The 55,099-nt window shown below is 53.9% G+C and carries 59 protein-coding genes (1 of these 59 cut by a window edge); 32 read left to right on the top strand and 27 right to left on the bottom strand.

Features of this window, described 5'->3' with window-relative positions; translation table 11 throughout:
- Positions 1-682 carry the 3' portion of a 23S rRNA (cytidine(2498)-2'-O)-methyltransferase RlmM gene (rlmM, locus tag CXF87_RS02100; RefSeq protein ID WP_198555983.1) on the top strand. The gene continues 389 nt to the left of window position 1, outside the view, so only the last 682 of its 1,071 coding nucleotides appear in the window; its start codon lies beyond the left edge, outside the window; its stop codon occupies positions 680-682.
- A gap of 19 nt (positions 683-701) precedes the next feature.
- On the opposite strand, the gene CXF87_RS02095 is transcribed toward rlmM, so the two are convergent.
- On the bottom strand, positions 702-989 hold the full coding sequence (locus tag CXF87_RS02095; RefSeq protein WP_101145289.1) for an antibiotic biosynthesis monooxygenase family protein: 288 nt from the start codon (positions 987-989) through the stop codon (positions 702-704).
- Positions 990-1,018: 29 nt separating this feature from the next.
- On the opposite strand from CXF87_RS02095, the gene tusA reads away from it, so the two are divergent.
- On the top strand, positions 1,019-1,273 hold the full coding sequence (tusA, locus tag CXF87_RS02090) for a sulfurtransferase TusA (protein ID WP_035556892.1): 255 nt from the start codon (positions 1,019-1,021) through the stop codon (positions 1,271-1,273).
- Positions 1,274-1,362: 89 nt separating this feature from the next.
- Here the strand turns inward: tusA and CXF87_RS02085 are convergent, their stop codons facing one another.
- The 3 genes from CXF87_RS02085 to CXF87_RS02075 form a co-directional block, all read right to left on the bottom strand.
- Positions 1,363-2,058: a hypothetical protein gene (locus CXF87_RS02085; RefSeq protein ID WP_101145288.1), complete on the bottom strand. Its 696-nt coding sequence runs from the start codon at positions 2,056-2,058 to the stop codon at positions 1,363-1,365.
- A 144-nt stretch (positions 2,059-2,202) separates the two neighbouring features.
- Positions 2,203-3,183: a DUF3080 family protein gene (locus CXF87_RS02080; RefSeq protein ID WP_101145287.1), complete on the bottom strand. Its 981-nt coding sequence runs from the start codon at positions 3,181-3,183 to the stop codon at positions 2,203-2,205.
- 2 nt (positions 3,184-3,185) lie between these two features.
- Entirely contained in the window at positions 3,186-4,604 is a 1,419-nt protein-coding gene (locus CXF87_RS02075) for an MATE family efflux transporter (protein WP_101145286.1), read from the bottom strand.
- 140 nt (positions 4,605-4,744) lie between these two features.
- Here CXF87_RS02075 and CXF87_RS02070 point away from each other — a divergent pair, with 140 nt between their 5' ends.
- On the top strand, positions 4,745-5,320 hold the full coding sequence (locus tag CXF87_RS02070; RefSeq protein WP_101145285.1) for an elongation factor P hydroxylase: 576 nt from the start codon (positions 4,745-4,747) through the stop codon (positions 5,318-5,320).
- Between the two features lie 45 nt (positions 5,321-5,365).
- Positions 5,366-5,941: a hemerythrin domain-containing protein gene (locus CXF87_RS02065; RefSeq protein WP_101145284.1), complete on the top strand. Its 576-nt coding sequence runs from the start codon at positions 5,366-5,368 to the stop codon at positions 5,939-5,941.
- 109 nt (positions 5,942-6,050) lie between these two features.
- Here the strand turns inward: CXF87_RS02065 and CXF87_RS02060 are convergent, their stop codons facing one another.
- The 4 genes from CXF87_RS02060 to CXF87_RS02045 form a co-directional block, all read right to left on the bottom strand.
- Positions 6,051-6,566, bottom strand: coding sequence for a DUF2795 domain-containing protein (locus CXF87_RS02060; RefSeq protein ID WP_101145283.1), 516 nt, complete (start codon positions 6,564-6,566; stop codon positions 6,051-6,053).
- Positions 6,566-7,561 carry a DUF2795 domain-containing protein gene (locus CXF87_RS21715; RefSeq protein WP_198555981.1) on the bottom strand — a complete coding sequence of 332 codons (996 nt, stop codon included), beginning with the start codon at positions 7,559-7,561 and terminating at the stop codon, positions 6,566-6,568. The genes CXF87_RS02060 and CXF87_RS21715 overlap by 1 nt, the downstream gene beginning before the upstream one ends.
- A 150-nt stretch (positions 7,562-7,711) precedes the next feature.
- The gene (locus tag CXF87_RS02050; RefSeq protein ID WP_008959945.1) at positions 7,712-8,191 is read right to left on the bottom strand and encodes a hypothetical protein; all 480 of its coding nucleotides are present in this window, start codon (positions 8,189-8,191) and stop codon (positions 7,712-7,714) included.
- A gap of 13 nt (positions 8,192-8,204) precedes the next feature.
- Complete coding sequence (locus CXF87_RS02045; protein WP_431313230.1) at positions 8,205-9,089, bottom strand: TatD family hydrolase; 885 nt, start codon at positions 9,087-9,089, stop codon at positions 8,205-8,207.
- Between the two features lie 98 nt (positions 9,090-9,187).
- On the opposite strand from CXF87_RS02045, the gene CXF87_RS02040 reads away from it, so the two are divergent.
- The gene (locus CXF87_RS02040; protein ID WP_101145282.1) at positions 9,188-11,104 is read left to right on the top strand and encodes an ATP-binding cassette domain-containing protein; all 1,917 of its coding nucleotides are present in this window, start codon (positions 9,188-9,190) and stop codon (positions 11,102-11,104) included.
- Between the two features lie 61 nt (positions 11,105-11,165).
- On the opposite strand, the gene CXF87_RS02035 is transcribed toward CXF87_RS02040, so the two are convergent.
- Positions 11,166-11,618, bottom strand: a complete 453-nt coding sequence (locus CXF87_RS02035) for a universal stress protein (protein ID WP_008959936.1) — start codon at positions 11,616-11,618, stop codon at positions 11,166-11,168.
- A 199-nt stretch (positions 11,619-11,817) separates the two neighbouring features.
- Between CXF87_RS02035 and CXF87_RS02030 the strand changes: the two genes are divergently transcribed.
- On the top strand, positions 11,818-12,387 hold the full coding sequence (locus CXF87_RS02030) for a preprotein translocase subunit YajC (RefSeq protein WP_101145281.1): 570 nt from the start codon (positions 11,818-11,820) through the stop codon (positions 12,385-12,387).
- Here CXF87_RS02030 and slyA read toward each other — a convergent pair.
- Entirely contained in the window at positions 12,366-12,818 is a 453-nt protein-coding gene (gene slyA / locus CXF87_RS02025; protein ID WP_035556925.1) for a transcriptional regulator SlyA, read from the bottom strand. The genes CXF87_RS02030 and slyA overlap by 22 nt on opposite strands.
- Positions 12,819-12,894: 76 nt before the next feature.
- Complete coding sequence (locus CXF87_RS02020; RefSeq protein WP_101145280.1) at positions 12,895-14,049, bottom strand: DUF5924 family protein; 1,155 nt, start codon at positions 14,047-14,049, stop codon at positions 12,895-12,897.
- Positions 14,050-14,304: 255 nt separating this feature from the next.
- Between CXF87_RS02020 and fadB the strand changes: the two genes are divergently transcribed.
- Together fadB and fadA are read left to right on the top strand one after the other, a co-directional pair.
- Complete coding sequence (gene fadB, locus CXF87_RS02015) at positions 14,305-16,491, top strand: fatty acid oxidation complex subunit alpha FadB (RefSeq protein WP_101145279.1); 2,187 nt, start codon at positions 14,305-14,307, stop codon at positions 16,489-16,491.
- Between the two features lie 23 nt (positions 16,492-16,514).
- Entirely contained in the window at positions 16,515-17,693 is a 1,179-nt protein-coding gene (fadA, locus tag CXF87_RS02010; protein WP_008959931.1) for an acetyl-CoA C-acyltransferase FadA, read from the top strand.
- Positions 17,694-17,768: 75 nt separating this feature from the next.
- On the opposite strand, the gene CXF87_RS02005 is transcribed toward fadA, so the two are convergent.
- Positions 17,769-18,863 (bottom strand): histone deacetylase family protein, encoded by a 1,095-nt coding sequence (locus CXF87_RS02005; protein WP_101145278.1) that lies wholly within the window; start codon positions 18,861-18,863, stop codon positions 17,769-17,771.
- Between the two features lie 88 nt (positions 18,864-18,951).
- Complete coding sequence (locus CXF87_RS02000) at positions 18,952-19,440, bottom strand: flavodoxin family protein (RefSeq protein WP_101145277.1); 489 nt, start codon at positions 19,438-19,440, stop codon at positions 18,952-18,954.
- A 93-nt stretch (positions 19,441-19,533) separates the two neighbouring features.
- Between CXF87_RS02000 and CXF87_RS01995 the strand changes: the two genes are divergently transcribed.
- The 4 genes from CXF87_RS01995 to CXF87_RS01980 all read left to right on the top strand — a co-directional run bounded on the left by CXF87_RS01995 (position 19,534) and on the right by CXF87_RS01980 (position 21,497).
- A complete protein-coding gene (locus CXF87_RS01995) occupies positions 19,534-19,908 on the top strand; it encodes a thiol-disulfide oxidoreductase DCC family protein (RefSeq protein ID WP_101145276.1) in 375 nt (124 codons plus the stop codon).
- A 23-nt stretch (positions 19,909-19,931) separates the two neighbouring features.
- Complete coding sequence (locus tag CXF87_RS01990; protein WP_101145275.1) at positions 19,932-20,489, top strand: hypothetical protein; 558 nt, start codon at positions 19,932-19,934, stop codon at positions 20,487-20,489.
- A gap of 89 nt (positions 20,490-20,578) precedes the next feature.
- A complete protein-coding gene (locus CXF87_RS01985; protein ID WP_101145274.1) occupies positions 20,579-21,055 on the top strand; it encodes a YbhB/YbcL family Raf kinase inhibitor-like protein in 477 nt (158 codons plus the stop codon).
- 103 nt (positions 21,056-21,158) lie between these two features.
- A complete protein-coding gene (locus CXF87_RS01980; RefSeq protein ID WP_101145273.1) occupies positions 21,159-21,497 on the top strand; it encodes a zinc ribbon domain-containing protein YjdM in 339 nt (112 codons plus the stop codon).
- Between the two features lie 70 nt (positions 21,498-21,567).
- Here CXF87_RS01980 and CXF87_RS01975 read toward each other — a convergent pair whose 3' ends face one another.
- Positions 21,568-21,771 (bottom strand): putative motility protein, encoded by a 204-nt coding sequence (locus tag CXF87_RS01975; RefSeq protein ID WP_101145272.1) that lies wholly within the window; start codon positions 21,769-21,771, stop codon positions 21,568-21,570.
- A gap of 307 nt (positions 21,772-22,078) precedes the next feature.
- Between CXF87_RS01975 and CXF87_RS01970 the strand changes: the two genes are divergently transcribed.
- From CXF87_RS01970 to CXF87_RS01940, 7 genes are all read left to right on the top strand, one after another.
- The gene (locus CXF87_RS01970; protein ID WP_008957030.1) at positions 22,079-22,543 is read left to right on the top strand and encodes an SUF system Fe-S cluster assembly regulator; all 465 of its coding nucleotides are present in this window, start codon (positions 22,079-22,081) and stop codon (positions 22,541-22,543) included.
- Between the two features lie 78 nt (positions 22,544-22,621).
- Positions 22,622-24,064, top strand: coding sequence for a Fe-S cluster assembly protein SufB (gene sufB / locus CXF87_RS01965; RefSeq protein WP_008957029.1), 1,443 nt, complete (start codon positions 22,622-22,624; stop codon positions 24,062-24,064).
- A 71-nt stretch (positions 24,065-24,135) separates the two neighbouring features.
- Entirely contained in the window at positions 24,136-24,885 is a 750-nt protein-coding gene (sufC, locus tag CXF87_RS01960) for a Fe-S cluster assembly ATPase SufC (protein ID WP_008957028.1), read from the top strand.
- Positions 24,882-26,222 carry a Fe-S cluster assembly protein SufD gene (gene sufD, locus CXF87_RS01955; protein WP_008957027.1) on the top strand — a complete coding sequence of 447 codons (1,341 nt, stop codon included), beginning with the start codon at positions 24,882-24,884 and terminating at the stop codon, positions 26,220-26,222. Before sufC ends, sufD begins: the two co-directional genes overlap by 4 nt.
- Before the next feature lie 69 nt (positions 26,223-26,291).
- Entirely contained in the window at positions 26,292-27,557 is a 1,266-nt protein-coding gene (locus CXF87_RS01950) for a cysteine desulfurase (RefSeq protein WP_101145271.1), read from the top strand.
- Positions 27,558-27,606: 49 nt separating this feature from the next.
- Entirely contained in the window at positions 27,607-28,176 is a 570-nt protein-coding gene (gene sufT, locus CXF87_RS01945; protein WP_101145270.1) for a putative Fe-S cluster assembly protein SufT, read from the top strand.
- Positions 28,177-28,194: 18 nt separating this feature from the next.
- On the top strand, positions 28,195-28,917 hold the full coding sequence (locus CXF87_RS01940; RefSeq protein WP_035586392.1) for a SanA/YdcF family protein: 723 nt from the start codon (positions 28,195-28,197) through the stop codon (positions 28,915-28,917).
- Here CXF87_RS01940 and CXF87_RS01935 read toward each other — a convergent pair.
- The 4 genes from CXF87_RS01935 to CXF87_RS01920 all read right to left on the bottom strand — a co-directional run bounded on the left by CXF87_RS01935 (position 28,914) and on the right by CXF87_RS01920 (position 31,914).
- Positions 28,914-29,360, bottom strand: a complete 447-nt coding sequence (locus CXF87_RS01935) for a hypothetical protein (protein WP_008957023.1) — start codon at positions 29,358-29,360, stop codon at positions 28,914-28,916. The two genes, CXF87_RS01940 and CXF87_RS01935, sit on opposite strands and share 4 nt — an antisense overlap.
- 87 nt (positions 29,361-29,447) lie before the next feature.
- A complete protein-coding gene (rimK, locus tag CXF87_RS01930) occupies positions 29,448-30,356 on the bottom strand; it encodes a 30S ribosomal protein S6--L-glutamate ligase (RefSeq protein ID WP_008957022.1) in 909 nt (302 codons plus the stop codon).
- Between the two features lie 43 nt (positions 30,357-30,399).
- Complete coding sequence (locus CXF87_RS01925; protein ID WP_008957021.1) at positions 30,400-30,840, bottom strand: ATP-dependent zinc protease family protein; 441 nt, start codon at positions 30,838-30,840, stop codon at positions 30,400-30,402.
- A gap of 36 nt (positions 30,841-30,876) precedes the next feature.
- A complete protein-coding gene (locus CXF87_RS01920; RefSeq protein WP_101145269.1) occupies positions 30,877-31,914 on the bottom strand; it encodes a DUF3549 family protein in 1,038 nt (345 codons plus the stop codon).
- Between the two features lie 312 nt (positions 31,915-32,226).
- Here CXF87_RS01920 and CXF87_RS01915 point away from each other — a divergent pair, with 312 nt between their 5' ends.
- Positions 32,227-32,559, top strand: coding sequence for a YqcC family protein (locus tag CXF87_RS01915; protein ID WP_008957019.1), 333 nt, complete (start codon positions 32,227-32,229; stop codon positions 32,557-32,559).
- A 93-nt stretch (positions 32,560-32,652) separates the two neighbouring features.
- On the opposite strand, the gene CXF87_RS01910 is transcribed toward CXF87_RS01915, so the two are convergent.
- The 6 genes from CXF87_RS01910 to CXF87_RS01885 form a co-directional block, all read right to left on the bottom strand.
- The gene (locus CXF87_RS01910) at positions 32,653-33,276 is read right to left on the bottom strand and encodes an OmpW/AlkL family protein (RefSeq protein WP_101145268.1); all 624 of its coding nucleotides are present in this window, start codon (positions 33,274-33,276) and stop codon (positions 32,653-32,655) included.
- 269 nt (positions 33,277-33,545) lie between these two features.
- Complete coding sequence (gene putP / locus CXF87_RS01905) at positions 33,546-35,036, bottom strand: sodium/proline symporter PutP (RefSeq protein WP_008957017.1); 1,491 nt, start codon at positions 35,034-35,036, stop codon at positions 33,546-33,548.
- Between the two features lie 195 nt (positions 35,037-35,231).
- Positions 35,232-38,423 (bottom strand): bifunctional proline dehydrogenase/L-glutamate gamma-semialdehyde dehydrogenase PutA, encoded by a 3,192-nt coding sequence (gene putA / locus CXF87_RS01900; protein WP_101145267.1) that lies wholly within the window; start codon positions 38,421-38,423, stop codon positions 35,232-35,234.
- A 150-nt stretch (positions 38,424-38,573) separates the two neighbouring features.
- Complete coding sequence (locus CXF87_RS01895) at positions 38,574-39,407, bottom strand: AraC family transcriptional regulator (RefSeq protein ID WP_101145266.1); 834 nt, start codon at positions 39,405-39,407, stop codon at positions 38,574-38,576.
- Between the two features lie 24 nt (positions 39,408-39,431).
- Positions 39,432-39,791 carry a hypothetical protein gene (locus tag CXF87_RS01890; protein WP_008957014.1) on the bottom strand — a complete coding sequence of 120 codons (360 nt, stop codon included), beginning with the start codon at positions 39,789-39,791 and terminating at the stop codon, positions 39,432-39,434.
- 275 nt (positions 39,792-40,066) lie between these two features.
- Positions 40,067-40,474, bottom strand: coding sequence for a CBS domain-containing protein (locus CXF87_RS01885; protein WP_035557597.1), 408 nt, complete (start codon positions 40,472-40,474; stop codon positions 40,067-40,069).
- Positions 40,475-40,719: 245 nt separating this feature from the next.
- Between CXF87_RS01885 and CXF87_RS01880 the strand changes: the two genes are divergently transcribed.
- From CXF87_RS01880 to CXF87_RS01845, 8 genes are all read left to right on the top strand, one after another.
- On the top strand, positions 40,720-41,265 hold the full coding sequence (locus CXF87_RS01880) for a YqaE/Pmp3 family membrane protein (protein WP_101145265.1): 546 nt from the start codon (positions 40,720-40,722) through the stop codon (positions 41,263-41,265).
- An 87-nt stretch (positions 41,266-41,352) separates the two neighbouring features.
- Positions 41,353-42,222: a carboxylate/amino acid/amine transporter gene (locus CXF87_RS01875; protein WP_101145264.1), complete on the top strand. Its 870-nt coding sequence runs from the start codon at positions 41,353-41,355 to the stop codon at positions 42,220-42,222.
- A gap of 63 nt (positions 42,223-42,285) precedes the next feature.
- Entirely contained in the window at positions 42,286-43,233 is a 948-nt protein-coding gene (locus CXF87_RS01870) for an NAD(+) kinase (RefSeq protein ID WP_101145263.1), read from the top strand.
- 2 nt (positions 43,234-43,235) lie between these two features.
- Positions 43,236-44,252 carry a metallophosphoesterase gene (locus CXF87_RS01865; RefSeq protein WP_232774512.1) on the top strand — a complete coding sequence of 339 codons (1,017 nt, stop codon included), beginning with the start codon at positions 43,236-43,238 and terminating at the stop codon, positions 44,250-44,252.
- Between the two features lie 226 nt (positions 44,253-44,478).
- Positions 44,479-45,330: a rhomboid family intramembrane serine protease gene (locus tag CXF87_RS01860; RefSeq protein ID WP_101145262.1), complete on the top strand. Its 852-nt coding sequence runs from the start codon at positions 44,479-44,481 to the stop codon at positions 45,328-45,330.
- Positions 45,331-45,339: 9 nt separating this feature from the next.
- A complete protein-coding gene (locus tag CXF87_RS01855; RefSeq protein WP_008957007.1) occupies positions 45,340-45,624 on the top strand; it encodes a YeaC family protein in 285 nt (94 codons plus the stop codon).
- Between the two features lie 28 nt (positions 45,625-45,652).
- The gene (locus tag CXF87_RS01850) at positions 45,653-46,453 is read left to right on the top strand and encodes a DUF2797 domain-containing protein (RefSeq protein WP_232774515.1); all 801 of its coding nucleotides are present in this window, start codon (positions 45,653-45,655) and stop codon (positions 46,451-46,453) included.
- Positions 46,454-46,532: 79 nt separating this feature from the next.
- On the top strand, positions 46,533-46,958 hold the full coding sequence (locus CXF87_RS01845; RefSeq protein WP_008957005.1) for a CopD family protein: 426 nt from the start codon (positions 46,533-46,535) through the stop codon (positions 46,956-46,958).
- A gap of 10 nt (positions 46,959-46,968) precedes the next feature.
- On the opposite strand, the gene CXF87_RS01840 is transcribed toward CXF87_RS01845, so the two are convergent.
- Entirely contained in the window at positions 46,969-47,430 is a 462-nt protein-coding gene (locus tag CXF87_RS01840) for a DUF2231 domain-containing protein (RefSeq protein WP_008957004.1), read from the bottom strand.
- Between the two features lie 35 nt (positions 47,431-47,465).
- Between CXF87_RS01840 and coxB the strand changes: the two genes are divergently transcribed.
- The 4 genes from coxB to CXF87_RS01820 are packed head-to-tail and all read left to right on the top strand — an operon-like array spanning position 47,466 to position 53,662.
- On the top strand, positions 47,466-48,545 hold the full coding sequence (coxB, locus tag CXF87_RS01835) for a cytochrome c oxidase subunit II (RefSeq protein ID WP_008957003.1): 1,080 nt from the start codon (positions 47,466-47,468) through the stop codon (positions 48,543-48,545).
- A complete protein-coding gene (ctaD, locus tag CXF87_RS01830) occupies positions 48,542-51,082 on the top strand; it encodes a cytochrome c oxidase subunit I (protein WP_101145260.1) in 2,541 nt (846 codons plus the stop codon). The genes coxB and ctaD overlap by 4 nt, the downstream gene beginning before the upstream one ends.
- 4 nt (positions 51,083-51,086) lie before the next feature.
- Positions 51,087-51,443: a hypothetical protein gene (locus CXF87_RS01825; protein WP_101145259.1), complete on the top strand. Its 357-nt coding sequence runs from the start codon at positions 51,087-51,089 to the stop codon at positions 51,441-51,443.
- Between the two features lie 5 nt (positions 51,444-51,448).
- Positions 51,449-53,662 (top strand): heavy metal translocating P-type ATPase, encoded by a 2,214-nt coding sequence (locus tag CXF87_RS01820; protein ID WP_198555980.1) that lies wholly within the window; start codon positions 51,449-51,451, stop codon positions 53,660-53,662.
- On the opposite strand, the gene CXF87_RS01815 is transcribed toward CXF87_RS01820, so the two are convergent.
- Positions 53,644-53,949, bottom strand: a complete 306-nt coding sequence (locus CXF87_RS01815) for a winged helix-turn-helix domain-containing protein (protein ID WP_008956999.1) — start codon at positions 53,947-53,949, stop codon at positions 53,644-53,646. The two genes, CXF87_RS01820 and CXF87_RS01815, sit on opposite strands and share 19 nt — an antisense overlap.
- Before the next feature lie 41 nt (positions 53,950-53,990).
- On the bottom strand, positions 53,991-55,073 hold the full coding sequence (locus CXF87_RS01810) for a PA0069 family radical SAM protein (protein ID WP_008956998.1): 1,083 nt from the start codon (positions 55,071-55,073) through the stop codon (positions 53,991-53,993).
- Between the last annotated feature and the right edge of the window lie 26 nt (positions 55,074-55,099).

Genomic DNA, 55,099 nt, shown 5'->3' with positions numbered 1-55,099 from the left:
GGAAAGTATGTTGAAAAAGCGGGGTGCGTTAAGGCGCAGCGCGGGCGCACGACGTTTACATATTTTCTGGACTGACGGTGATCAAGTGCAGCTAGCGATGAGCTTTCCAGGCAATCGTAGCGATTTGATTAATGGTATTCGTCGGTTGCGTTTTCCCTCTCGTGCGCCTAGCCGCTCAACGCTAAAGCTGGAAGAGGCATGGCATGAGTTTATTCCTAGAGATGAGTGGGATGAACGGTTAGCACCGCATATGCAAGCAGCTGATTTAGGTGCCGCCCCAGGTGGCTGGACATGGCAACTGGTTCAGCGCGGCATGTACGTTTATGCCATTGATAATGGCCCCATGGAATCGCAGTTGATGAAGACCGGCCAGATTGATCATCTCAAAGAGGATGGTTTTACCTGGGAGCCACCACAGCGCTTAGACTGGCTGGTCTGCGATATTGTCGATAAACCAGTGCGAGTGCTAGCCATGGTGGAACGTTGGCTGATCCGTAAATGGTGCAAGGAGGCAATCTTCAACCTCAAGTTACCCATGAAAAAGCGCTGGGATGAGGTAACACGTTGTCTAACGGCGTTGGAAGAGTCGCTGGAAAAAGCGGGCGTGCATGCGAACGTATCATGCCGTCACCTCTATCATGATCGGGAAGAGGTAACGGTGCATGTAAGGCTTAGGGATTAATACGAGTGAAATCTCAGGCTTAATAGCCAGGTTCGTAAATCCGGATAGTTTCATCTTCGGTTAATAGCGGTAAAATACGCTGCATGGCCATTGCCCGCGCTTCGCTTGAGTGCCACTCCTTCCAAGCGCGGAGGTCACGCCATTTGGTAATCATCAGTCGACGATCGGTATGACCAAGTTCTACCAGTGTTTCACCACCGATGAAGCCCCTTACGCCTAGGGAAACGCGCATTGCCTCCCGCGCTGCTTGCTCAAATTCTTCTTCAAGACCAGGCATAATTCGCCGTTCGATGATAACTTTAATCATACTTTCTGTTTCCTACATCGAGGATATTAATGGCTGATAATACGGGTACGTTACCCAGCTTTGACGTGGTATTGGACACCTCAGGACTCTACTGCCCAGAGCCGATTATGCTAATGCATAACAAAGTGCGCGACATGACATCAGGCCAAGTGCTCAAAGTGATTGCCACCGATCCCGCCACTACACGAGATGTGCCCAAGTTTTGTCAGTTTTTAGGGCACGAACTGCTTGAGCAGGACACCGCCTCTGAGAGTAACTACCTCTACTTTATTCGCTTAGCATAACCCTTAGAGATAGCGCGGGAACCCAAGCGAGGCTCAAATCAACATCATTGATGTTGGCCTCGCTCACAAGGCAGCACTAAGGCACTCGGCTAATCGCTTGCCACGACCATCATGGCTAGCGCCTCAAGCGTTGCCGGATCTTCTTCCAATATACGATTGGCGATATGGCGCTGGAAAAAGTAAACGGTTTGATGGCGAGCGTGAGCGCTGTAAAGGCACTTGTCCCCTAACAAAATCGGTGTCATCGCCGCTTTGTTCTCGTCGGCAAGGAGCGCGTCAAGGCTACCGTCGCTGTAGAGACGCCAGCCGTAAACAGGCTTCATATGCCAGGGTGAGTTGGGATGATTCATGCACAGCGCGTGGGTGCCCAGAGTATCGGGTATTTGCTGAATGAGAGTTACTTCTCCAGAAGCCTCATAATCAAAATATTCAGCAGCGGCGACTAGCTCATGGTACTTATGGTCCGGTGGTGAATCGAAAATTTCTTCCGTTTCAGGATCACGGTAACCCACGAAGTAGCCATTCTCCTGGCTGTTCAGATCATGGCAGGCCGCCAACGTTTCCATCCACGGCACCATGCCAAAGACGCTACCATCTTCTCTTAGCCCCCAGGCCAAAATAGGCATGCCGTAGTAAGTGTCGGGACTCGCAGCGAGTTGGTACACCATCTCTAGTCCATCTAGCTCCGGAGCTAAACGAACTAGGCACTTTTGCGCCTGCTGACGCTGACGCACAGTTTCCAGGTCGATGACCTGGGCAGAGCGGGGTGACAGGGATGCGCCCATTATGTCCCTCCTTATGCTGCGTGGTCATGACATTGGCGAAGCAAGTTTGGCTTGCTTCATTGTTATCCTTGCTTATCCAACTTACCTATCAACCAATAGCACAAGTTGCTCATAAGGTTAAGGGTTCTGCGCTTTTTAATTATCTTAACAAGTTGGAAAGCGAGCTCGTAGCGCTTGATGCTCGGTGAGCGCTTGCTGAAACTGGCCCCAGGGCGCTTGGGCGTTTTCCAGCGAAAGCCAGCGTGCCTGATAGCGCTGAATCGCTATTGGCTTGTCTACCGGCTGCACGTCAATTAAGCGGTTGATCGCTGTTAGCCACTGCTGGGCAGTGTTTGCCAAGCGTTCAAGCGACTGTGGCTCCCAGCGGCTCAAGCAACTTGTGGCATCTTTCTGCTGAGCTAATAATGCGTTCGCTTCGGTTAAGCGTTGAGTGGCGAGTAGCAGGGCGCGCAACACTTCGGCGGTCAATGGCTGCTCTTGTAGGGTTTTTAAATGATTTTCGAGGGCAGAGGAGTCTTGCTGCCAATCGAGGTCAAACTGGTGATCCGTCATTTGTTGAAGATAATTAATGGCTTCAAGCTGCCTTGCAATAGTGTTTTCATCGACGTTAGCTAAAGGCTGGCTTGCGCGCGCAAAGCTTTTCACCCATTCGCTGGAATCAAAAATAGCGTTCCAACTGACGGCGGGTAACTGAGCCGTTTTAGTGATCGTCAGCTGTTGAAGGCGCGTTCGGTCTTCATCGCTTAACTGTTCGGGAACATCGCTGTTCCAGCAGGTGCTAAGCCGTTGCCATAGTGTTCGCTCATATAACCACTGCTGGCTAGGAAGTGCTACTCGGCCGAGTTGATTGTTACGTGCCGCTATAAGAGAAGTAATTCGACATTCGCGTAATGCATAAATATTCAGCATGCTATCCCTTGTTTCGGGGATGTCAATAAGCCGAGCAGAGCGCTCAGGGAAATCGCCAATATTCATGGGGTCAGCTCGCTCAATGCCTGTCTGGTCGAGGTCATTCGCAAGCTGCTGATGGTAGGAGTGCCACTGCTGCTCAGCAGGGTGATCGCCACAGCCAGCCAGTAAGGTACTTAGGGTTAGTGTTATAAAAAGATTGCCCCACCAAGCCATGTTTACCCCTTAACGCTGATACGCCGCAAACGCCAGGCAAGTAGCAGGGCCGCAGTGCTCAAGCCCGCAATCAAACCCATCCAATAGCCATGAACCCCAAGTGGAGCAACCATGCTGCCCACGCCACGGGAACCCAGCCAGTGGCCGCCGCCCAAGCCTACAATCCAGTAGGAGAGTACCGTTATCACCATCACGATGCGGGTATCTTTATAGCCGCGTAAAGCGCCTGCCAGATTGACTTGTAGCGAGTCAGAGAGTTGGAAGATAACGGCCAAGGCAATGATGGAAAGTGCCAGCGACTGTATCTCACTGTTCGAGGTATAAAGCGCAATGACAGGAATTGCGCTAAACCACAGCAAGAGGCTGTTGATAATTGCGACGATCACACTGATAACAATGCCGTTCCAGGCGACCTGCCGGGCTAAGGTCAAACGCTGCTGGCCAAGCGTGTTACCCACCCGTACGGTCAGCGCCATACTCAGCGACATGGGCAGCATAAACAGAATGGAGGTGAAGCTGAGTGCTATTTGGTGAGCCCCCACCGTGACTTCACCAAAGCTGGCAATAAAGAGTGCAATGAGCGTGAACAGGGTCACTTCGACAAAAATAGCCACACCAATGGGAACGCCCACCACCACTAATTCACGTATGCCTAGCCATTGGGGCGGTGTCATTTTTTGCCAAATCGCAACGCTTTTATAAGTGCTTCCCCTGCGCGTGTAGTAGGCCATCGCGAGTGCCATCGTCCACATGGAGAGCGCCGTCGCAATGCCGCAGCCAAAAGCGCCTAAGGCAGGCAGCTGTTGCAAGCTAGTGGGAATCCAGCCGCCAAATAAATCAACCAAGCCATCGCCGCCGTAGATCAAGAGGTAGTTGGCAGGAATATTCACGCTTAAGCCGACCAAGCTTATCCATAGCGCCGGGCGGGTGTGATTCATGCCATCGGAAAACGCTCTAAGCGCCTGAAAAAGGGCGATCCCCGGCATACCAAAGGCGACAGCTGACAGATAGGCGGCAGACTGGCTGGCAACGGCAGGGGGCACATTCATTAATTCAAATATCGGCATGACGGTCGACCAGAGCAGTAAGGCCGCGACAACACCTAGCAGCAGGGCAACCCAGAGCGCCTGGTGCACTGCTGGGCGAATAGCGGTTTGGCGCTGTCCACCCAGCAAATGTGCCACAATTGGTGTGAGCCCCATCAGGGTGCCCGTCATAAACAGCATCAATGGCATCCAGAGACTGGATCCTACCGAGACGGCAGCGAGTGACGTTGCATCATGTCGGCCTGTCATCATGACATCAACAACACTCATCCCTGCTTGAGCCAGCTGAGCTCCGCAAATGGGTAATGCCAAGTAGACCAGAGCGCGAGTTTCTGGCCAATACACCGATTTAACTTGTTGAGTGAAATCGCCCAATGAGAAGGCTCCTGATCGACGAATTAAGCTATAAAAAAGCGGTAGGTTAGCAGGGAAGCCTATGCCTTGCTGCCCTGTATTTAGTTTGCCTCTGTGAGGCAGTTATACTTTCTCAAACGGCAATGATAAACGAGGTCAATTTGAATCACGTGCAGGATCGATGGACGCTGGCTGATATTACCGCGCTCTTTGATGGCATTTTTGCAGAGCATTATCAAACACGCCTAATTCGGGGGGACGATGAACCCCTCTATCGGCCTGCTGATAGCGAAACACCGTACCATCAAGTTATTTTTGCGCGGGGCTATTATGCCAGTGCGTTACACGAAATTAGCCACTGGTGTATTGCGGGAGAAAAGCGTCGTCAATTAGAAGATTACGGCTATTGGTATTCGCCGGATGGGCGTAATGCTGGGCAACAAGCTGCTTTTGAGAGCGCAGAGGTTGCTCCCCAAGCGTTAGAGTACCTATTTGCCCAGGCGTGTGGCCGTCATTTCCATGTCAGCGTGGACAATCTGGGCGGCGATACAGACGTGGATCGGGAAGCTTTCCAACAGCGCGTTATGGTTCGGGCAGCGCGCTACCAAGATGAAGGCTTACCCCTACGTGCCAAAGCCTTTTGCCATGCATTGAACGCTTACTATCAACAAGGGCTGAAGCTTGAAACAGCCATTGTTCAAGGACTTGATAGGTTGCTATGCACACGACTATGTTGAAGTTGTCTACTATGTAGGGGTTACGAATCATAAGGAGGGAATCTCATGACTCAGCACAATACAAACGGATCAGCCAAGGATGTGGTTGATATCCTAACCACAGATCATCAGGAAATGATGGCGCTGGCAGGCCAAATTAAAGGCTCAAATGACCCACAGTGGCGTAGAGATACGGCGGATACCTTGATCGCTGAGGTAATGCGCCATGCCATTGCCGAGGAAATGTACGTTTATCCGGCAATAGAAAAATACATACCGAATGGAACCGAAGAGGTTGAGCATGACAAACAAGAGCACGATGAAATTGTTCAAGTAATGAAACAGCTGGAAGATTGTAATGCTGTCGATCCGGTTTTCATGACGCAGCTCGAAAAGTTAGAAGGATTGTTAAGTCACCATGCAGACGACGAGGAGTCACAGCAATTTCCTAAGATGCGCACCCGTATGTCCGGTGACCAACTCATTGAACTAGGTGAAAAATTAGAACAGGCCAAAACACTGGCGCCGACTCGTCCACATCCCAACGCTCCTCATTCAGAACTCTTCCATAAGAGTGTGGGGGCGGGTGTAGGCATGGTTGACAGGCTTAGAGACAAGCTCACGGGGCGGAAAATGAAGTAAATACAAGCTTAATTTAGGTGCTGGTGACCGCAGACAGTTTTTTAGACGGCTTTTGCTAGATAGTTTTCCTGAAAAGGTAAAGGGTAGCAATGCGCCACTTAGTGGCGCTTTAGTTTACCTGCTTCAACTCGTGGGTAATGTCAGTCATGCTGTGGTAGTGATGGTCGCTAAACTGCTTCAGCAGTTGTATTTCCTGCTTACTCGCATTTCGATAGGCATGATTGATTAGCTGCTCACGCGTGGCTGGAAAGCTTATTCCATCGAACAGGCTAGCAAAGCGAGCTGCGGATGGGGCTTGCATGGCACGCTGGCCGCCAGTCTTGCTTGGCTGGTTGTGGGGCACGTCATCATGAGTACGCAGTTCTCCGAAGGCACGCGCGACCTCGGCAGCATCGCGATACTCCTGGTCGGGTAATTGCCGCACGATGTCATACACCTCTTGCTCATCGTCACTCAGTGCATCGACGAGTTCGCTGCGTGTTTTCGGGAATTCAATCCCTTTCAGCGCTTTTTCAATATCAGCCGCAGAGACCGCCTGTTTTGGGTGAGAAGTGAGCATATGCCGCTCGTAAAGTGATTTTTGCTCGAACTCAGCCCCGCATATTTCGCAAGTAAACTGTGCCATCAGCGTATCTCCCCCAGCGCTTTTTGGATATCTGCCATCGTTGCGTACTTTCGGCTGGGAAATTCCTTTAATACGTCAATAACGTCATCTGTGGCATGGTTGGTTTTGGCCTGTTTAATCAGGTCCGCCTTGCTGCTCGGTAAATCGATGCCCTTGAGTGCCTTGGTAATGCCAGCCGCCGATGCCGAATCAGTGGCTGTCTTGCCACCGCGCTCACCGCCTGTGCTGCGATCGCCTTCGGGTTCCTTGGCTTCTGGCTGCATGTGCGGCTCGGTGAGCTCGCCACCTTCCAGCGCTTCATTGGGCCACTCGCGCTTTTTCAGCCCTAACGTCTTGAATAGGGCTGCCTTGCCGGTGATGGAAATTTGCTCTTCGGCGAGGTTGTCATGCGCTCCGATGAGCAGAAGTTGAGCATCTTCGTAGTCGAGCAGCCTGCTATCGTCAATATCCAGCCAGCGTTTGTCGGCGAATTTCTCTATTAAGCGCTTGGGGTAGTTCGGTTTAGCGTCTGGAAAACCGGGGACATCAAGGGAGGGGTTGCGCACCGAGATGATATAACTTGCCTCGGCAAGAATCCCCAGTTCCGCCTGCGCTTTGCCGGGTTTCGTGGGGTTGGTGAGCCGATAAGCCAAACGCGAACTGTTGTGACGCTCAAAGATAGCGTAGCGCCCCTCTCCAACGGGAATGGCTTCGCCCTGTTCCTGCTCGCCACGGGTTTTGGTAGCGTACTCGAGCGGCGCTAGCGCCTCGCCAATGATTGTTGGCTTGCCTATCATGTCGTTCATCATCCACTCTCGTGCGGTAGACGATGGCTTGCCATGGCTAATCTTAGGCATGCGCTTTTTGCCCACCAGGAATAATCGAGCGGTGTCTTTATCGTCTGGCGTTAGCACTAAGTAAAGGCGCTGAACGTCTTCAATGTTTTCGACCCGCGGTGTATTGACCTTGGGCCGATAGAAAAAATAGATATCTCCCTTTTCAACATAATCCTTCATCTGTCACCTCCTGTGTAGAAATGGCTATGTCGTTAAGATGGAGTCCTCAAAAGCGTGTCCTACAGCTACCTTTCTAAACAAAGCCTCATTATGGGTTAGCAGAGGATTTTCCTTCGTGCAAACGTATCCTAGGCTATTGGTAGCTAATGCCTAGTCCTCTTCAGTAAGGCGCTGGTGCATCGAGAGCATAACCTCAAGCTCATGTTCTGGACGCATCGGCTCTAAGCCCAGCTCGCTGAACGTTTCACGCCGCTGGCGATGCCATTCGCCAGGAGTGATTGAAGGGTAGAGCACCGATGCCGGGGCTAGCTCTACGAAAGGATCCAGCCCATAGGTATCAAACAGCCGTGCCAGTGCCGCTTCGTCGTCGCCGTTGTCGCTGGTATACAGCGTGGCGGAGAAGTGGTCGTTCTCAAGTTCGCGAATCACTTCCAGAGGACTAACCCCCAGGCTCTCCAGCTCTTCCATGCTGTAGGCGCCCAGGGCATTGGTGTCTTCCTTGATCCAGCTATCATCCGGCTGAATTAATGTTTGCTTCACTCGGCCATCGGGCAGCGACCAAGCAATGGCGAGCGGTAAGCCATCGTCTTCGCCCGTTTCAATGGCAATAAACCCAGGATAATCGGCCACGCTAGTACTCCTATTATGATTCTGCGGGAAGACGGAAAAAACGCTTGGCAGTTTGGGTGGTGGCGTTGCCTAGTTCAGTTTCGTTGATGCCGTGCCACTGAGCAATCTCGCGCACTATCCAAGGTAACAAAGCGGGTTCATGGCGGCGCCCTTTGAGTTTTGTAGGCAAGTTACGGGGTAACAAATAAGGGCAGTCGGTTTCAACCATTAAACGTTCAAGAGGAATATCACTCACCAATGATCGCAGGTGATGACCGCGCCGCTCATCGCAAATCCAGCCCGTTAACCCTATATGCAAGTCTAGGTCGAGATAACCAAATAGCGTATCGCGGTCAGCAGTGAAACAGTGAACCACCGCGTGGCTGATGTCGTCTCGCCACGTATGCAGAATTTCGCGCATCCGCTGGCCTGCATCGCGCTCGTGTAAAAACAGCGGCAACCCGCTTTCGACCGCGAGCGCCAGCTGCGCTTCAAACGCACGCTCCTGCTCCTGGGGCGTCGAGAAGTTGCGATTAAAATCCAGCCCACACTCGCCCACAGCCACTACTTCCGGTAAGGCATGCAGGGCCGCCATGGCGCGCTCAAGACCTGCATCCCACTGGCTGGCGTCATGAGGGTGTACACCCGCCGTGGCGTACAGGCCAGGATACTGTTTGGCCAACTCGACGGCTTGCTCGGCGTGGGCAAGATCGGTACCGGTAACGATCATGCTCGTTACCTGCGCTGCCAGGGCACGTTGTATAACCGCCTCAAGATCACGTCCAAAGCTTTCGTGGGTTAAGTTAGCGCCGATATCCACCAAAGGGGTACTAGGCCGAAACTGTAGTGCTTCGGGTAAAAAATCATCGGCATACGCAGTGGTCAAAGGTGTCTCCCATTCAATATGCAAAGGCACCATTGTAACGGTATGCGCGAGCATCGACTAATGCATCAACGTTCCCCTACCAGCGCGCTCATGCGTTACACTGTGCGCCTCACGATTAAGGAGGACACCGCGTGACCCTGTTACGACTCGAACAGCTGCAACTCGCCTACGGCACCCATGTACTACTCAATCGCGCCGACCTGACGGTTGAAAAAGGCGAGCGGCTGGCGCTGGTCGGGCGCAATGGCACCGGCAAGTCCACTCTGCTGAAGCTGGTAGCGGGGGATATCCTGCCCGACGATGGCTCCATCTGGCGCGCACCTGGTCTCAAGATTGGCGTGTTGGCTCAGGAGTTACCCGAGTCATCTGGCTTGACCATTTTCGATATGGTCGCCCAAGGGCTTCCAGAAGCCGGAGAGCTGCTCTCCGAGTACGACCATCTGATCAATGATCCCGACCCTGATATGGATCGCATGGCGACCCTGCAAACGCGCCTGGAAGCCATTGATGGCTGGTCGTATCACCAGCGTATCGATACGGTGCTCACGCGCTTAGGCTTGCCCCCTGAGGCTGAAATGAGCTCGCTCTCCGGTGGCTGGCGCCGCCGAGTAGCGCTGGCGCGCGCTCTGGTTGCTGAGCCCGACCTGCTGCTGCTTGATGAGCCTACCAACCATTTGGACTTAGACACCATTGCCTGGTTGGAAGAGCAACTGCTGGCCTTTAATGGCGCAGTACTGCTGATTACGCACGATAGGGCGTTTCTTTCCAAGCTAGCGACCAATATTCTGGAGCTGGACCGTGGCCAGCTAGGGCGCTACCCCGGCAAGTACGAAGAGTATCAGGCCCGTAAGCAGCATGAGCTTGAAGTGGAAGCACGGGAGAACGCTGAATTCGATAAAAAACTCGCTCAAGAGGAAGCCTGGATTCGTCAGGGCGTTAAAGCACGGCGTACCCGCAACGAAGGCCGGGTTCGTGCGCTGGAAGCGATGCGTAACGAACGCAGCCAGCGCCGTGAACGCCAGGGTAATGCCAACTTAACGGTGGATCGCGGCGAGCGCACCGGTAAGCGCGTTGTGGAGCTGCAAGGCGTCACCCAGCGCTTTGGCGATGACGTAATACTGCGTGATATTAACCTTGAAGTACTGCGCGGCGACCGTATCGGTTTCCTGGGGCGCAACGGCGCGGGCAAGACAACCCTATTGAAAATCCTGCTGGGCGAGCTGGAACCCACTGAAGGCAAGGTGCAGATGGGCACCAATCTAAAAGTGGCCTATTTCGATCAGCTGCGTGCCGGGCTGGAGCTTGATAAAACCGTGTATGACAACGTTGCTCAGGGCAGTGATCGCGTCAGCGTGGGCGGTAAAGATCGCCATGTGATGAGTTACCTGCAGGACTTTCTGTTCACACCTGAGCGGGTACGCCAACCGGTGAAAGCGCTCTCTGGTGGTGAGTCCAACCGCCTGCTGCTTGCCAAGTTGTTTACTCAGCCAGCTAACGTGCTGGTACTCGATGAGCCGACCAACGACCTCGACATGGAAACTTTGGAGTTGCTTGAAGAGCTGCTTCTCGATTTCGATGGCACGCTACTGCTGGTTTCCCACGACCGTACCTTTATGGATAACGTGGTAACCAGCATGCTCGCCTTTGAAGGCGATGGCGTGGTGCGTGAATACGTGGGCGGCTATACCGATTGGATTCGCCAGGGCGGCAAGTTACCTCCAGCGCCTTGGGAAGGGGCGGCGCGTCAGCGTACTGAACCCACCTCAGAAACGCCTAAAAAGGTGGCCGAAGCTCCTGCTGCCCCGGCTAAGAAAAGCGTTAAGCTCTCCTACAACTTGCAGCGTGAGTTAGATGCGCTGCCCGCTGAAATAGAACGCCTTGAGAGTGAAGTAGAGGCGCTAGAGAGCGAGATTGGTGACCCAGCGTTTTATCAGCAAGAAGCAGAAGCCGTTACGGCTAAACTTCAGTCCCTTGAGAAAGTGCAGAAAACGCTAGAAGTAGCCATGGAGCGTTGGATGGAGCTGGAAGCGATGGCCGCTGGGGAATAGATGTAGCAACGATAAAAGGCGCCGAATGGGCGCCTTTTTCGTAGCGATATAAAGAAAGGGTCTACTCGTCGCTTTTTTCGCCTTTTTTGCCCACGCGTACCGCAAGAACATCGCACTGAGCGCCGTGCAGCACGCCGGTAGAGGTTGAACCTAGCAGTAACGCAAAACCATGGCGACCGTGGGAGCCCACTACGATCAAGTCCACATCATGCTCTTCGGCAAACCGGTGGATTTCGGTATCGGGCATACCCACGACAACATGCTGGTCAGCCTCAGCAATATGCGGCGCGGCAATTTCGGCTAAGCGTTTTTTGGCATGTTCATCCAACTGGTCTTGGATGCTGGTCAAATCCATCGGTATATCACCACCATAGGCAAACCCAAGCGGTTCCAGGGTATGCATAATGGAGATTTTGGCTTGATCGTTGCGGGCTGCGATTGCCACGGCACGTTCCAGGATCTTGTGGGAGTCTTTGGTTAAGTCAACGGCAACTAAAATGTGGTGATAGCTCATGGCATATCTCCTTAGCGTGGGTAACACTAGTTCACAAAGAATAATGGAGGCTCTTTGTTCAATGACCGTTACTTTAGATGGCGTGCCTTATTTTAACAATGATCCGTGTTTTAACCATGACGTGTATCAAAACAACGACCTGAGTCATGATGGTTAGAATAGCTTATACAGTGTGGCTCACGTTAAAGGAAATGTAGAGATGGAATGGCTAATTATTATAGCAATTTTGATGTTTGTCATCGCACCGGTGATGTGGCTAAAGCCCAGTCCACGCCAGAGGCGCCAGCAGACGTTGCGCACGCAAATTGCCAAGCAAGGCGTAACTATCAAACTGGAAAAACCACCGCTTCACCACTTTAAAGGGACGATGCCTGCCTACCGGTGGCACTATCCTCAGTCAGCACCTGGGCCGGATTTCCTTTTGGTCAGAGACAGCAATGCGAGTGAAGCTTTAGCACCGTATCATGCGGGCTGGCGGTGGCGCATAGCCCCTTTGCGGCCGCTTCCCGATAATGCCGAGATACCGTTAAAAGCACTGCTTGAGCGTTTGCCACAAGACGCGCTGGTGATACAGTCGACTCCCTACGCGCTGACCCTATGGTGGTGGGAGTCGCAAACCGCTGAACGATTCACGACATATTTGCCTGAGTTTAAGCAACTGATTGATACTCTTCAGGGCCATGTCGATCGGCCCAACGGTCAACCGCTCAAAGGGACAGAGCAGACTGCGCCAACCTCAAAGAATGATCATGAGGCTGGGCCGTCTTGATCCCGGGCCTGAATGGCTAACCCGTTGGCTTCAATCACCGCCAGCCATTCATTGAGCTGTTCAAGGTTCTCCTCGCTCAAGCCTGCAAACATCTCCTTACGCGCCTGCTGGGCAACACTGTCGATTTTTTCCAACAATGGCATAGCGGCTGGCGTCAGATAGATACGTTTGCTACGGCGGTCATTGTCACAGGCACGGCGTTCCACCAAACCTTGCTCTTCAAGCTGGCCGAGAGTGCGCACCAAGGACGGTGCCTCAACACCAATGGCGCGGGCAAGATCGCACTGTGGGTGCCCCTCGCCCATACGCCACAAGTGATAGAGCGTGACCCAACGCGTTTGCGTTAAGCCTAAGGGGGCAAGTCGTCGATCTAGAATTGAACGCCATAGATGCGGCAAGCGTGCGATACGAAAACCAATCGTTGAAGCCATAAGTAACTAGCTACCAATAAATGTGAGTAAGCGAATTGTCATAAGCTGCGCCACTGAATGCAAGGCGATTAACAATTCAGTCATCCGGTTGCGCCTCTGCATCATTAGTGCGGCCCGGTACAAAGCGCCGTAAGTTCAATCCGCTTAAGCCACTGGCATGTATTTCTCCATCGGCTAGTGAAGCCTGCTGGCTATCCTCTGCCACCTCAAAGCGTATTAATCCTAAGCGCTGCCCAGTGCTTGTCATAATGTCGATGCGCCACTGCCCGGTTGGATCTTCTGGGAAGTTTTGTTTGTGACTCCATGCGCGGTATCCCTGCTCGCGTCCGCCGTTGATGTTAAGTTCCACTACGTCCATCGGCTCACCATTATGATGCCAAGCATGGGTAATGGTTTCACTCAGTCCACGCGGTGCCCGTATAGCGGTGTATACATAAAGGCCATTTTCGCTGATGGCTTGGGGCGTTAGCGTCATAGAACCCTGAGGAAGGCGCTGCTCAACGTCGAACCCAGGAGAAAGAGCACTGCTGGTCATCCATAGGCTGGCAGGTGGCACCCAAATACGCCCAAGCCAAGCGCCGTAGGCTAAGAACAGCGTTAATCCAAAAAAAGCAAACCAGCGTTTGAGAGAGCTTTGCTTTAATAGGTGCCAAAAGCTGGGTAAGGCCACCAGAACCGTGATTCCTAGAGCCAGCAGCAGACTCTGACCGGTGGCAAGATGCACCATAATGGGCAGCGTCACCAGCAATACTAGGAACACGCACATCGCGTGGAATAAAAAGTAAAGACTGCGCCACCGCTCGGCAATTTTAAAATAGATGGGATCGATGATAGACAGAAGCGCCATGATGCCCACCAGAAGCGCAAACAGCGTTTGGCCGCTATTCCATACCGTGGTGACTAAAATAAACGGCAATGTGAAAAAAAGCGTTTCCTGATGAATCATCTGGGCAATAAATGTCGTTACGCCTCTTGGCGGAGTAGGGTGGCCACGACGTTTTAACCAGCGACTGATTAACCCTTCGGAAAGCAGTAGCGTCCAGGCGAACAATAGCCCTAATGCCAGCGCAGCTCCCAACCACTGCTGACGATCGACCAGAAAGAAACTGCCTAACCCGGCAGTAAATGCCATGGGCGGCCATAGCCAGCTCCATGGCTTTAGTCGCTCGACAATGCTTTCTATATGCCGCTGAACGGTGGCAATGCGGGATGGCGTGAGCAGTGCGCCCATAGACAGTTAACCTGCAAAATAATTGGAAGCGTGATCCTAGCAGCATGAACGCCCGCAGGGGAGTGCTGGTCTCAGTAGATGGATAAATTAGCCAAAAGTCAGGGCTTGACGAACACAGGCAACTCAACCAAGCTAAAGCAATCAAACGGCCGTATGAAATCGATTGGGTTGTGTTGACCGTATATTTCTATTGGTCGAATAAAAGTGTGGCGGGTTCCTTTTATGGAACCAACCCGAATTGTGGAGAGAGCGCGGATGATCTACCAAGGCAACGCCATCACGGTGGCACGTCGTGACACCCCGAGTGGCAATGACATCGCTATGCTCACTTTTGATCTGAAAGGTGAGTCCGTCAACAAACTATCCAGCGCAGTGGTGGCAGAGCTGGGTGAAGCCGTCAAAGCAATCCAAGCTGAAAATAGTTTAAAAGGCTTATTGATTGCTAGTGGTAAAGAAGTGTTTATCGTCGGTGCAGATATTACTGAGTTTCACAACCTCTTTGATAAAGGTGAAGAGTACCTAGTTGAGATGAATCTCAAGGTACACGATATTTTCAATGCCATCGAAGACCTGCCTTTCCCCACCGTTACCGCGATTAACGGGTTGGCCCTAGGGGGCGGCTGTGAAGTATTGCTAACCACCGATTTTCGCGTGATGAGCGAGAAAGCCAAGATTGGGCTGCCGGAAACTAAGCTCGGCATTCTGCCCGGTTGGGGCGGCTGTGTGCGCCTCCCACGTATTATCGGCGCTGATAACGCTATCGAATGGATTGCTGGTGGCACGGAAAACCGCGCTGATGCTGCTCTGAAGATGAGCGCTGTGGATGCCGTGGTCAGCGCCGAGCAGTTGGAAGATGCCGCGCTGGATATCCTTGATCGCGCCAATGCCGGTGAGCTGGATTATCAGGCGCGTCGTGCTGAAAAGACCAGCCCGCTGAAGCTCAACCCGATTGAGCAGATGATGGCGTTTGAAACCGCCAAAGGCTATGTCGCTGGTAAGGCTGGGCCGCACTATCCCGCGCCGGTTGAAGCGATCAAAGTGATACAGAAAGGCGCTGGTGAAGAGCGCGGCCGTGCCCAGGCAATTGAAGCCAAAGCGTTCGCCAAGCTAGCGCTAAGCAGCGTAGCGTTCAACCTGGTCGGCCTGTTCCTCAATGATCAAGTGGTCAAAAAGAAGGCCAGCAACTACGAGAAGCAAGCTCAGCCGGTGAAGCAAACGGCGGTGCTGGGTGCTGGCATTATGGGTGGCGGTATCGCGTATCAGAGTGCCTCTAAAGGCACGCCGATCCTGATGAAAGACATTAAGGACGACGCGATAGAGTTAGGTCTGAAAGAAGCCCGTAAACTGTTTGCCAAACAGGTAGAGCGTAAGAAGCTGACTACCGAGCAAATGGCTGAAAAGCTCACCAACATCCGCCCGACGCTCTCTTACGGTGATTTTGATAACGTTGACCTTGTTGTCGAAGCCGTTGTTGAGAATCCCAAGGTCAAAGACGCCGTACTTACCGAAGTGGAAGGCGTGGTGGGCGAGAACACTATTCTCACCTCCAATACCTCAACCATCTCGATCAACCGTTTGGCGCAAAACCTAAAGCGGCCGGAAAACTTTTGCGGTATGCACTTCTTTAACCCTGTGCACCGCATGCCGCTGGTGGAAGTTATCCGTGGTGAGAAAACCTCGGACGCCGCCGTTGCTGCCACCGTGGCCTACGCTCGCGCCATGGGCAAAACGCCGATTGTAGTTAACGACTGCCCCGGCTTCTTGGTCAACCGTGTGCTGTTCCCCTACTTTGGTGGCTTTAGCTTCCTGGTGGAGCAGGGCGCTGACTTCCAGCGCGTTGATAAAGTGATGGAGAAGTTTGGCTGGCCCATGGGCCCGGCCTACTTGCTGGATGTGGTCGGTTTAGACACTGCCGTTCATGCCAATGACGTCATGGCCGAAGGCTTCCCTGATCGTATGGCCCGAGATGGCAAAACCGCCATTCAGGTCATGTACGACAATGACCGTTTGGGTCAGAAGAACGACAAGGGTTTTTATGCCTACGAAGAGGACAAGAAGGGTAAGCCGAAGAAAGTGATCGACGAAGCGGCTTACGCATTGGTCAAAGAGGTGGTGAAGGAGCATAAAGAGTTTTCCGACGAAGACATCATCGCGCGCATGATGGTGCCGCTCTGCTTGGAAACCGTACGCTGTTTGGAAGATGGCATTGTCGCGACGCCGGCTGAAGCCGATATGGCGTTGATCTATGGCATCGGCTTCCCACCATTCCGCGGTGGCGCTCTGCGCTACATCGATGCGATGGGCGTGGCTGAGTTTGTGAAACTTGCGGAAGGGCTAGCCGAAGAGCTGGGGCCGCTATACGCGCCCACCGATAAGCTGCGTCAGATGGCTCAAAATGGCGAGTTATTTTATTCCAACGATAAGTCTGACAACCAAGCCTAACCACCACGCATAGGAGATAAGAGATGAGTTTGAGTCCGAGAGATATTGTGGTGGTTGACGGTGTCCGTACCGCCATGGCGAAAGCCAAGAATGGTGCTTTTCGTAACGTTCGCGCTGAGAACCTCTCCGCTGCGGCCATGCAGGCACTATTTACTCGTAACCCAAACCTAGACCCGTCGGAAGTTGATGATGTGATCTGGGGCTGTGTGAATCAGACGCTTGAGCAATCAATGAATATTGCTCGCAACGCGGCGATTATGACCGGTATTCCCCGTTCGGTACCTGCGCAAACGGTCAACCGGTTGTGCGGTTCTTCGATGACGGCGTTGCATATCGCGGCGGCCAACATCAAAGCGGGCATGGGTGATTTCTTTATCATCGGTGGCGTGGAGCATATGGAGCACGTACCCATGGCCCACGGCGTTGACGTCAACCCTGCAGCCAGCAAATACGCGGCCAAAGCGGCGATGATGATGGGGCTCACCGCTGAACTGCTGGGCAAAATGCACGGCGTTTCCCGAGAAGAGCAGGACAAGTTTGGCGTGCGTTCCCACCAGCGCGCTCAAGCGGCGATGGAGAAGGGCTACTTCGATAATGAAATTATCGGTGTTGAAGGCCACGATCAGCGCGGCTTCAGGGTGATGGTTCAGCGCGATGAGGTTATTCGCCCCGACTCTACCCTGGAGTCTATGGCGAGCCTCAAGCCGGTATTTGATCCGCGCAACGGTACCGTGACTGCGGGTACGTCCTCGGCGCTTTCTGTCGGCGCCTCGGCAATGGCAGTGATGAGCTACGAGCGCGCTCAAGCACTGGGCTTAGAGCCCATCGCGAGAGTGCTTTCGACCGGCGTGGCAGGTTGCGATGCGTCCATCATGGGCTATGGTCCGGTACCTGCGTCCAAGAAAGCGCTTAAAGCCGCTGGCCTGTCAGCCGCGGATATTCAAACCGTTGAGCTCAACGAAGCTTTCGCCGCTCAGGGTATCCCAGTGTTGAAAGATTTAGGATTCCTGGATGCTCTGGACGATAAGGTTAACCTCAACGGTGGTGCCATTGCCCTTGGACACCCGCTGGGCTGCTCGGGCTCGCGTATCTGCACCACGCTGTTGAACGTAATGCAGCAGCGCGATACCACCCTGGGCTTGGCGACCATGTGTATCGGCATGGGGCAGGGCGTTGCAACGGTGTTTGAACGACTGAAATAACCATAGCGCTTAGGTACTTAAACGGCATCCTTCGAGGTGCCGTTTTTATTTGTCAGGTTTTTGTTCAGAAAAGCACTATTCAGGTTCAGATTGAAAAGCCGTGCGGTGAAAATCCGCTGCGGCTTGAACTTCCGCAATACCGCAGGTATCGGGTACCGGTACTGTGTTGCCCGCCAGAACCGCGAGCACCGCCCTTGTACCGTTGGCCAGTGACTCAAGGTTGTAGCCGCCCTCTAATACGAATACCAAACGGCCCTCGCAGTGCTGTTCGGCCAGCTGTTGCATAAAGCCGGTTAGCGCGCCAAATCCTTCGTAGGAGACGTTGAGCGCCAAGTCATGCCAGTGGGGGTCAAAGCCTGCTGATACTAAAATGATATCAGGTTTAAACCAGGCAGCTGCTGGCGCCAGGATGTCGCGAAAGGCTTTCAAATACGCTTCATCACCGGCGCCAGCAGGTAGTGGTACGTTGATGGTGGTGCCTTCCCCCAAACCGGCGCCTACTTCTTCCAGGTGGCCAGAACCGGGGTAGAAGGGGGCGGCGCGGTGAATATCAAAAAACATCACGTCGGGCTCTGCCCAGAAAATATCCTGAGTACCATTGCCGTGGTGGGCGTCCCAATCAACAATGAGCACTCTTTCGCAACCTAGCGCGCTGCGGGCATGGGCTGCCGCTACAGCTACATTGTTAAACAAGCAAAAGCCGCGGGCGCGAACGGGTTCTGCGTGGTGCCCTGGCGGGCGCACAAGAGCAAAGGCGCTTTTAGTGCGTTTTTCCATCACTGCTTCCACTGCGGCAATAGCCGTTCCAGCGGCGACTTCAGCGGCATCAACGCTACCCGGTGAAACCGCGGTGGTGTCCACATCCAGCCAGGCATTTTTACCGCGCAGGCTGAAAATGTCGCTTAGATAGGAAGTAGTATGCACACGCGCTAACTGCTCATGGGTAGCCGCTTTACCCCCTTCAATTTTTAAACCTTCAATGGGGGCTCTCTCAAGCAGCTGTTGAATAGCGGTTAATCGCCCAGGGTGCTCAGGATATTTCCAAGGCACAGGTAAGCCAGCAAGCAGATGGCGAATACGCTTATCGATTCGCTGAGGTAGAAAATCGGCATCAATGTTGGGTTCGTGAGCGAGTACGCGATCATCATAAAAGGCAATGACGTTGTGCATAATGGCTACCTAAGAATCGTGCGTTGATTACTCTCAATCGCACTGAATGCACGAAGTGCTTACCTGCAGTAAGGCAGGCTGCGCGTTTTTATACAATGCCGCTTTCAACACTAAATGCTAAGGTCATGCTAATTTCTTCTACTTGATCTGCAAACGTTGGCTGCCATTCACCGCGTAAAATGAGAGGGGGCTGTACCCAGCGCCAGCGTAAGCCAGTCACGATGCTTTCTACTGCGCGCTGAGTGCCCGTGCCGTCATGGCCTGCACGGATATAGAGCGCACAGGGCAATCCTTGCTTTTTTTCTAGAACAGAATAGTAGGTGCGGTCAAAGAAATCTTTTAGCGCGCCACTCATATAGCCCAGATTCTCCGTGGTACCGAGCAAGATGGCATCGCAGGCTAGTACATCCTCTGGGCCTGCCTCTAAAGGCGCTTTCACTACGCACTGCACCTGCTCAAGATCAGGATGACTAGCGCTCCGCGCGGCCGCTTCGCGCAGAAGGCGGGTGTTCGCCGACGGGGCATGAGCAATCACTAACAGTTGTTTACTAAATTCATTACTCAATTCAGCATTCATAGCAAAGACCTAATTGAAACGTGGGGCAGCAAGGGGTTGCGCCACATATTGAAAATGCCACACTGCTTAAGAGTCTTAAAGTTGAGAAGCAATATGTCCAGTAAGACATTGATCAATGTCTATTACGATGCCCAGTGCCCTCTTTGTCGACAAGAGCGTCGGCGCTATGAGCGCTGGTCGGGGCGCCATGCAAAAGATATCGGTTGGCTTGATGTGGGCGAACATGAGCAAGCCCTACGTGCAAAGGGTGTTGACCCTGCAGTAGCGCTACGCTCTCTGCATGTCGAAACCGAGCAAGGTCAATTAATAGAAGGTATTGACGCCTACCGTTTGTTGATGAAGCGTGTTCCGTTACTGGTCCCGGTCGCTTGGCTGATTGGCTTGCCTGGGATTAAACCAGCACTGCGAACCCTTTATGATGTGTGGGTAAAGCGTCGCCTAAAGAAACAGGGCCGATGGCCTCTTTAATGTCTAGCAAAGGAAGCCTGACAATGCAGCGAAGTGCGCTATATCTAAGGGTGGTAGGGGTAGGTGTAAGCTTATTGCTCGCGGGCTGTGCCGGTGGACAGCATCCTTCGCCCACCCCTAGCCAGACAGCGGCTGATGCACCGTTAGCCAGCCCGCAACCCGCGCCTGCCGCCACGACAGCGCCGGAGGCCGCCACGGCGCGTGACTGGGTGCCGCCGCTATTTATCAGTCCCGAAGAGGAAGCGTCCTACTATGTTAGCCGTTTGGCAGATCGGCGTTTTGTGACCAGCTACGGTGATCGTGACAACCGTCGTCCCTGGTACATTGCCGCTGAGCAATTAGGCGAAATAGGGCTTCCTGCTGTTCCACTGCTGTTTGCTCGGTTGAACACCAGCGATGCGTATGAACAAATGCTGGTTCTCTACGCGCTTCAGCTAGCCACTCAAGATCCTCAGCTAATGGTTCGAACAGGTGGCGATTACGTTCAGTTAGGGGTAGTACTTGACCCCACACATAATGCTGAGAATGTGGCGTCTGCTCAGCAGTGGTGGCAACAACACGCTGAGCAGGTGACCCGCTGATTAATAGCCTTCACACTCAGCAGCGGCTCATCAGATAAATCAAGGCATTAGATAAACCAAGGCCCATCAGATAGACCGAGGAGAAAAGCATGGCATTTGCACTTTCATCAATGCAGGTTACCAGCCCAGCGTTTGCTGATCATCAAGCGATTCCTTCCAAGCACACTGGTGAGGGGGAAAATGTTTCGCCTGCCCTAGCTTGGAAAGATGCCCCTGAGGGAACCCAGGGTTTCGCTGTTATCTGTCACGATCCAGATGCTCCTTTGGTCAAGGATGGCAGCTACGGCTTTGTACATTGGGTGCTCTATAACTTGCCCGCTGATACCCATGAGTTAACTGAAAAGAGTGTTGTGGGCACTGCTGGCGCCAATGATAAAGGCGAAGTTGGTTACTTTGGTCCGATGCCCCCTGAAGGGCATGGTAAACATCTTTACTATTTCTGGGTGTTAGCGCTGGACCATCAAACGTCGTTGCCTGAAGGGCTGACGCTTGCCGAGCTTCTCAAAGAAATAGAGCCTAATCTGCTAGGCATGAATCGTTTGGTAGGCACGTATCAGCGTGATTGATCGCATCCGCAAAAGTAGACAAGCGGAATAATCCGTGTAGGCTCCATCGCTTTCTTAGACCTTGAACCAGACTTTTCTTTTAGCCAAGCGATGGAGCCTTCCTATGAGTGATCTGCCTAACTGTCCTGCCTGCGCTTCCGAATTTAGCTACGATGATGGGCTTCAATACGTCTGCCCAGAGTGTGGCCACGAGTGGTCAAAGGTAGCAGAGGAGAGCGCTGAAGAAGCTTCAGGCGTGCGCGATGCTAACGGCAACATGTTGGTCGACGGCGATAGTGTCACGGTGATCAAGGATTTGAAGGTTAAAGGCAGTTCACTGGTGGTTAAAGTAGGCACCAAAGTGAAGAGTATCCGGTTGGTGGGCGGCGATCACGATATCGACTGTAAAATAGACGGCATCGGCCCGATGAAGCTTAAATCTGAATTTGTTAAGAAAGCCTAGTGTTAAACCAGACAGTCAAAAAAATAGCCCTCTGATGTCAGGGGGCTATTGATTTATCAGCCCTCGACTTTTACGCAGTAGTATTAATTTGCGTACCGACGCTTCCACTTGTGGCCAGCTGTGGCGCCTGGGCAACGCTGTCCATTAGCGCAGTAATATGCGTTGCTTGTCCGTCTAACGCCTCTTTAAAAACGTTAAACTGGGCCTGCTGGACTACTTGCACCTGCTGCATCGCCATTGAGGCGCTGACCATATTGTTGACTGCTGAATCCATCTTTTAATCCTCGAATAGCAAGCCGCCATCCAGAGCGATGGCACTCAATACTCAATCGAAATTACCAGACGCTGTTCATACATGCAAAGCGATAGCCAGCAGCAGTATAAAGCTAATAGCTTTTTTAAATGATAATGATTGTTGTTTTTGATGCGATTAGCGTCGATCGTGCTGTTATTTTGCTCAAATTGCTAACCATTTGGCTCAAGGGCTTCACATCAAATTTATACAGGACTAAAATGGTACTCAATTGATGCAGCCAACGAGTTGATTGACTGCGTACCAAGCACATAAAAGGGGAGTCGACATGCTCAAGCTTTCTCGGCTGACAGATTATGCCGCTGTAGTGATGGCACAAATTGCCCGTCACTCCCAAGCATCACATGCAGCGGCCGACTTGGCTGAGGCTGTGCAGCTGCCACACCCCACGGTAAGTAAAACACTTAAAATGTTGGCACGTGCGGGGCTGTTGGTTTCCCAGCGTGGTGCTCAAGGCGGTTATCGCTTGGCGCGGCCAGCATCACAGATTACGGCAGCCGACATTATTGCGGCGATTGAAGGCCCTGTTGCCATGACCGAGTGTAGCCAAGCGGAAGGCGATTGCGAACTTGTGGCTACCTGTGGTGTGGCTGACAACTGGCAGCGGGTTTCATTGGCGATGCGAACGCTGCTTGAAAGCGTGACCTTAGCGCATTTAGCCGATACAGCGCCGATTAAATTGCCGGTGCAATTGCCAATTCAAACGATCAGCCTGTCGGCAGCGTCTGCCTAACAGCGGCGCAAGTACAGCAGGCCTACTTTATTATTAAAGGCGATGATCTCGCCACCCAACTGCCCGGAGGGTATCACCATGGCAAGCGAAGAAATGGAACAGTTGGTTCGTCGCGAATACAAAGACGGCTTCGTAACCGATATTGAAAGCGACACCCTGCCACCTGGCCTGGATGAAAACACCATCGCCTTTATTTCCAAGAAGAAGGGCGAACCCGAGTGGATGCTGGAGTGGCGCCTGGATGCCTATCGTCAGTGGTTGAAGATGGAAGCGCCATCTTGGGCGCATCTTGATTATCCACCGATCGATTACCAATCGATTTCCTATTTCAGTGCGCCGAAGCGCCCGGAAGACGGCCCGCAGAGCCTGGATGAAGTCGACCCCAAGCTGCTGGAAACCTATGAGAAGTTGGGCATTCCGCTGCACGAACGTGCGGCGCTGGCAGGCGTGGCAGTAGACGCAGTATTCGACTCGGTGTCGGTTGCGACCACTTTCAAAAAACAGCTGGGTGAGGCAGGCGTGATTTTCTGCTCCATCTCCGAAGCTATCCGCGACTACCCAGAGCTGATCAAACAGTATCTGGGCACCGTGGTGCCCGTGGCAGATAACTACTTTGCGGCGCTGAACTCAGCGGTGTTCACCGACGGCTCCTTCGTGTTCGTTCCAGAAGGTGTGACCTGCCCGATGGAGCTGTCCACTTACTTCCGCATTAACGCGGCCAACACCGGCCAGTTTGAGCGCACGCTGATTATTTGCGAAAGCCGCGCCCAGGTTTCCTACCTGGAGGGCTGTACCGCGCCAATGCGCGATGAAAACCAGCTGCACGCCGCGGTGGTAGAGCTTGTCGCCCTAGACGACGCCTATATCAAATACTCCACGGTACAGAACTGGTATCCCGGTGATGAGAATGGCAAGGGCGGTATCTACAACTTTGTAACCAAGCGCGGCGATTGTCGTGGCGACCGCTCGCGGATTAGCTGGACTCAAGTTGAAACTGGCTCGGCGATTACCTGGAAATATCCTTCCTGCGTACTGCGCGGCAAAGACAGTATCGGCGAGTTTTACTCTGTCGCCGTGACTAACGGACGCCAACAGGCCGATACCGGCACCAAGATGATTCACATTGGCGAAGGTACCCGTTCGTATATCGTTGCTAAAGGTATCTCTGCCGGTCGCAGCAATCAGTCGTATCGCGGCTTGGTGAAAATCGGCCCGCGCGCCAAAGGGGCACGTAACTTTACCCAGTGTGACTCTTTGCTAATTGGCGATAAGTGCGGTGCGCACACCTTCCCTTATCAAGAAATTGGCAACAGTACGGCGACCATTGAGCACGAAGCGACCACTTCTAAAATCGGTGAAGACCAGCTGTTCTACTGCCAGAGCCGCGGTATCTCGGAAGAAGACGCGGTCAGCATGATTGTGAATGGCTTCTGTAAAGACGTCTTCCAAGAGCTGCCGATGGAGTTTGCCGTAGAAGCGGAAGCGCTGCTTAACGTCACCCTGGAAGGCGCAGTAGGTTAAGTCCTAGCCGTTCAGTCACTCATTTTATTAGTGTCGCCGTAGCGACTCGCCAGAATTAGAAGGTAATCAATATGTTGCAAGTGAATGATTTACACGTCACCGTCGAAGGCAATGAAATCCTGAAAGGCCTCACCCTGACTATCAACGCGGGTGAAGTGCACGCCATCATGGGGCCGAACGGCGCGGGTAAATCGACGCTATCGGCGGTCATCGCTGGTAAGGATGGCTATGAAGTTACCCAGGGCACCATTACCTTTGAAGGCAAAGACGTGCTCGAAATGGAAATTGAAGAGCGCGCCCAGGCTGGTTTGCTGCTGGGTTTCCAGTACCCGGTTGAGATCCCTGGGGTTAAAAACATCTACCTACTGAAGTCGGCGCTTAATGCCCAGCGCGTAGCGCGTGGCGAGGGCGAAATGCCAGCGCCGGAGTTTATGAAGCTGGTGAAAGAGAAGCTTGGTTACATGAAAATGGACGCCAGCTTCCTACAGCGCGCCGTTAACGAAGGCTTCTCTGGCGGTGAGAAAAAGCGTAACGAGATCCTGCAAATGCTAGTGCTTCAGCCGAAGCTTGCCATGCTCGACGAGATCGACTCCGGCCTGGATATCGACGCCATGAAAGTGGTCGCCGATGGTGTCAACAGCCTGCGCGCTGAAGACCGCGCTATCCTGCTGGTGACTCACTACCAGCGTCTGCTCGACTACATTATTCCGGACAAAGTCCACGTCTTGGTCGATGGCCGTATCGTGAAAACTGGCGACGCGGAACTAGCCAAGCAACTGGAAGCCAATGGGTACGAAGGTATCGAGGAGTCTGTGGCATGAGCGATACGCAAACCTTTTTAGACACGCTGAAGGCGCGCAGCTCGAGCTACACGGCAGAGCCCACCTGGATTGCCGCTCGGCGCCAAGCGGGTGCTGCACGTTTTGAAGCGCTGGGTTTCCCCACTAGGCGTGATGAAGAGTGGAAGTACACCGATGTGCGCTCGATCGCCCAGGGCAACTTTGCGCTCGCCGACAACGCCGAGTTCTCTCAGGCCAGTGCCGCGGCACTGACGCTGCCCATTGATGCTTATCGCCTGACGTTTGTAGATGGCGTTTTCTCGTCGGCGCTCTCGGATGTGGACTCGCTCCCGTCAAGTGTCCAGGTATTACCGCTCTCTAAAGCGTTAGCAGAGAATCACGAAGCGGTTGGTGGCCCGCTGGGGCGCTTAACCGGGGTGGATTTCTCACCGTTTGCGGCGCTGAATACGGCGTTTATGGAAGAGGGCGCTGTGGTTCGCATTGCACCGGGAACAGTCGTTGAGAAACCTATCCTGCTGCAGTTTCTGTCCCGCGCTGGCCAGCCGGTGATGTGCCACCCGCGCGTACTGGTGGAAGCAGGTAGCCGCAGCGAAGCCACGCTGATTGAACACTACACCGGCGAAAGCGAAGCGACCAACTTCACCAACGTCGTGGGTGAACTGATGCTTGATCGTGGGGCGATACTGGCTCACTACAAGCTGCAGGAAGCACCGTTGGGCGATATGCACGTGGCGAGCATTCATGTCGAGCAGAGCCGCGATACGCGCTATACCTCGTACAACCTGAGCCTGGGTGGCGCACTGGTGCGCAACGACTTGATCAGTGATTTGAACGGCCAGGGCGCTGAAACTAATTTTCTGGGCCTGTTCTTTGGTCAAGGACGCCAACACGTCGATAACCACACCAAGGTCAACCACAACGCACCGCTGACGTTCTCCAATGAGAACTACAAGGGCATTCTGGATGACCGCGCTCACGGCGTGTTTAACGGCAAGGTCTACGTCAAGCGCGATAGTCAGAAGATTGAAGGGTTTCAGAGCAATCAAAACCTACTGCTGTCGGATCGTGCCCACATCGATGCCAAGCCTGAGCTTGAAATCTACGCCGATGATGTTAAGTGCTCACACGGCACCACTACCGGCCAGCTGGACGAAGAGGCGATCTATGCCCTGCGCACGCGCGGTATCGATGAAGCCACCGCACGAGGCCTGCTAACCCTCGCCTTTGCGGGAGAGGTGTTGGATAAAGTTAGCCTGGATGCGATTGCCGAGCGCGTTGAACTCGCGGTTGCGGGTAAGTTGCCGGAGCGCTTTAATCTTGCTGGGCTTGTTGAAGCGGCAGCCGCAATTAACGACTAGCTCTTTAAGACCCGCTTTTAAAGGCCCGCTTTTAAAGACTAGCTTCAAGGGCTCAACGAGGAGTGATTGATGCCAAATACCGTTATTGAGCAGGCGCCCGCGCAAGTGCAAGCACCCTTTGATGTCGCCCGTCTGCGTCAGGATTTTCCGGTGCTTGCCCGTGAAGTGCACGGCAAACCGTTAATCTACTTAGACAATGCGGCGACTAGCCAGACGCCTCAACAGGTGATTGACGTTTTTAGCGATTACTACTCGCGCTATAACGCCAATATTCACCGTGGGCTACATACCCTCGCCGATGAGGCGACGGCGGCGTTCGAAGGCACGCGTCACAAGGTTCGGGCTTTTCTCAACGCGGAAGATGCGCGTCAGATCATCTTTACCCGTGGCACTACGGAAGCCATTAACTTAGTCGCTCAAAGCTGGGGGCGTAAAAACCTTGCCCCTGGCGATGAAGTGCTGATTTCCATGTTGGAGCACCACTCCAATATCGTGCCCTGGCAACTGTTAGCCGCCGAGATCGGGTTTACCATTAAAGTGATTCCCGTTGAGGCCAATGGCGCATTGGATATGGCTGCTTATCGTGGGCTGCTGAGTGAGCGTACTAAGCTGGTAGCGGTCAATCATGTCTCTAATGCGCTAGGGACTATTAATCCTGTGCAGGAAATGGCGGCGCTTGCTCACCAGCACGGCGCCTTGATTCTGATTGATGGCGCCCAAGCTGCCCCTCATCAGATAGTCGATGTGCAGGCGATTGATGCCGACTTCTATGCGTTCTCGGGCCACAAAGTGTATGGGCCTACTGGCGTAGGCGTGCTGTATGGCAAGCAGGCTTTGCTGGCAGCGATGCCGCCTTGGCAGGGCGGCGGTGAGATGATTAAAACCGTCTCTTTCGGTGCAGGCACCACCTTCGCCGATATTCCGCACAAGTTTGAAGCCGGAACGCCCGCCATTGCGGAAGTCATTGCGCTGGGGCGTGCACTTGAGTGGGTAGAAAGCGTTGGTGTTAATGCCATCGGCAAGTGGGAAGGGCAGTTGCTTGACCGCGCGACGCAAGCGGCTGGACGAATCGATGGGCTGCGTATTTTAGGCACCGCACCGCAAAAAGCAGGCGTGCTGTCGTTTGTGGTGGAAGGGGCGCATTCGCAAGACATCGGCTTATTGATAGATCAACTCGGTGTTGCTATTCGTACCGGCCACCACTGCGCGCAGCCCTTGCTGCATCATTTCGGAGTCGATGCGACGTGCCGTGCTTCATTTGCTGCGTATAATACGCTTGAAGAAGTGGATAGCTTTATTGAAGCGCTCAACCGTGTCATTGGTATGGTGCGTTAAGGTCGGTTCTTTAAGGCCAGCTCTTTGAAGAACGTTTTTAAGGACAGATATGGATCTTGAGCAAGTAGCCAGTCTCGAACGGGGTCAACAGTTGCCGCTCCAGCGCGATGTGGAGGCTATTGCCATTCCGTTTGGAAGTACGGAAACGCTCGTCGAAGATAGCGTAGTCAGCGTCATGCAGGCTAAAGGTAGCTCGGTGAGCGTCGGTTTTGAGGGGCGACTTTTCTTGATTGAGGGGAGTAACCTTGATGCGCTGGGGCTTGAGTCGTTGCCCCGCCCTACGCTGCCTGAAACTGCGAGTGAAGAGGAAATCGAGCAGTTTGTGTGGGATCAGTTACGCACCTGCTTCGATCCAGAGATCCCCGTCAATATTGTTGATTTGGGCCTAGTTTACGGCTGCCGCATTGAGCGCCTGATCAGCGGCGAGCGCATTGCGACTATTCGTATGACGCTAACCGCCCCGGGATGCGGTATGGGCGATGTTATTGCAGCGGATGCGCGCAATAAGATTCTTGGTGCACCGCAGATCAGCAAAGTACACACCGAGATAGTCTTCAGTCCCCCCTGGAGCCGTGACATGATGAGTGACGAGGCCAAGCTTGAACTCGGCATGTTCTAACCCCAGCTGGGGAACTGGATGCATAACCTCTTGTTGAAATGGTTAAAGCGCTTACTAATGTCGCTAGGAGCACTGTCGCTGCTGGCGACATTGCTGTTTATAGGTGGCAATTTTTGGGTGCTCGCGACGACAGCTGCTTATATCGAACGTCAGCCGCAGCAGTGCCGTCCCGCTAGAGTTGGAGTCGTCTTCGGTACATCTCACTGGACGCGCAGCGGCGTTCGGAATCCGCACTTTCATGCGCGGATGCGTACTGCGGCCACCTTGATTGAACAGTCCCAGGTCGAGCACCTGTTGCTGTCTGGCGATAATCGTACCCAAGCGTATAACGAGCCACGAGCGATGTGGCGCGAGCTTTATCGGCGCGGCGTCGCATCAGAGCAATTGACCATGGATTTTGCGGGCTTTAGCACTTATGACACCCTTGCGCGGGCGCGGGATGTGTTTCAGTTGGATAAAGCGCTACTGATTACCCAGAGCTGGCACCTTCCCCGTGCGGTGTACATTGGACGTGCGTTGGGGATGGATGTTACCGGCTGTGTGGCGGATGATGCCAAGGTGGAAGTCGAGTGGCGGTTAAAACTGCGCGAGTGGGCAGCGCGTGTGGCTACCCTGGGCGATCTGTATCTATGGGGTAGGGAGCCCTATTTCCTCGGCACTCCAGAGCCCATAGAGTTTAAGAAACGTGCGCCCATCGAGCTAATTCTGCCGTCACTCAACGAACGCTTTACGGCACCCTAGCGGTGCGTGTTGCGCTTTTGCAGCGCATAGAGTTCGCGAATCAGTTTACGGCACCCCCGCATACATTCCTCTACCACCGGTTCGATAGGATCAGGTAACGGATGGGTAAAGAGCGAAGAGAGCGCCTGCATCAATACACGCTCTTGCTCTAATAACTCATTGATCAATACTTGACTATCGTTACCCACGAAGCTTTTTAGACGGCTCCAAAGCCATAAAAAGTCATCGCGTTCAACATCTGCATCCCGAGGCAGCATTTTCAAATGCGCACGGGCAAGCTCCTGCAATTTACGCATCTGCTTAAGCCGCTCAGTATAATGCGGCTTTAAAGCGTCGCGCAGTGAGGGGCGCAGGCGTTCGATATTGTCTTGGAAATAATCAATGCTATCGGCCAGCGCTTCCAATACGCTGTCCATCGCCACTTGGCGATTATCGAGAAACATGAGCGTCTACCTCCTTCGGTGACGCAGATTGTGGGGGGGACAGCGTCGATTTGCCACCCCCGAATCGGATTATTTTAAGATTTTGCCTTAGCCTTTAGGCTTGGGCGGCGCTTTACGAGCTGGAGCGGCATTTCTTTCAATGTGTTCAATGATCATGCCCGCAATATCCTTGCCGGTGGCGTTCTCAATGCCCTGCAAACCAGGCGAAGAGTTAACCTCCATAATCACCGGACCGTGATTTGAGCGTAGCAAGTCGACACCGGCAACGCGCAGGCCCATGGCCTTGGCTGCACGAATCGCCGTTGAACGCTCTTCAGGAGTGATCCGGATCACGCTGGCGGAGCCTCCGCGGTGTAGGTTCGAGCGGAATTCACCATCCGCCGCCTGACGTTTCATCGAAGCCACGACTTTATCGCCGATCACTAAGCAGCGAATATCAGCGCCGCGTGCTTCCTTAATGTACTCCTGAACCATAATATTGGCTTTCATACCCATGAAGGCCTGAATCACTGATTCCGCCGCCTGGTTCGTTTCCGCTAACACCACGCCAATTCCCTGGGTGCCTTCAAGCAGCTTAATCACCAGCGGGGCGCCTTTGACCATGGTGATCAAGTCAGGAATATCGTCTGGAGAGTGCGCAAAGCCGGTAATCGGTAGCCCCAGCCCTTTGCGTGACAATAGCTGAAGTGAGCGTAGTTTGTCCCGCGAGCGAGTAATAGACACGTTATCGTTGATAACGTAGGTGCCCATCATCTCGAACTGGCGTAACAGCGCGCACCCATAAAAGGTCACCGACGCACCAATGCGGGGGATGACCGCATCAAAGTGCTCAATTTCTTGACCTTTATAGTGAATCGAAGGGTGGTGGGAAGTAATACTCATATAGCAGCGCAGCGTGTCCACCACACGAGCGGTATGCCCACGCTGCTCTGCAGCTTCAACCAGGCGGCGTGTAGAGTACAAATTACGGTTGCGCGATAGCAGAGCGATATGCATGTAGGAGACTCCGAGTCTAAATAAAGGCGGCTAATAAAAGGGGTTAAGGCTCACCGTGCAAAAATGCCGCACCGGGTGCAATTAGCAGGCGGCGCATGGCGCGGCGTCCTAATAGCATTGGGTGGCGCATATTGCTGCGGTCAGTCAGGGTCAGTTCAACCGGAAAATTCAAATCGCCCATTTGCATTGGGGTACGTATTACATAGCGCCACTCGCTATGTCCGTTTGAGCTGGTGACTCGGCGTCGATCATGTAAATGTAGATTGTAGCGATGGGCGGGTGTTGTTGGCCCAGCGCTGTGGGTAATAAAACTTACCCATAGTTGACCATGTTCATCTTCATGTGTCTCTATCTCTTCTGCATGCAGGGCGGAAGTACGCGCACCCGTGTCCGCTTTACAGCATAGGTGAAGCCCTAGCTCAGGTAGCGTCACCATTTCACGGCGTCCAATGACCGCCTTGGCCTGATAGGGTAATTCCTTCACGGCTCACTCCTTGCAATTAAAAATGACAACATCAAATCAAGCCTTTCTCTGCGACATCATCATGCTCAAACGGTGTTGAATAGAAGAACCTTCGGGCGCATCACGCATGGCCATCATGACCGGTAAGCGTAGCCGTGGGATGAGTGCAAGATCACGCACTACCGCGGCAAAATCAGTACGCTCATCTTCCGCCAAACGCTGTAGAAAAAGAGGTAAGCGCTCAGCGTCTTCAAGATACACCCAGCCACGCCCGGCAATGGCAGCCAGCACATCCGGCCCACAAACTGTGGTTTCTTTAAGTAAGGCGGAGTACCAATTACCCACCGCTGATGCATCCGTATTACCCACAGCGCGCAGACAAGCACACAACGTTTCAATGTCGCCCGCTTGTGCGGCGGCTTCGCCGCGACGTTGCAGCGCGACGACTAATGCCTGTGGCAATGGCTGGTGCTCTAAACAGTAGCACACGGAGTTAATAACGGCGGTAGGTAGGTCAGGCAGTCTCAGCGCTAACGTGTCAGCATCGGGCGACTCCATACGAACGACGTAATCGGCAATTCCCTGTAATCCTAATGCCTGCCAATCAATCGCCTGCTGGCCGCTCAAGTAATCCTCAACCGGCTCAAAATGCTGGCTGGCAGGTAGCCCTACGTCATAAGTTGCACGGGCATTGAGCATCGCTTGAAAGGTAATGCTGGGCGTAAAGGCGAGGGGATTATCCTTCATTAAGTGGTCCACGTCCGCTGTTTCTTCACGTCCCACCTGAGAAACAGCTCGACCTAATGTTTCCAGCAGACGATTTAAAAACGCATCACGCTGAGCTGGGGCAAGTATCCCCTGTTCATCGAGTGGCAGAGCTAAAAACCAAATGGCAGGTTCGGGCATATCCCCCAAACGGAATAGAATGGCTAAACGTGCTTGGCCTTGCCAAGGTTCTGGCCACGCCAGTTCGCCACGCTCAAAGGCGGCGAGGGACTCCCGTGGGCAGGCGACCACATGGCGGCCCATATGGTAAAGGGAAACCTCTGCGCCGCTGCGGGTAAAAAACTCATCAAGGGTTTGAATCGGTTGCATGACATCCTTCCGCGTTGCAAGCCTGCACTCTACCTTGATGATGGGTCACTGTCAGCCGCAGAGGCGGATAAATACCGACCAATGGGGATGCCTTACATGACAGTGTGGTTAAAAAGTAAACAACTGTGCGAAAGCCCCATGAGAGCAAGCGCTGCGACACCTTTCCATAGTTTATCCACAGGCTCGTGCAGGTTTTCTGTGAGTTTATGGATCACTCTTCACAAGTGGCCACGATTGGCAAGCAGCCAGCCAAATGGGGATAATGGTAATAAGATACGATTTTCATTTTACGAGGTAGTTACAAACGACGTTATGAGTACTTTTCAACCGCTACAGACAGCACTCCTAGAACTTGAAGCCGCGATGAAAGCCGCCGATCTATGGCGTATGCCGACACCTGACGCTGATGCATTCGCCAGCCAGCAGCCGTTTTGCATTGATACAATGTCGCTGCCTCAATGGGTGCGCTTTGTATTCATTGCTCGCTTAAACGCCTTGATTGAGGCCCGTGCCGCCATGCCAGCCAAGTGTGAGGTGGCCCCCGCTGTAGCCGCTTATTTACAGCAAGAGAAAACACCTGCCCATCATCAACTGCTTGTTGTACGCGCGGTAGAAAAAGTCGACCAGTTAGTTACTGAAAGCTGAACGGTATTTAAAGATTGAAGCGATTTAACAGACAAAGCCTGCCGCAAGGCAGGCTTTGTAAATTACATCTGTCATAACGCTTTTGAAGGCGGCTTAGAAGCGGTAGCTGAGGCCAGCCATTACCACTACTGGGTCGATCTCAACAGTGCCCGCCTCTGCGCCGCCCACTTTGGCATCGGAATCGATATCGATGTACCACGCCGCAGCATTTAACGCCCAATGTTCATCAATCAGCAGATCGACACCTACTTGACCCGCTGCGCCCCAGGAGTCGTCAAGCTCCAATGACGCGCCGATATCGGTTTTTTCGTCTGAAAAACGGGTGTAGTTAATACCTGCGCCTACATAAGGCTGAACACGGGCCTCGGTACCCCCTAACGGGTAGTACTGTAGTGTGAGGGTAGGTGGCAAGTGCTTGGTAGAGCCATCGGTCACGCCTTCCACCTGCAGGTCGTGTTTGAAGGGTAGTGCGGCCAGCAGCTCGACGCCCATCTTGTCATGGAAGCGATAGCCTAGCGTGAAGGCAAAATTCGTCTCCGCATCGACATTAACATCGGCGCCTAATATCTCACCGTTATTGCTTGTCGGGTCCACTTTCGCAACACCCACGCGGGTAAAAAAGTCACCCGCGCCATAGGCGAATACCTGGCTGCTGGTCATCAAAGCCGCAGCGGCAATACTGGAAACGAGTAGGGTGGAAAGGGCGGCTTTACGCATGAGTTGACTCCTAGTGGCATTGCTAAGCGACTATGGATAAGCCGCTTCATGATGTTTAAGAGTCTAATAAAGAGGTGGTCACTGGTTATTGATCTAGGGCAAGGGTTGGCTGCCTTAACGCCAGATTCGTTATTCAAAACATGAACGGCAGGCATAAAAAGGCCACCCGAAGGTGGCCCGTTCACATACAGCGCAGAGGGGCTGTAATGTAGCGACCTTCCTGTTGTCGATATATCTGACACGCAAAGGTCGCATGAACAACTTATTGGTTAGCGAGTGATGTGCTGATATTCACCCGCATCGGCCGTCATACTGCTCACTACCAGGATGGCAATAAAGGAAGCGATGAAGCCGGGAATGATCTCATACACGCCGGGACCTCCCATAAACTCACCGTTCCAGCCCAATGCAATCCAGATCATGACGGTAGCGGCACCCACTACCATGCCAGCGATAGCGCCAGCACCGTTCGTGCGTGACCACATCAGCGACAAGATAATCAGCGGACCAAACGCGGCACCAAAGCCTGCCCAGGCATTACTGACTAGCCCAAGCACCTGTGAATCCGGGTCTGACGCGATAACGGCCGCCACCAAGCCAACCAGTACGACACTGATCCGGCCTACGCCCACACACTCTTTATCGGTCGCTTCTTTACGAAAGAACAGGCGATAGAAGTCCTCAGTCAGTGATGAAGAGGCCACCAGCAGTTGGCTGGAAATGGTACTCATGACCGCCGCCAGCAGAGCAGCATAGAGGAAGCCAGTGATCAGCGGATGGAACAGCAGCTCGGCTAGGATAATAAAGATCGTTTCCGGATCTTCTACGTCCATGCCATTACGGACCGCGTAGGCACGGCCAAACACGCCCAGAGAGACTGCGCCAATCAGCGAGATGGCCATCCAGCTCATGCCGATATTGCGGGCAATAGGTACATCCTTCAGCGTTCGGATAGCCATGAAGCGCACGATGATATGTGGTTGGCCGAAATAACCCAGGCCCCAGGTAACGGCAGAGAGCCAGCCGATAAAGGTCAATCCTTCTGTCCATGAAAGTAGCGTGGGATCGACCTCATTGAGTGTCTGTGACGCTTGGGTGAAACCACCGCCACCTTCGCCAAACAGGACCACCGCCGGCATGATCACCAAGGCCAGCATCATGATGCAGCCTTGCACGAAGTCCGTCATGCTCACGGCCAGGAAACCGCCGACCACGGTATAGACCAGTACCACACCCAGCGTAATGATGATGCCCGTAGCGTAATCGCTCAGGCCACCAATGTTGATGACGCCAGCAAAGGCGCTTTCGAACAGCTTACCGCCTGCCACTAAGCCTGACGCCGTGTATACCGCGAAAAAGATAACGATGACGATGGCGGAGACCGTTCTCAGCGACATTGATCGAGTGGGGAACCGGTTGGCCAAGAAGGCTGGAATCGTAATCGCATTGCCATAGTGCACCGTCTGTTCACGCAAGCGCGGTGCCACCAGCACCCAGTTAAAGAAGGCACCCACGAACAGGCCGATACCGATCCAGGCTGAGCCCAAGCCGGATACGAACATCGCCCCAGGTAACCCCAGCAGCAACCACCCGCTCATGTCTGAAGCGCCAGCCGACAGGGCCGCCACCTTTGGGCTAAGGGTGCGGCCACCTAGCATGTAATCTTCAGAGGTGGATGTGGATTTGCGCATAGCATAAAGGCCGATGCCAATCATGAGCGCAAAGTAAGCAAAAAGGCTGATCCAAACGCCAATAGCCATAAAAAAGTCTCCTGTTTCTTAGTTATTAAGTCGGACGTAGCGCCGACAGGTTAGTGCGCTTACCGAGAAGAATGGGTTGTGGCGCAGTCTTGTTGTTGTTAATGGCTGTTATTCCCTTTTCCTGTTCACTTGACGTACCCCAGCAAATGTCAGGCTGGGGTGGGGTCGGAGAAATTTTCGGGCGTGATGAGCGGCTCACTCATCACCCAGCGCCAGTAGTGACGCGTTCCCGCCTAAGGCAGCGGTGTTATTAGTAATCGTTTTTTCAGTTACAAAGCGCTGCAGGTAGTGAAGACCGCCGGCTTTTGGCCCTGTGCCAGAAAGCCCTTGACCACCAAACGGTTGAACGCCCACCACAGCCCCAATAATATTACGGTTGATGTACACATTTCCTACGCGCATTTTCTGCGCTATTTCAGCGGCGAATGATTCGTTACGGCTATGTACGCCAAATGTCAGGCCGTAATTGCGGCCGTTAATGTCATTGATAACTTTATCAAGCTCGCTGGCTTTGTAACGCACGATATGCAGTATGGGCCCGAACTGCTCGCGCGTGAGTGAATCGATGCTATCAATCGTGAAGGCGACAGGCGCCACGAACGTGCCATCTTGAGTATGCTCAGCAGCCATCGGTGTTTCGGCGACCAGGCGATTTTCGGCTTTGAGTTTTTTGATGTGCTCCATTAAGCCTTTACGCGCCTCTTCATCGATTACCGGCCCCACATCAGTGCCTAAATCGCGAGGGTCGCCAATGCGCAGTTCATTCATCGCGCCTTTGAGGATTTCAATGACCCGGTCGGCAACATCGTCTTGTAGATACAGTACCCGCAGCGCCGAGCAGCGCTGCCCAGCGCTTTGAAAGGCCGACTGAATCACATCTACTACTACCTGTTCAGGCAGAGCAGTAGAATCGACAATCATGGCGTTCATGCCGCCGGTTTCCGCAATCAGAGTGGCCAGCGGGGCATTTTCTCGTGCCGCCAAAGCGCGGTTGATAATTTGTGCGGTGTCGGTGCCACCTGTGAAGACTACCCCGGTGATCCGCGGGTCGGAGGTCAGCACGCTACCTACTGTGGGGCCGTCACCGGGCAGTAGTTGGACGACATCACGGGGCATGCCCGCTTCGTGGAGCAGCTCAATAACACGATGCGCGACGATAGACGTCTGTTCCGCCGGTTTGGCCAGTACCGTGTTACCTGCTACCGCCGCTGCGACAATTTGGCCGCAGAAGATCGCGACAGGGAAGTTCCAGGGGCTGATGGCTGCGAATACGCCCTTGCCACCCATAAATAAACGATTGGATTCGCCAGTGGGGCCAGGGAGCTCGATAACTTGGCCGAAGTCCTCTTCAGCGCGCATGGCGTAGAAACGGCAGAAGTCGACGGCTTCTCTAATTTCATCGACGCCATCGGTAAGCAGTTTACCGCCTTCACGCGAGCACAATGCCATTAGCTCTGGCATATGCTCTTCCATCAAATCCCCCAAGCGACGGACAATAGCCGCCCGTTCGGCCACCGGCGTGGCGTCCCAACGAGGGAAAGCGTCCCAGGCAGCATCCAGCGCCTGGGTGGCCTGCTCTTTGCTCGTCCACTGAACGCTACCGACGGTTTTTTGGCGGTCGTATGGGCTGGTAACGCTATGTGTATTGGCGGCGTCGTCCGCGACATCAAAAGCGAGCAGCGGCTTCGTTGGGTATTGCTGATCCATAAACGCAGCCATCTTCTCCATGAGCGGATAGTAGTGGCTGCGTATATTCAGATTCACCCCACGTGAATTGCGCCGCTTGGGCCCGTAAATGTCTTTGGGTAACGGAATGTTCATATTGGCCAGGTGTTTCTGCTGGCGCAGAGTTTCAATCGGGTGCTGACACAGCCACTCGACCGGTACGTCAGGATCAACCAACTGGTGAACAAACGAGGAGTTGGCACCATTTTCAAGCAGGCGCCGCACTAAGTAGGGCAGCAGGTCTTTATGCGCACCCACCGGGGCGTAAATACGGCAGTAGGTACCTTTCGGGGCACGCTCAAGAGCAGCGTCATAAAGCGCTTCACCCATGCCATGCAGACGCTGAAACTCAAAAGGACGGCTATCGCGATTAGCAAATTCTAAAATAGTCGTCACAGTGTGGGCATTGTGGGTAGCAAACTGCGGAAAAATACGCCCATTGGTGTCGCTAGAGAGCAGGAACTGCGCGCAGGCGAGATAGGCTACATCGGTACCCGCTTTACGTGTAAATACCGGGTAGCCGTCGACCCCAAGCTGCTGGGACTCTTTAATTTCGGTATCCCAATAAGCGCCTTTGACCAAGCGCAGTGGAATCTCGTCGCCTTGCTGGTCGGCCAAACGGTTGATGTAGTGCAACACTGGCAGCGCGCGCTTGGAGTAGGCTTGAACCACTAAACCGAAGTGCCCCCAGCCCTTGGCGGCTTCACTTTCGTAAACCGCACGGAAGACTTCCAGAGAAATCTCCAGGCGATCGATCTCTTCAGCGTCAATAGTAACCGCAACATCCAGTGCACGCGCCTTGCTGACCAGCTTGATGACTGTGTCGACAAGCTCGGCAAGCACTTGCTCGCGGCGGCCAAACTCATAGCGTGGGTGAAGGGCTGAGAGCTTAATGGAGACCGACGGCGCCGGGGTTTTATCGCTTAACGTTTTGCAAGTCTTGCCGACTTGCTCAATGGCCCGTGCGTAGTCATCAAAATAGCGCTGTGCATCGTCACGGGTACGGGCGGCTTCGCCCAGCATGTCATAGGAGTAGGTATAGCCTTTATTGAACAGCGGCTTTGAGCGCTTCAGCGCTTCATTGATATCGCGACCCAGCACGAACTGTTTGCCCATAATCTTCATCGCTTCGTACATGGCGCGGCGGATCACCGGCTCACCCATACGATTAACCATGCGATTGATGAAGTTGGCGGGCTGCCCCTCTTTAGGGTGGTCTAGCTTGAGTACGCGCCCGGTCATTAACAGGCCCCAGGTAGAGGCGTTGACCATCCACGAGTCGCTCTTGCCCACGTGAGACTGCCAGTCGGCGGGGCCGAGCTTGTCTTCAATCAGGGCATCGGCGGTAGCTTTGTCGGGAATGCGCAGCATGGCTTCCGCTAGGCACATCAGCATCAAGCCTTCATGAGTATCCAGGCTGTACTGCTGTAGTAGCTCATCAATAGTATCGACGGCCGTGTCCATTTTTCGGACATCCTGAACCAATGCGGCTGTATTGGCTTCAATGCGGGCAAAGTCGTCGCGGTCAGCATCCAGCACCTTGATCAGTTCGCTGACATAGGCGCTTTCATCCACTAGATAGTGGTCGCTAACGCGCGCCATGAGAGTGTCGAGATCAGTTTGCCAGATGGCAGGGTCACGCATTTTCTTGGCATTGAGCATTGAAGCCCCCGAAAGTCTGAACAGAACGAATGGGTAACAGGGCGTTACGCCCAAGCTAGTCAGCGAATGTAGAGTGCGGCTAACTCAGGTGTATGCTGATTTCACGGTAAAACATGTCAATTCCGCGGCAAGCACAGTAACTTTACGACTTTAGTATAGTTTTTGCTGGCCAGCTAGCGGCCCTAACGCAGCGTTTGAGGCACTGAGCGCAATGGGTGACGCATCACCCTGGCGTAGTTTACGCGGCGACAAACCATAGCTACGCCGGAAAGCATGAGAAAGTGCGCTTTGGTTGGCAAAGCCGGTTTGAATGGCAATGTCGGTGAGCGGAAGTCGGCTTTGCAAAATCAGTTGGCGGGCCGCATTTAGCCGTTGCCGCTTGACGTATTGCCAGGGTGAAAGCCCGGTTTGGGCGCGGAAACAGTCGGAAAAATGTGCTTCGCTCAAACAAGCCAGCCGCGCTAGGTCGGCGACACGAAGCTCCTCAGCGAGGTGCTGGCGAATAAAATGATTAATTCGCGTCAAGTCCAGCCGACGTTGGTTTGAAGTGGTAGCAGAGCCCAATCTCGCTTTAAGGGAACCTAAAAGGGTGGCCGCTAAGCGGTCTTGCTGAAAGGAGTTGGTAGAGGTATCAAACCCTTGAGCAAGTTCGCTCTCCATAAAGGCTAAGTAGTGGCGCAGTGCGTTGTCTAAACCAAAGAAACGGGGGGCATCAAATAGCGCTACTAATTCGTGATTTTCACCTGTCAAAGCGGGCGCGTCCTCGGGCAGGTCGAGAATCAATTGTCGATTATGGCCATTGCCCGAATAGTAGTGCTCGTGATTGGCGGGCACGATACAGCCTGAAAAGGCATTGACGCGCCCACCCAACCCTTCAATTTCAAACTCTGACGAGCCACACATGGTGATGACTATTTGATGAAAATCATGAGCATGATGTTGCGTGGCGCTGGCTAGAGGTATTTGTCGAATGGTGCTCGGCATAGCAGGTCTCCTGGACCGCACCAGCTACTGCTGGCGGAGGGCTGTATGGGCGGACAAATGATCGCGAAGGGCCTTAAGTTCAGCCTGGCCCTCTTGATTGAGCAATGGTTTACCTTGGGCTACCATCCAGCGTCGGCCATGCTGCTCCATTAAATGCGCGGCACGGCGACGAATGCCATCCAAATACTCATTATGCCGAATAGGGTAGCCGATGATAGCGTTCCACTCGGTTTCGCTTACCTGGCTGTTGAGCGCTTTATCAAACAGCGCCAGTAAATCCTTAGGTTCAGTGCGGTAGCGCGGCGTGCTTGAGGTCATCAACACCAGCATTACCGCGCCAATCACCAGCAAGCACACCCCAAATACCAATAAATACAGCGCCATTCGCTGGGCTCCTAGGCGTCATCAGTTCACAAATTGTCGTTTAATTATACGCTTGACGCCGCCAAGGTCGAAAATTTTACTATTTTGCGAACTTTTTCAGCGCGGCGTGTCTGAGTATGTACAGACAACAGCGCGATAGCAGTCGCTAAAGTTGTTGTTCTGGCTCTTTGTTTTGATCCCTTGCTTCCGCTACTCCTTGAGTAGCGGTTTTTTTTGCCTGATGCTTGCCTGTTATATCGCCGCTTAAAGAAAGCGTAGCCAGCATAACGGCACGGCTAATGGCGGCGAATCATTAGCAGCGCAATTAGGATATCACGTCGTGTCACGATGCCTATTAACCGCTGTTGCTCCACGACCGGGTATACCTTGGGTTTCGCTGACCGCATTTCCTGTGCCAAGTCGGTAATGCTCTTATTCGGTGATACGCTGAGTACTTCGTGGCGCATCAACTCTTTAACGAGCGGCGCCTCATCATCGTGATAGATACTATCAAGCACACGGCCCAATACATCCTGCTCCGAAATAAAGCCGATTAAGCGGTCGGCGGCATCAACCACCGGTGCGCCTGGCAAGCGGTGCAGTGCCAGGCCCTTGGCTAATGTGGTGATGGATGCGTCGGGTGAAACACGGTAGCAATCGCGGGACATGATGTCGCGAACGATGTTGGGTGCTGCTCTACTCATCATGGACACTCCTCGATCATCGTATTCAGCGCTGTGACAATAATAAAGCTGTCGCAGGCAGTGCGTTGTGATTGTTCGTTGTTGTAGGCGCTAAGGGAGAATCAACTCTTTCACTGTAGGTGATTTGTTCATGGCGTGCGTCCTGCAAGCTATCTTTATTCAACGCTATAAGTACTGAATTTTCTGTGTTGTTAATTTTCTAATGGCATCACCTGACCGTTAATTAAGGCATCAAGGAGCCTTCCATGGATGCACGTGAATATTTAAACCGCAAAGGCGTGGGGAGTGAACGTGACCCGGATCGACCCAATACGTTAGAAGAGAAAGCCTGGGAACGGGCGAGGGGCTCTGGTCATCAACGGCCTAAATCGGGCACACCCCATGATTGGGAAGACTGGGAGCGCCATCACGATGACTTGGCTGAAGGGGCTGAAACCCTTGAGCAGAAAATCGATAAAGAAGCCCATCGTCTTGCCCAGGAGCGGGCGGCTCAGGCTGCTAAAGAGCCAGCTCCTGGCGCCGTAGAACACTTCACGCCACCGCCCAAGGCGGCGCTAGACGCGACCTCGGCTGCATCATCCAAAACGGCATCAGTAAGCCAGGCAGAACCAGCGACACCCGAGCCCGCCGCGTTGAAGTTCGCCTATTATGCCCTGGCGATGTGCCTGCCACCCCTCGCCATCGGCTTAACACAGGGCGGCCAAAAGCGAGTGATTATTGCGTTGGTGTTGACACTGGCGGGTTGGTTGCCCGGTGTGGTGTATGCGGCTTGGTGGTTGCAGCGGCGTTAACCAACGATTGTTATTACGTTTACGACTTGGCAGCTTCACCCATGTGCGTATAATCCGCGTAAACTAATTTATAAGCCGGGGTTTACGATGGGTTATCTAATGGGCGTTACCGCCCTGTGGGCATTTTCCTTTTCGTTGATAGGGGTTTATCTGGCAGGGCAGGTCGACAGCTACTTTGCGGTGCTGCTACGAGTAACGCTTGCCATGCTGGTGTTCCTGCCGTTTTTACGCCCCGGCCTGTTGCGCGGTAAGCAGCGGCTCGCCCTCATGGGATTGGGTGCCATCCAATTGGGGGTGATGTACACCTTCTTCTACCAATCCTTTTTGCTGTTATCGGTGCCTGAAGTACTGCTGTTCACGATCTTTACGCCTATCTATATCGCACTGCTGGATGACCTGCTGTTTGGCCGCTTTACCCCCATCTATCTCGTGACGGCACTGCTTGCAGTTCTCGGGGCAGGCGTCATCCGCTATGACGGTGTCGATAGCGGCTTCTGGATGGGCTTTCTAGTGGTGCAAGGGGCAAACCTTTGCTTTGCTATTGGACAGGTAGGTTATCGTCGATTAGCGGCTGATTTGCCGCCTACGCTGGCGTGGCACAATGTGTTTGGCTGGTTCTTCATTGGCGCAATGGTAGTGGCATTACCCGCTTATTTACTTTTCGGCAACAGCGCTGCATTACCGACCACTTCGCTGCAGTGGGGCGTATTGGCCTGGCTGGGGTTAGTGGCGTCTGGCGTTGGCTACTTTGCCTGGAATCAGGGCGCCACTAAAGTGGATGCTGGCACGCTAGCGATTATGAACAATGCGCTGGTGCCAGCAGGGCTTATCGTTAACCTGGTGATTTGGAACCGCGATGCGGATATCCCGCGCTTGCTGCTAGGTGCGCTTATAATCGCGGCCTCGCTGTGGCTCAACCATTGGTGGTGCCAGCGTCGTCAAGTGGCCGTTAGCTAAGCCTATTTGCCCGATACCTCCGGTGTCTCCATAATGGCGGCTTCTGTTAGCGAGAGTCGGCCCATGAGCAACACCTTACCGCCAGATGCCAAATCTTCAGAGGCTAGCTCGCTCTCCAGCGATCAATCAGGCAGGCCCTTTAAAACCATCGGGCTGATTGGTCGGTTGGGTAGCGATAAAGTAATCGATTCTCTGCAGCGCCTGGTGACCTATCTCGTCGCCCATGAGTATTCGGTGCTGGTGGAAGACCGCACGGCTACTGCCTTGCCGCACCATGGTCAACCGGAAGCAAGCCGCCGCATGTTGGGGGAGCTGTGCGATCTGGTGATCGTGGTGGGAGGCGATGGCAGCTTGCTTGGTGCGGCGCGTACGCTCTGCCGAAGCGGAACGCTTATTTTAGGGGTCAATCGTGGCCGCTTAGGGTTTCTTACTGACATTTCGCCAGATGAGCTGGAAACTCGTGTTAGTGAAGTGCTCGCGGGCGAATTTGAGATTGAACAGCGTTTCCTGTTAGACGCCGTGCTCTACCGTAACGGTGTTGCGGTGGGCAACGGCGATGCCTTGAATGAAGTCGTTCTGCACCCCGGCAAAGCGGTGCGCATGATTGAGTTTGAATTGTTTATTGATGGTCAGTTTGTTTATAGCCAGCGCAGCGATGGCTTAATTGTCGCCACGCCTACCGGCTCTACGGCTTATGCACTCTCGGGTGGTGGGCCGATCATGCACCCCAAACTTGATGTAGTGACGCTGGTGCCGATGTTTCCCCATACGCTGTCGAGTCGGCCAATCGTGATTGATGCCGCCAGCGAAATCCGTATTCATATTGGCGAAACTAACCAAACCTATCCGCATATAAGCTGCGATGGGCAAACGCGGGCGGTAGCGAAGCCTAACGATGTGTTGGTGATTACCCGTAAGCCTGAACGCGTTCAACTGGTGCACCCCATCGGACATAATTTCTACGAAGTGCTGCGCAGCAAATTAGGCTGGAGCCACCGGTTGGGGGATTAAGCATGCAGCGTGAAACGCAAGGCAGGCCTCAGCTGGAAGGATATGACCTGATTGGTGATGTCCACGGCTGTGGCGCTACGTTAGCCGCATTACTCGAAAAGCTGGGTTATCATCAGCGCAGCGGTGTATACCGCCACCCACACCGCAAGGTGATTTTCCTTGGCGACCTGATTGATCGCGGGCCGCGTATTCGCTTGGCTGTGACCATTGCCCGGCGGATGGTAGAGCAGGGCGAGGCCTACATTGTGATGGGTAACCATGAGTACAACGCCCTGGCGTATACCCATCCAGGGCCTGAAGGTAGCCACAAGCGCTGGCTGCGTGAGCATACTCCTCGGCATAATCGCATTATTCAAGACACCCTAGAGCAGTATCGCGACTACACCAACGAGTGGGAAGATACGTTGGCGTGGTTTAAAACTATCCCGCTCTGCCTTGAGATAGATGGGATTCGGGTGGTGCATGCCTGCTGGGATCAGACGCTGATTGACGAGCTAAAGCAGCGACGTCCTGATCAATGTATGGACACCGAGTTTTTGGTTGAATCCACCGACCCCACTACCCAAGCGTATCAAATACTAGATCGCCTCACTCGAGGCCCGCATGTCTCGCTGCCTGAAGGGATTGCGATACACTCTGGCGATGGCTTTACGCGGAAAAGTTTCCGCGCCCACTTTTGGGCTCAAGACCCACAACAGTGGGGTGATGTGGTCTTCCAACCGGATAACCTGCCCGGCGATCTTGAAACCCGCGAACTCACGGCCGAAGAGCGGCAGCAATTGAGTTATTATGGGCCAGAACAGCCGCCGTTATTTATTGGTCACTACTGGTGCGAAGGGATACCGTCGCTTCCCGCTCGCAATATCGCCTGTTTAGACTACAGCGCGGTCAAATATGGCCGGTTAGTCGCTTATCGCTGGAGCGGGGAGGCGACGCTAAATGCCGACCACTTTGTATGGATTAAGGTGCCGAAAGAGGAGCGGGCATTGCCGAAACCATGGGAAATTGATTTTGATTAGGTGATTATTTCTTTGGTTACTTTTTTTTACATAATTTTTGCAAAACGGCTGAACTAACGCTGCTGTCGGCTATCAGAGTAAGTGTTCCCTTGAATGATCCCTTGCTTTTATTCTCCGGCGGTCCCCACCGCCGGTTTTTTTTGCCTGCTTGTTGGCAGCCGATAGCTCGCCCAATACCTACTCGCTGCGGTCAGCGTGCCGTTAGCGCATTGATTAGAGGGATGTTATGCATCCAGTGATGCTTTTGCCCGATCACGCGGATACAAGCGAACTGCGCAAGGCACTTTGGCGCCACCGCATTGGTCACCGCATTACCGACGAGGCCGACGGCCAGCTGCTATGGATTGCTGACCCTCGTCAGCACGATGAATTAAAAGCACTGGTAGAGCGCTGGACACAGGGGGAACCCCTGGAGCTTCAGCACTCAGCCAAGCGTTCACGCAACATGACTGCTTCCCTGACTTCTCTCAAACAAGTGCCGGTGACGGCCTTGATGATTGTGATAAGTGTGGTGGTGTTTGCCCTGATAGAGGTGTTCGGTGACCAACTGATCGTGACGTTGACCATCGTGCCCATCGGTATTTCAGGGGGTGAGCTGGTGTTCGGTCAGCTGTCGCAAACGCTCTCGTCAGGGCAGGTGTGGCGCTTACTATCGCCTGCATTTCTGCACTTTGGCTGGATGCATTTGATATTTAATCTGATGTGGGTGTGGTACTTCGGCCGTCAGATTGAAGCGCTGCAGGGCAGCCGCACTATGCTACTGCTGCTTGTTGTGGCGGGCATAGGGGCCAACATCGCTCAGTACCTGACCGGTACCGTATTGTTTGGCGGTATGTCCGGTGTGGTTTATGCACTGCTGGCCCACGTTTGGTTGATGTCCCGGCGGGTGCCCAGAAGTGGTTTCTTTGTGCCACAAATGTTGGTGGTCTTCATGCTGGGGTGGATGGTGTTCACCATGACCGATATGGCGGGCAGCGTTGGTTTTGGTAATGTCGCTAATGAAGCGCATTTGGGTGGCCTACTCGTGGGGCTGGTCACAGGCTGGTATTATTCATCCCGCCGTTTGAAAAAACATTAAGAGGCCGCAATGAGCGAAATGACGTTCGAGAAAATGATTAACCAGATGACCCCAGCGATCTATGAGAGCCTGAAACAGGCGGTATCGCTGCGCAAATGGCCTGATGGTCGTCGCTTAACGCCCGAACAGACTGAGCTCTGTTTGGAAGCCGTGATGCGCTATGAAGCCGAGAACAATGTGCCGGAAGAGAGCCGCGTAGGCTATTTAGAGCAGCGTACCTGTGGGGCAGCTGCCAGCGGCGCTGATGTAACACCAGAAATGGCCGGCTTGGCACGGGATGCCACGCGTGATTGAAGCGGCAGTGCAAGGTTGTTTAAGCAAAATGGCGGCAGCGCTGCCTGATCGTCAGCATGAGCAGGTAACCTACCATTTGCGTGCAGGGGAGCATCGTGTCGCGCTTAATGAGCGTATCGGTGAGCCGCTTAGTTTGCGTTGGACAGGCGCGATTGCCTGTACCCACTGTGGGCGGGCGACCAAGAAGAGCTTTGCCCAAGGCCACTGTTACCCTTGCTTTAAGCGGTTAGCACAATGCGATACCTGCATTATGAAACCAGAAACCTGCCACTTTTTCCAAGGCACCTGCCGTGAGCCGGAGTGGGGAGAGAAGCACTGTTTTCAGCCTCACATCGTTTACCTGGCTAACTCTTCTGGCTTAAAAGTGGGTATTACGCGCAAAACCCAAATGCCGACCCGTTGGTTGGATCAAGGTGCGATACAGGCGCTGCCGATTCTGGAAGTCAATACCCGGCAGCAATCGGGGTTTGTCGAAATGCTGTTCAAAGAGCAGGTGGCCGATCGCACCAACTGGCGGGCCATGCTTAAAGGTGATGTTACAGCAATGGATTTAGCCGCTGAGCGTGACCGGCTGCTGAGCCTGTTAGCTGGCGGGCTGAATCAACTCCGCGAGACTCATGGGGCAGATGCCATTCGCACCTTGGAGCAGCCCGCACAAGAATTTCACTACCCGGTCAGCGTCTTCCCAAAAAAAGTGGTGTCGCATAATTTTGATAAGCAACCGGTGGTGGAAGGCGTGCTGCAAGGCGTCAAAGGCCAGTATTTGCTCCTTGATAGCGGCGTTATTAATCTCCGCAAATTCACAGGTTACGAGATCCAGGTGAGTTAATCGGCTAGCCAGAGTGCGGTGAGTTGGCTAAGGTTAGGGGGTAGCATTATCTCGCCTTAAGCAATGCAAGGAAGCCCCGATGCCCTGGCTTAAACTGCTTCACATTGCCGCGCTAGTGATCTGGTGCGGCTCGCTGTTGTATTTGCCCGCTTTGCTCAGCCAAACGCTGCAGCTACGTAAAGACTCGGGCTTTGCACAGGGTACGCCGCCAATGCCGCGGTTTTTTTATATCTCTTTTGCTACCCCTGCCGCCTTAGTGGCGATTGCGTCGGGTACGCTGTTGTTTCTTATCCATGGCATATTGGGCGGCTGGTTAATCTTAAAGCTTGGCGCCGTGGTGGCGATGGTGGCCGCTCATGGCTGTTTTGGCTGGTTAATACTGCGCCTTGAGCAGGGCCACTACCGTTGGGTGAAGCCCGCCAACTGGACAGCGCTATGCGTTGCGTTAGTGGCCATTCTCAGTGTGCTAGGCTTTGTATTAGCAAAACCGCTGGATTGGAGCTAACACTGTGGCTCTAGTCCTCAACGTCGACACCGACCGCATGTTCATACACCAGTTGGCCGCCCAGCAGGCCCGCCACGGCGATCAAGCCAGCGGTGATCAGCGATACGGCCAATCCCCAGGGCAAAATCGCGCTGGCGTCGTTAAAGCGCAGCAGCCAGTTCAGCGACGCCAGCGAGAGCATTACGACCGCTACGATGGCATGACTCCAACCGGTAATCAGGCGGCGAATACGCGGCACGGTGACCAAGTCAATAATCCCCGCCGTACTGGCAATCCAGCCGCCAAACGCACCGACGCCAGCCAGCCACAAGCTGGCGCGCAGCCAGAATTCATCACCACTCAGCAAAAAGCCGATATCGCTGGCCACCAGCGCCAACAGTGCAGCGACCGGGAAATGAATCATCACTGGATGCAATGGGTGGCCGGCGATAGAGGCGCGGCTTACGATCGAGAGTTGGCGAGTTTTTGCCATGGTCACTTCCTGTGGGCAGAAAAAGGAATTCAGGGATGAGGCTTAGACTTCAATGTTTAACACGTATCCAGCGCTTAACAAGTATTCAACGCTTAACCCAGCAGAGGGTCAACCGGCTGGGCATTCTGCTCGCCCTGTTAGCTGGATTACTGCTAACCGGCTGCGCGGGCGATAAGTCTATTCTAGACCCGGCAGGCCAAGCTGCGCGAGATGTGGTGATGATTTGGTGGGTGATGCTAGGCTTTGGCACCGTCGTATTGGTCATGGTCACCGTTTTTTGGCTGTATACCTTTAAGCGTAAAGAGGTGGCACGCACACCGGTAGAAGAGCGCCGGGTGGCACGGCGTTGGATTGTCGGCGGCGGGATAATACTGCCAGTCGCCAGTATTATCGCGCTGTTAACTTTTGGTGTGCCGACGGGGCAACGTATGTTAACGCTGCCTTTAAGTGATCCACCGGAAGTGATTGAAGTCATCGGCCATCAGTGGTGGTGGGAAGTGCGCTACCCAGGAGCGGAAGGCGGCGAAGTGGTGACTGCTAATCAACTCATCATGCCGGCGGGTGAGCCCATTGATTTTCATGTCACCGGTGCCGATGTGATCCATGCCTTTTGGGTGCCGCGGTTAGGTGGCAAGATTGATATGGTTCCAGGGCGCATCAATAAAATACGCTTGGAAGCGGATGAGCCAGCGGTATTTGGCGCTCAATGCGCCGAGTTCTGCGGCGCCCAGCATGCCCAGATGCAGCTCTATGTAGAAGCTGTCGAGCGCGACGAGTACGACGCTTGGTTGGCTGACCGTCAAACGGATGAATTGTCGTCGCTAGCGACAAACGACCAACAGCATGAACCTGCCAGGGAGGCATTTATGACCCATTGCGCGAGCTGCCACCGGGTAGCCGGGCTCTCAACGGCTGGAGAAGGGCCTGACCTTTCTGATTTAGGCAGCCGTACCAGCTTAGGAGCGGGCATTATGGCCATGGAAGAGGGCGCGGTGACCCACTGGCTGCAACACCATCAACGTTTAAAACCAGGCAATAAAATGCCGCCCCACGATGATATTGACACCGCTACCTTGGCGTCCCTGGGTGCTTGGCTGGAGAGCTTGACACCATGACGACCATTAATCGTGAAGTGACGCCACCGGGCGATTTACCCGAAAATCCTAAGCGGTTGCACAACGATCTGCATGAGATCTGGGGAAATCCGCGCGGCTTAAAAGCACTGACCATTGTAAACCACACCACCCTTGGCCTGAGGTTCATGGTCACTGGGATGGTGTTTTTCTTGATTGGCGGCCTGTTGGCCATGCTGGTACGCACCCAGCTGGCGCTTTCTGATCAAGATTTCATGACACCGGATATCTATAACCAGGTCACCACCATGCATGGCACGGTGATGATGTTCCTGTTCGCTATTCCTATGCTCGAAGGGCTGGCGATTTACATGATTCCTAAGATGATCGGTGCCCGCGATCTGGTCTGCCCACGGCTGACATCGCTGGGCTACTGGTGCTATCTATTCGGCGGGATCATCTTAACGTTTAGTTTGGTGTTAGAGATGGCGCCGGACAGCGGCTGGTTCATGTATACCCCGCTCAGTAGTAGCGAGTATTCACCTGGTTTAGGTTCGGATTTTTGGCTATTGGGGATCACCTTTGTTGAAATCTCCGCCCTCTCTGCGGGTGTAGAACTGGTGGTTTCAATACTGCGTACGCGTACCCAAGGAATGGCGCTGCATAAAATGCCGCTGTTTGCCTGGTACATTCTCGCGATGGCTTTAATGATTGTGGTCGGTTTCCCGCCGCTGATTCTGGGCAGTATTTTACTTGAGCTTGAGCGTGCCGCGGGGATGCCTTTTTTTGACGCGGCCGGGGGCGGTGACCCCATTCTTTGGCAGCATCTCTTCTGGCTGTTCGGTCACCCTGAGGTTTACATCATCTTTTTACCGGCGGCGGGGATAGTGTCTACGCTGATACCGGTGTTCGCTGGCCGTCCGATTGTGGGCTATGGCTGGGTGGTTTTTGCCATTGTCACCACCGGCTTTATCAGCTTTGGGTTATGGGTCCACCATATGTTTACCGTGGGGATTCCCCAGCTGGCCCAAGCCTTCTTTTCAGCCGCCAGTATGCTGGTCGCGGTACCCACGGCGATTCAGGTGTTTGTTTGGCTGGCGACGTTATGGCTGGGTAAGCCGAAGATGAAGCTGCCGATGCTGTGGATATTAGGCTTCTTGATTATTTTTGTATGCGGCGGCTTAACGGGGGTAATGCTGGCGCTAGTGCCGTTTAACTGGCAAGTGCACGATACCCACTTCGTGGTGGCACATATGCACTACGTGTTAGTCGGCGGCATGTTCTTCCCGCTGGTCGCGGGGCTTTATTACTGGCTGCCACTCTTCTCTGGGCGTATGCCTTCTGAAACGCTGGGTAAGTGGGGCTTCTGGCTGACGTTCATCGGTTTTAATACCACGTTCCTGATTATGCACTGGACCGGGCTGCTGGGTATGCCGCGCCGTGTTTACTCTTATGACGCGGGCATGGGTTGGGATGTTTTTAATCTAATTTCTTCAGTAGGCGGCTTCATTATGTCGGCGGGGATTGCCATGGTGCTACTGGATTTTGCCCTACACTTCCGTTTTGGCAAGCCCGCTAAGCCTAATCCATGGAATGCTGATGGCCTTGAGTGGGCCAATAGCATGCCGCCAAGCGCCTATAATTTTGTCAGTTTGCCAAAAATCGAGACACGTCACCCGCTTTGGGATGACCCTGATCTGCCGCGCACTATAGCGGAAGGCCAGCATAGTTTGGCGGTAGCGACTCATGGGCGACGTGAAATGTGGGGAACCGATCCGTTAACCGGCAAAGTGCGCGAAATTATTCACCTGCCGGGGAACTCGTGGTGGCCGCTTTTCGCTGCGATGGCGTTGGCAGTGGTGTGTTTAAGTCTGCTGACTCGCCTTTACCCGTTGGCCGTTATCGCCGTGGTGGTCGCTGGATTGTTTCTATTGCGCTGGTCATGGGAAAACGGTGCACATCCTAAAGCCGCTCCTGATGCACGGGTGGCTCCCGGCGATCCACCGCTGCACTCGCGCACCATGGATGGTCCCGGGCTATGGGCAATGTCGATAACCATGCTCGCTAATGGCTCATTCTTCCTTTCCTATTTGTTTGGCTGGTTCTACCTTTGGACGGTCTCGCCTGAATGGCGAATGCCTGAGGTTTCACCGCTCTCCCTGGTGGGCCTGCTGTTGGCTGGTGGAGCACTCACGGTAGGTGCAGGCATCCTCGAAAAACTGATAAGTGGGTTGCGTCAGCAGCGTGATGCTGGGCTGTCACTAGGCATGTTTAGTATTAGTGCGCTTGGGTTTTTGCAGGTGGGCATCACGCTTTGGGTACTGCTGAGCGCAGACCTTGCGGTTAACGAGAACTCTCATGATGCAATCATTATGGTGGGTCTAGCGTATGCACTGTTTCATGGGGGTTTGGGTGCTGTGCTAACGCTGCTTCAGGGCCTACGGGTGGGTTATGGCTATGTGGGCGCCCATGCACCTTTTGAGCCCGCTGTCGTTGCTCAATTGTGGCGTTATAACGTGGCGACGTTCTGGATCATCGTGGGCGCGCTTGCCGTGCTGCCCCGTGTCATAGGGAGTTAGGCGGATGACCATCGTGATGCAGCGCTTACACCTCACTCACCCATTACACTTTGTTATTGGCTTAACGCTTTGGAGTGCTTGGTTTGTAACAGTTTACGGTGGCCATGCTGTGGCCTGTGAAGTCATGCCCCCTGACCCAGAACAAGGTGTTTTTACCCTCGTTAATGCGTTGCTGCTTATGGTCAGTCTTGCTGCCGTTGCGCTATTAGCCGCGTTAACGATGGGGTGTTACCGCATTAGCAAACGTCATGCCGGGCGGCTGCGCTTTAATGCACGGGTTTCTGCCGGGCTCTATCTCTTTTCTACCTTCGGCGTATTGTTTGCAGCGATGCCCATCATCGGTATTCCGCCTTGCCTGTGAGTGGTATGACTGACACTAACGCAGACAAGCTCTATACCCTTCACGGTATGTGGTGCACCAGTTGCGCGTTGGCCGTGGAAGGCTCCCTCAAACGGAGTGATGGCGTGTACGACGTTAGCGTGCATTATCCCAGCGCCACGCTCTGTATAAGCGGCACGCCAGCCGCGACTCAGCTCTCAGTGCTTGCCTCAAAGGTTAAGCGACTAGGCTACCGGCTGACGGAACTTGAGCCGGTGGGCGATGCCCATGCGCGACTGGAAGAGGAGAGCCGCTACCTCACACTTAGACTGATGGTGGGTTCGCTATTTGGCATGTGGACTATGCTTGCCTCAGTTCTGATCTACGCATCCGCCTTGCCCAATGAACAGGTCGAGCAGGTAGTGGCATGGGTGTCGGGTGCTTTTTCACTTCCCGTGGTGCTGTTTGCGGGCGTGCCGTTTTACCGAGCGGGGTGGCGTACATTGCTAGCCAAACGCCCTGGAATGGATGTGCTCGTCAGCCTTGGTGTATTTGGCGCGGTGCTCGTCTCGATCGGGCTTTTATGGCGCGGTTCATCGGAAGTATATTTCGATACGGCGGTGATGCTGATTGTGCTATTGCTAGTCGGGCGGTTAGTGGAAACGCTGTGCCGTCACCGTGGGTTAAAAGCGTTGGACGCATTAACACTACCGAACGCGAACATAAACGTTTACCAACATGAACATTGGGTAATGGTTCCTGCCGATGAAGTGGCCGCAGGAATGCGCGCCGAGTTAGCGCCAGGTGAGCTGGTAGCGCTTGATGGCACTCTGGAGGCGCCTGGCTGGATCGATACCGCCTCGCTGACCGGTGAAAGCCTGCCGCGCCACTTTCATACAGGTCAGAAGGTCTATGCAGGCTGCCGCTACCTGGGGGCAGCGCCGCTGGTAATGCAGGTGAGCGCCGGGGTAGGCAAGCGCCGGTTAGACCGTCTATGCGACGAAATGCGCCGCTATCAGGCCAAAAAAGGCGAGCTGCAGAAGCTAGCTGACCGCTTTGCCGCTTGGCTAAGCCCCTTAGCGCTTGTGCTGGCGTTACTGACGCTGCCTGCTGCGCTGTTATTTGGAACGGGCTGGGAAGAGGCCTTTGTGCGGGCGCTTTCCGTACTGGTGGTGGCGTGCCCCTGTGCTGTGGGGCTTGCCGTGCCGTTGGCAAGCCTTGCCGGTAGCAGTCAGGCCATGCAGCAAGGTATTGCGCTACGCGACCCGGCAGCGCTTGAAACCTTGGCGCGCATTCGCTCGGTAGCACTGGATAAAACCGGCACCTTAACGATCGGCAATCTTTCCGTGCTGCATTGGCAGGCGCGGGAGGGCGTTGATAAGCATACTGTGCAGCGCAAATTAAGCGCCGCCGTCGTTGGAAGCGAACATCCGCTAGCGCACGCGTTAACCCACTGGTCGGATGATCAACGTGATCAGCACCCTGAGCAGAATCCGGATCAGAATATAGAAGTAAATGAATCGCCTGGGGAAGGGCGCCGAGTGCAGCTAAATAGCGGCGAGTGGCTAACGCTAGGCAGCGCTAATTGGCTAACTCGTCAGCAGATTGCGTTGCCATTTCAAGCTGAAGACCCCGCGCTGACGTTTGCTTCTCAAGTAATGTTGGCTGACGAAGCGGGCTGGCTGGCCACGTTCTATCTGGCTGATCAACCGGTGGGGGATGCCGCTCCAAGCATGAAGCGTCTGCTCGCATCAGGCTATGTGGTAGCGATGATTAGCGGCGACCGGCAGGGGGCCGTTAGCTGGCTGGGTGAGCAGATAGGGCTTGCCCGAGAAGCTTGCTATGCCCAGCGTTCGCCTGAAGCCAAAGCGAGGCTGTTGCAGGCGCTACCATCGCCAACGCTTTACGTGGGTGATGGCTTGAATGATACGTTGAGCTTGGCCGCGGCTGATGTGGGTATTGCCCCGCTAAGTGCCAGCGAAGCCGCCCGTGAAGGGGCTTCTGCACAGCTCATGACACCGGGAATGGGTGGTGTAGTGCAACTGCTTAGCATTGCTAAACGCACCCGGCGCATCATGGTGCAGAATCTGTTCTTCTCGGCACTTTATAATACGCTGGCACTAGGGCTGGTAGCTGTGATGGCCATTCCGCCACTGGTCGCGGTACTCGCCATGGCGGCAAGTTCGCTGAGTGTCACGCTCAATGCCGCACGGTTAGCGTGGGCCGAGCCGGAGGAAAACGATCAGAGGGTTCCGGAATAGCCGAGTGCCTGTTTAAGCCGCTCGGCATTCGTTGCCACCCAACGTGGGTCAATCGCCCCCCAGTCACGTATTTGGTAGCGGCCAATGTTGTGGCGCTCGCCTTCATCTTTCGTAAATACGCACTCGATATCTAATTCGGCAAGGGAGGCTATCGTATCCTGGGCGGTACGCCGTGGCATGCCGGTGGCTTCAATGAGTGCAGGCACGCTGGCAGCGCCATGTTCGATCAGATGGGCCACGTATAAACGTCGGTAAAAACTCGATTTCGTTTTGCTAAGCGCGGACATTAGGCTTCCTTAACAGCAAATTGATTAAAGCGCTGCTTAGCTTAAAGGAATAAGTCGCCCTGCGCCCGTGGTGGGCGGAAATCCCGCGTGTTCAAGCCCTGCTCGGTGCGATCCTGCATGTTCCACTGGCGGCTGGCGCGGGCAAAGCGCTGGGCAATTAAATCCGCGAATACCCCTTCACCACGAAAGCGCTTTCCAAATTGGGCATCATAGGCTTTGCCGCCCCGGCACTGGCGCATAAGACTCATCACTTTGGCCGCGCGTTCTGGGTAATGAGCTTCCAACCACGCTTCAAATAGCGGCGCCACTTCGTAAGGTAAGCGCAGTAGCATCCAGGCCGCCGTTCTCGCCCCCGCACGGCTGGCTGCTTCTAGAAGCTTTTCAATTTCATGATCAGTCAGCCCTGGAATAACCGGCGAAATCAATGTGCCGACTGGGACTCCCGCGGTATTAAGTTCACGAATAGCCCGTAAGCGCGCTTGAGGCGACGCCGCCCGTGGTTCTAGCGTGCGCTTTAAATTGGCGTCCAGGCTGGTCAAGCTAACAAACACACGCACCAGGCGATGCTCTGCCATCTCTGCCAATAGTTCTAGATCGCGTAGCACCAGCGTACTTTTAGTTACCAGCGTTACCGGATGGCGGCACTCCAACAGCAACTCCAGCAAGCGGCGTGTGGTTTTATAAGTAGCCTCTAACGGCTGGTAGCAATCGGTGTTGCCGGAAAGGTTGATCGGACGGCACACATAGTTGGGGTGGCAAAGCTCCTCTGTTAACCGTTCCACCAACCCGCTGCGGGCAATCAACTTGGTTTCGAAATCCAGCCCTGGCGATAAATCCCAGTAAGCGTGGGAAGGGCGTGCGTAGCAGTAAACGCAGCCATGTTCACAACCACGATAAGGGTTCAGTGAGCGGTCAAATGGCAAGTCCGGTGATTTATTCCACGACAGTGCGCTCTTACTCACTTCCTCTCGCACTTCGGTGGCGATGGTCGTAGAGGCTTCCTCACGCCACCAACCGTCGTCTTCCACCACGCTATGGCTAGGTGCAAAACGGTTGTGCGGGTCATAGGTCGCTCCGCGTCCCTTGTAAGAGTTTGGCTGGAAAGGGGGGCCAAGAGATGCCATGGAATCACCTCTGTTAATATGATTAT

Source organism: Halomonas sp. MES3-P3E (assembly GCF_002836035.1).
Classification (GTDB): Bacteria; Pseudomonadota; Gammaproteobacteria; order Pseudomonadales; family Halomonadaceae; genus Vreelandella; species Vreelandella arctica.
This window is presented reverse-complemented; position numbering and strand designations above follow the sequence as displayed.

What these genes read in the sequence shown, in the direction of transcription:
- CXF87_RS02095 (WP_101145289.1), bottom strand. Translation starts at nt 989, where the DNA reads ATGATTAAAGTTATCATCGAACGGCGAATTATGCCTGGTCTTGAAGAA.
- tusA (WP_035556892.1), top strand. Translation starts at nt 1,019, where the DNA reads ATGGCTGATAATACGGGTACGTTACCCAGCTTTGACGTGGTATTGGAC.
- CXF87_RS02085 (WP_101145288.1), bottom strand. Translation starts at nt 2,058, where the DNA reads ATGGGCGCATCCCTGTCACCCCGCTCTGCCCAGGTCATCGACCTGGAA.
- CXF87_RS02080 (WP_101145287.1), bottom strand. Translation starts at nt 3,183, where the DNA reads ATGGCTTGGTGGGGCAATCTTTTTATAACACTAACCCTAAGTACCTTA.
- CXF87_RS02065 (WP_101145284.1), top strand. Translation starts at nt 5,366, where the DNA reads ATGACTCAGCACAATACAAACGGATCAGCCAAGGATGTGGTTGATATC.
- CXF87_RS02060 (WP_101145283.1), bottom strand. Translation starts at nt 6,566, where the DNA reads ATGGCACAGTTTACTTGCGAAATATGCGGGGCTGAGTTCGAGCAAAAA.
- CXF87_RS21715 (WP_198555981.1), bottom strand. Translation starts at nt 7,561, where the DNA reads ATGAAGGATTATGTTGAAAAGGGAGATATCTATTTTTTCTATCGGCCC.
- CXF87_RS02045 (WP_431313230.1), bottom strand. Translation starts at nt 9,089, where the DNA reads ATGGTGCCTTTGCATATTGAATGGGAGACACCTTTGACCACTGCGTAT.
- CXF87_RS02035 (WP_008959936.1), bottom strand. Translation starts at nt 11,618, where the DNA reads ATGAGCTATCACCACATTTTAGTTGCCGTTGACTTAACCAAAGACTCC.
- CXF87_RS02030 (WP_101145281.1), top strand. Translation starts at nt 11,818, where the DNA reads ATGGAATGGCTAATTATTATAGCAATTTTGATGTTTGTCATCGCACCG.
- slyA (WP_035556925.1), bottom strand. Translation starts at nt 12,818, where the DNA reads ATGGCTTCAACGATTGGTTTTCGTATCGCACGCTTGCCGCATCTATGG.
- CXF87_RS02020 (WP_101145280.1), bottom strand. Translation starts at nt 14,049, where the DNA reads ATGGGCGCACTGCTCACGCCATCCCGCATTGCCACCGTTCAGCGGCAT.
- fadB (WP_101145279.1), top strand. Translation starts at nt 14,305, where the DNA reads ATGATCTACCAAGGCAACGCCATCACGGTGGCACGTCGTGACACCCCG.
- fadA (WP_008959931.1), top strand. Translation starts at nt 16,515, where the DNA reads ATGAGTTTGAGTCCGAGAGATATTGTGGTGGTTGACGGTGTCCGTACC.
- CXF87_RS02005 (WP_101145278.1), bottom strand. Translation starts at nt 18,863, where the DNA reads ATGCACAACGTCATTGCCTTTTATGATGATCGCGTACTCGCTCACGAA.
- CXF87_RS02000 (WP_101145277.1), bottom strand. Translation starts at nt 19,440, where the DNA reads ATGAATGCTGAATTGAGTAATGAATTTAGTAAACAACTGTTAGTGATT.
- CXF87_RS01995 (WP_101145276.1), top strand. Translation starts at nt 19,534, where the DNA reads ATGTCCAGTAAGACATTGATCAATGTCTATTACGATGCCCAGTGCCCT.
- CXF87_RS01990 (WP_101145275.1), top strand. Translation starts at nt 19,932, where the DNA reads ATGCAGCGAAGTGCGCTATATCTAAGGGTGGTAGGGGTAGGTGTAAGC.
- CXF87_RS01985 (WP_101145274.1), top strand. Translation starts at nt 20,579, where the DNA reads ATGGCATTTGCACTTTCATCAATGCAGGTTACCAGCCCAGCGTTTGCT.
- CXF87_RS01980 (WP_101145273.1), top strand. Translation starts at nt 21,159, where the DNA reads ATGAGTGATCTGCCTAACTGTCCTGCCTGCGCTTCCGAATTTAGCTAC.
- CXF87_RS01975 (WP_101145272.1), bottom strand. Translation starts at nt 21,771, where the DNA reads ATGGATTCAGCAGTCAACAATATGGTCAGCGCCTCAATGGCGATGCAG.
- CXF87_RS01970 (WP_008957030.1), top strand. Translation starts at nt 22,079, where the DNA reads ATGCTCAAGCTTTCTCGGCTGACAGATTATGCCGCTGTAGTGATGGCA.
- sufB (WP_008957029.1), top strand. Translation starts at nt 22,622, where the DNA reads ATGGCAAGCGAAGAAATGGAACAGTTGGTTCGTCGCGAATACAAAGAC.
- sufC (WP_008957028.1), top strand. Translation starts at nt 24,136, where the DNA reads ATGTTGCAAGTGAATGATTTACACGTCACCGTCGAAGGCAATGAAATC.
- sufD (WP_008957027.1), top strand. Translation starts at nt 24,882, where the DNA reads ATGAGCGATACGCAAACCTTTTTAGACACGCTGAAGGCGCGCAGCTCG.
- CXF87_RS01950 (WP_101145271.1), top strand. Translation starts at nt 26,292, where the DNA reads ATGCCAAATACCGTTATTGAGCAGGCGCCCGCGCAAGTGCAAGCACCC.
- sufT (WP_101145270.1), top strand. Translation starts at nt 27,607, where the DNA reads ATGGATCTTGAGCAAGTAGCCAGTCTCGAACGGGGTCAACAGTTGCCG.
- CXF87_RS01940 (WP_035586392.1), top strand. Translation starts at nt 28,195, where the DNA reads ATGCATAACCTCTTGTTGAAATGGTTAAAGCGCTTACTAATGTCGCTA.
- CXF87_RS01935 (WP_008957023.1), bottom strand. Translation starts at nt 29,360, where the DNA reads ATGTTTCTCGATAATCGCCAAGTGGCGATGGACAGCGTATTGGAAGCG.
- rimK (WP_008957022.1), bottom strand. Translation starts at nt 30,356, where the DNA reads ATGCATATCGCTCTGCTATCGCGCAACCGTAATTTGTACTCTACACGC.
- CXF87_RS01920 (WP_101145269.1), bottom strand. Translation starts at nt 31,914, where the DNA reads ATGCAACCGATTCAAACCCTTGATGAGTTTTTTACCCGCAGCGGCGCA.
- CXF87_RS01915 (WP_008957019.1), top strand. Translation starts at nt 32,227, where the DNA reads ATGAGTACTTTTCAACCGCTACAGACAGCACTCCTAGAACTTGAAGCC.
- CXF87_RS01910 (WP_101145268.1), bottom strand. Translation starts at nt 33,276, where the DNA reads ATGCGTAAAGCCGCCCTTTCCACCCTACTCGTTTCCAGTATTGCCGCT.
- putP (WP_008957017.1), bottom strand. Translation starts at nt 35,036, where the DNA reads ATGGCTATTGGCGTTTGGATCAGCCTTTTTGCTTACTTTGCGCTCATG.
- putA (WP_101145267.1), bottom strand. Translation starts at nt 38,423, where the DNA reads ATGCTCAATGCCAAGAAAATGCGTGACCCTGCCATCTGGCAAACTGAT.
- CXF87_RS01895 (WP_101145266.1), bottom strand. Translation starts at nt 39,407, where the DNA reads ATGCCGAGCACCATTCGACAAATACCTCTAGCCAGCGCCACGCAACAT.
- CXF87_RS01890 (WP_008957014.1), bottom strand. Translation starts at nt 39,791, where the DNA reads ATGGCGCTGTATTTATTGGTATTTGGGGTGTGCTTGCTGGTGATTGGC.
- CXF87_RS01885 (WP_035557597.1), bottom strand. Translation starts at nt 40,474, where the DNA reads ATGAGTAGAGCAGCACCCAACATCGTTCGCGACATCATGTCCCGCGAT.
- CXF87_RS01880 (WP_101145265.1), top strand. Translation starts at nt 40,720, where the DNA reads ATGGATGCACGTGAATATTTAAACCGCAAAGGCGTGGGGAGTGAACGT.
- CXF87_RS01875 (WP_101145264.1), top strand. Translation starts at nt 41,353, where the DNA reads ATGGGTTATCTAATGGGCGTTACCGCCCTGTGGGCATTTTCCTTTTCG.
- CXF87_RS01870 (WP_101145263.1), top strand. Translation starts at nt 42,286, where the DNA reads ATGAGCAACACCTTACCGCCAGATGCCAAATCTTCAGAGGCTAGCTCG.
- CXF87_RS01865 (WP_232774512.1), top strand. Translation starts at nt 43,236, where the DNA reads ATGCAGCGTGAAACGCAAGGCAGGCCTCAGCTGGAAGGATATGACCTG.
- CXF87_RS01860 (WP_101145262.1), top strand. Translation starts at nt 44,479, where the DNA reads ATGCATCCAGTGATGCTTTTGCCCGATCACGCGGATACAAGCGAACTG.
- CXF87_RS01855 (WP_008957007.1), top strand. Translation starts at nt 45,340, where the DNA reads ATGAGCGAAATGACGTTCGAGAAAATGATTAACCAGATGACCCCAGCG.
- CXF87_RS01850 (WP_232774515.1), top strand. Translation starts at nt 45,653, where the DNA reads ATGGCGGCAGCGCTGCCTGATCGTCAGCATGAGCAGGTAACCTACCAT.
- CXF87_RS01845 (WP_008957005.1), top strand. Translation starts at nt 46,533, where the DNA reads ATGCCCTGGCTTAAACTGCTTCACATTGCCGCGCTAGTGATCTGGTGC.
- CXF87_RS01840 (WP_008957004.1), bottom strand. Translation starts at nt 47,430, where the DNA reads ATGGCAAAAACTCGCCAACTCTCGATCGTAAGCCGCGCCTCTATCGCC.
- coxB (WP_008957003.1), top strand. Translation starts at nt 47,466, where the DNA reads ATGAGGCTTAGACTTCAATGTTTAACACGTATCCAGCGCTTAACAAGT.
- ctaD (WP_101145260.1), top strand. Translation starts at nt 48,542, where the DNA reads ATGACGACCATTAATCGTGAAGTGACGCCACCGGGCGATTTACCCGAA.
- CXF87_RS01825 (WP_101145259.1), top strand. Translation starts at nt 51,087, where the DNA reads ATGACCATCGTGATGCAGCGCTTACACCTCACTCACCCATTACACTTT.
- CXF87_RS01820 (WP_198555980.1), top strand. Translation starts at nt 51,449, where the DNA reads ATGACTGACACTAACGCAGACAAGCTCTATACCCTTCACGGTATGTGG.
- CXF87_RS01815 (WP_008956999.1), bottom strand. Translation starts at nt 53,949, where the DNA reads ATGTCCGCGCTTAGCAAAACGAAATCGAGTTTTTACCGACGTTTATAC.
- CXF87_RS01810 (WP_008956998.1), bottom strand. Translation starts at nt 55,073, where the DNA reads ATGGCATCTCTTGGCCCCCCTTTCCAGCCAAACTCTTACAAGGGACGC.